The sequence below is a fragment of the Paenibacillus wulumuqiensis genome, from assembly GCF_000971965.1.
GTDB classification, from domain to species: Bacteria; Bacillota; Bacilli; order Paenibacillales; family Paenibacillaceae; genus Saccharibacillus; species Saccharibacillus wulumuqiensis.
Genome location: NZ_LAQP01000022.1, coordinates 1 through 55,988, shown reverse-complemented (window position 1 = coordinate 55,988; position 55,988 = coordinate 1). Strand labels below are relative to the sequence as shown.

At 48.8% G+C, this 55,988-nt stretch carries 52 protein-coding genes and 1 riboswitch; of the genes, 49 read left to right on the top strand and 3 right to left on the bottom strand.

From position 1 onward, the window contains the following. Nucleotides 1-427: 427 nt before the first annotated feature. On the bottom strand, nucleotides 428-925 hold the full coding sequence (locus tag WH45_RS22040) for a hypothetical protein (protein WP_156075166.1): 498 nt from the start codon (nucleotides 923-925) through the stop codon (nucleotides 428-430). Nucleotides 926-1,150: 225 nt separating this feature from the next. Between WH45_RS22040 and WH45_RS22035 the strand changes: the two genes are divergently transcribed. The 9 genes from WH45_RS22035 (at nucleotide 1,151) to rsmI (ending at nucleotide 9,374) form a co-directional block, all read left to right on the top strand. Beyond that, nucleotides 1,151-3,040, top strand: a complete 1,890-nt coding sequence (locus WH45_RS22035; protein ID WP_052723917.1) for an aminotransferase class I/II-fold pyridoxal phosphate-dependent enzyme — start codon at nucleotides 1,151-1,153, stop codon at nucleotides 3,038-3,040. Between the two features lie 198 nt (nucleotides 3,041-3,238). Beyond that, entirely contained in the window at nucleotides 3,239-3,910 is a 672-nt protein-coding gene (tmk, locus tag WH45_RS22030) for a dTMP kinase (RefSeq protein ID WP_046216581.1), read from the top strand. A gap of 112 nt (nucleotides 3,911-4,022) precedes the next feature. Beyond that, nucleotides 4,023-4,352, top strand: coding sequence for a cyclic-di-AMP receptor (locus tag WH45_RS22025; protein ID WP_017815552.1), 330 nt, complete (start codon nucleotides 4,023-4,025; stop codon nucleotides 4,350-4,352). A 388-nt stretch (nucleotides 4,353-4,740) separates the two neighbouring features. Beyond that, on the top strand, nucleotides 4,741-5,184 hold the full coding sequence (locus tag WH45_RS22020) for a YaaR family protein (RefSeq protein ID WP_046216580.1): 444 nt from the start codon (nucleotides 4,741-4,743) through the stop codon (nucleotides 5,182-5,184). A gap of 111 nt (nucleotides 5,185-5,295) precedes the next feature. Further along, a complete protein-coding gene (holB, locus tag WH45_RS22015; protein WP_046216579.1) occupies nucleotides 5,296-6,270 on the top strand; it encodes a DNA polymerase III subunit delta' in 975 nt (324 codons plus the stop codon). A gap of 176 nt (nucleotides 6,271-6,446) precedes the next feature. After that, entirely contained in the window at nucleotides 6,447-7,247 is an 801-nt protein-coding gene (locus tag WH45_RS22010) for a PSP1 domain-containing protein (RefSeq protein WP_017815549.1), read from the top strand. A gap of 31 nt (nucleotides 7,248-7,278) precedes the next feature. Next, nucleotides 7,279-7,656: a DNA replication initiation control protein YabA gene (gene yabA, locus WH45_RS22005; RefSeq protein ID WP_046216578.1), complete on the top strand. Its 378-nt coding sequence runs from the start codon at nucleotides 7,279-7,281 to the stop codon at nucleotides 7,654-7,656. A 66-nt stretch (nucleotides 7,657-7,722) separates the two neighbouring features. Next, entirely contained in the window at nucleotides 7,723-8,475 is a 753-nt protein-coding gene (locus tag WH45_RS22000; RefSeq protein WP_046216577.1) for a tRNA1(Val) (adenine(37)-N6)-methyltransferase, read from the top strand. Beyond that, nucleotides 8,472-9,374, top strand: a complete 903-nt coding sequence (gene rsmI / locus WH45_RS21995) for a 16S rRNA (cytidine(1402)-2'-O)-methyltransferase (RefSeq protein WP_046216576.1) — start codon at nucleotides 8,472-8,474, stop codon at nucleotides 9,372-9,374. Before WH45_RS22000 ends, rsmI begins: the two co-directional genes overlap by 4 nt. A gap of 261 nt (nucleotides 9,375-9,635) precedes the next feature. On the opposite strand, the gene WH45_RS21990 is transcribed toward rsmI, so the two are convergent. Next, a complete protein-coding gene (locus WH45_RS21990) occupies nucleotides 9,636-9,890 on the bottom strand; it encodes an AbrB/MazE/SpoVT family DNA-binding domain-containing protein (protein WP_017815545.1) in 255 nt (84 codons plus the stop codon). A gap of 334 nt (nucleotides 9,891-10,224) precedes the next feature. Between WH45_RS21990 and WH45_RS21985 the strand changes: the two genes are divergently transcribed. From WH45_RS21985 to WH45_RS21925, 11 genes are all read left to right on the top strand, one after another. Beyond that, complete coding sequence (locus WH45_RS21985; protein WP_046216575.1) at nucleotides 10,225-11,547, top strand: HD domain-containing protein; 1,323 nt, start codon at nucleotides 10,225-10,227, stop codon at nucleotides 11,545-11,547. Nucleotides 11,548-11,597: 50 nt separating this feature from the next. Next, nucleotides 11,598-12,365 carry a TatD family hydrolase gene (locus WH45_RS21980; RefSeq protein WP_046216574.1) on the top strand — a complete coding sequence of 256 codons (768 nt, stop codon included), beginning with the start codon at nucleotides 11,598-11,600 and terminating at the stop codon, nucleotides 12,363-12,365. 195 nt (nucleotides 12,366-12,560) lie between these two features. After that, nucleotides 12,561-12,793, top strand: a riboswitch (cyclic di-AMP (ydaO/yuaA leader). Nucleotides 12,794-13,104: 311 nt separating this feature from the next. After that, entirely contained in the window at nucleotides 13,105-14,205 is a 1,101-nt protein-coding gene (locus tag WH45_RS21970; RefSeq protein ID WP_046216572.1) for a 3D domain-containing protein, read from the top strand. A 174-nt stretch (nucleotides 14,206-14,379) separates the two neighbouring features. Continuing rightward, nucleotides 14,380-14,925 carry a ribonuclease M5 gene (gene rnmV, locus WH45_RS21965; RefSeq protein ID WP_046216587.1) on the top strand — a complete coding sequence of 182 codons (546 nt, stop codon included), beginning with the start codon at nucleotides 14,380-14,382 and terminating at the stop codon, nucleotides 14,923-14,925. Between the two features lie 4 nt (nucleotides 14,926-14,929). Next, nucleotides 14,930-15,814: a 16S rRNA (adenine(1518)-N(6)/adenine(1519)-N(6))-dimethyltransferase RsmA gene (gene rsmA / locus WH45_RS21960; RefSeq protein WP_046216571.1), complete on the top strand. Its 885-nt coding sequence runs from the start codon at nucleotides 14,930-14,932 to the stop codon at nucleotides 15,812-15,814. 106 nt (nucleotides 15,815-15,920) lie between these two features. Continuing rightward, on the top strand, nucleotides 15,921-16,205 hold the full coding sequence (gene veg, locus WH45_RS21955) for a biofilm formation stimulator Veg (RefSeq protein WP_046216570.1): 285 nt from the start codon (nucleotides 15,921-15,923) through the stop codon (nucleotides 16,203-16,205). Between the two features lie 176 nt (nucleotides 16,206-16,381). Then, entirely contained in the window at nucleotides 16,382-17,236 is an 855-nt protein-coding gene (gene ispE / locus WH45_RS21950; RefSeq protein WP_046216569.1) for a 4-(cytidine 5'-diphospho)-2-C-methyl-D-erythritol kinase, read from the top strand. A gap of 169 nt (nucleotides 17,237-17,405) precedes the next feature. Next, nucleotides 17,406-18,242: a pur operon repressor gene (gene purR / locus WH45_RS21945; RefSeq protein WP_046216568.1), complete on the top strand. Its 837-nt coding sequence runs from the start codon at nucleotides 17,406-17,408 to the stop codon at nucleotides 18,240-18,242. A gap of 194 nt (nucleotides 18,243-18,436) precedes the next feature. Further along, the gene (gene spoVG, locus WH45_RS21940) at nucleotides 18,437-18,721 is read left to right on the top strand and encodes a septation regulator SpoVG (protein WP_046216567.1); all 285 of its coding nucleotides are present in this window, start codon (nucleotides 18,437-18,439) and stop codon (nucleotides 18,719-18,721) included. 226 nt (nucleotides 18,722-18,947) lie between these two features. Then, complete coding sequence (glmU, locus tag WH45_RS21930) at nucleotides 18,948-20,339, top strand: bifunctional UDP-N-acetylglucosamine diphosphorylase/glucosamine-1-phosphate N-acetyltransferase GlmU (protein ID WP_046216565.1); 1,392 nt, start codon at nucleotides 18,948-18,950, stop codon at nucleotides 20,337-20,339. 198 nt (nucleotides 20,340-20,537) lie between these two features. After that, a complete protein-coding gene (locus tag WH45_RS21925) occupies nucleotides 20,538-21,491 on the top strand; it encodes a ribose-phosphate diphosphokinase (RefSeq protein WP_046216564.1) in 954 nt (317 codons plus the stop codon). An 81-nt stretch (nucleotides 21,492-21,572) separates the two neighbouring features. Here the strand turns inward: WH45_RS21925 and WH45_RS21920 are convergent, their stop codons facing one another. Then, nucleotides 21,573-21,773 carry a hypothetical protein gene (locus WH45_RS21920; protein WP_046216563.1) on the bottom strand — a complete coding sequence of 67 codons (201 nt, stop codon included), beginning with the start codon at nucleotides 21,771-21,773 and terminating at the stop codon, nucleotides 21,573-21,575. A 124-nt stretch (nucleotides 21,774-21,897) separates the two neighbouring features. On the opposite strand from WH45_RS21920, the gene pth reads away from it, so the two are divergent. The 29 genes from pth to lysS all read left to right on the top strand — a co-directional run bounded on the left by pth (nucleotide 21,898) and on the right by lysS (nucleotide 54,870). Next, the gene (pth, locus tag WH45_RS21915; RefSeq protein ID WP_046216562.1) at nucleotides 21,898-22,458 is read left to right on the top strand and encodes an aminoacyl-tRNA hydrolase; all 561 of its coding nucleotides are present in this window, start codon (nucleotides 21,898-21,900) and stop codon (nucleotides 22,456-22,458) included. Nucleotides 22,459-22,659: 201 nt separating this feature from the next. Continuing rightward, the gene (gene mfd, locus WH45_RS21910) at nucleotides 22,660-26,184 is read left to right on the top strand and encodes a transcription-repair coupling factor (protein ID WP_046216561.1); all 3,525 of its coding nucleotides are present in this window, start codon (nucleotides 22,660-22,662) and stop codon (nucleotides 26,182-26,184) included. Beyond that, a complete protein-coding gene (locus tag WH45_RS21905) occupies nucleotides 26,171-27,361 on the top strand; it encodes a peptidylprolyl isomerase (protein ID WP_046216560.1) in 1,191 nt (396 codons plus the stop codon). The genes mfd and WH45_RS21905 overlap by 14 nt, the downstream gene beginning before the upstream one ends. A gap of 142 nt (nucleotides 27,362-27,503) precedes the next feature. Next, nucleotides 27,504-29,153, top strand: coding sequence for a putative polysaccharide biosynthesis protein (locus tag WH45_RS21900; protein WP_046216559.1), 1,650 nt, complete (start codon nucleotides 27,504-27,506; stop codon nucleotides 29,151-29,153). Between the two features lie 47 nt (nucleotides 29,154-29,200). Continuing rightward, nucleotides 29,201-30,685: a bifunctional methyltransferase/pyrophosphohydrolase YabN gene (yabN, locus tag WH45_RS21895; protein WP_046216558.1), complete on the top strand. Its 1,485-nt coding sequence runs from the start codon at nucleotides 29,201-29,203 to the stop codon at nucleotides 30,683-30,685. A 133-nt stretch (nucleotides 30,686-30,818) separates the two neighbouring features. Next, complete coding sequence (locus WH45_RS21890) at nucleotides 30,819-31,091, top strand: HU family DNA-binding protein (RefSeq protein ID WP_046216557.1); 273 nt, start codon at nucleotides 30,819-30,821, stop codon at nucleotides 31,089-31,091. Next, nucleotides 31,091-31,369, top strand: coding sequence for an RNA-binding S4 domain-containing protein (locus WH45_RS21885; RefSeq protein ID WP_046216556.1), 279 nt, complete (start codon nucleotides 31,091-31,093; stop codon nucleotides 31,367-31,369). Before WH45_RS21890 ends, WH45_RS21885 begins: the two co-directional genes overlap by 1 nt. 164 nt (nucleotides 31,370-31,533) lie before the next feature. Continuing rightward, the gene (locus WH45_RS21880) at nucleotides 31,534-31,896 is read left to right on the top strand and encodes an FtsB family cell division protein (protein ID WP_082097048.1); all 363 of its coding nucleotides are present in this window, start codon (nucleotides 31,534-31,536) and stop codon (nucleotides 31,894-31,896) included. A gap of 137 nt (nucleotides 31,897-32,033) precedes the next feature. Then, the gene (locus tag WH45_RS21875) at nucleotides 32,034-32,534 is read left to right on the top strand and encodes a S1 domain-containing RNA-binding protein (protein WP_046216555.1); all 501 of its coding nucleotides are present in this window, start codon (nucleotides 32,034-32,036) and stop codon (nucleotides 32,532-32,534) included. A 203-nt stretch (nucleotides 32,535-32,737) separates the two neighbouring features. Continuing rightward, nucleotides 32,738-33,676 carry a protein kinase domain-containing protein gene (locus WH45_RS21870; protein WP_046216554.1) on the top strand — a complete coding sequence of 313 codons (939 nt, stop codon included), beginning with the start codon at nucleotides 32,738-32,740 and terminating at the stop codon, nucleotides 33,674-33,676. Nucleotides 33,677-33,694: 18 nt separating this feature from the next. Then, complete coding sequence (gene tilS / locus WH45_RS21865) at nucleotides 33,695-35,128, top strand: tRNA lysidine(34) synthetase TilS (protein ID WP_052723916.1); 1,434 nt, start codon at nucleotides 33,695-33,697, stop codon at nucleotides 35,126-35,128. A 55-nt stretch (nucleotides 35,129-35,183) separates the two neighbouring features. Further along, complete coding sequence (hpt, locus tag WH45_RS21860) at nucleotides 35,184-35,723, top strand: hypoxanthine phosphoribosyltransferase (RefSeq protein ID WP_046216553.1); 540 nt, start codon at nucleotides 35,184-35,186, stop codon at nucleotides 35,721-35,723. A gap of 150 nt (nucleotides 35,724-35,873) precedes the next feature. Beyond that, nucleotides 35,874-37,919, top strand: a complete 2,046-nt coding sequence (gene ftsH / locus WH45_RS21855; RefSeq protein ID WP_046216552.1) for an ATP-dependent zinc metalloprotease FtsH — start codon at nucleotides 35,874-35,876, stop codon at nucleotides 37,917-37,919. Between the two features lie 350 nt (nucleotides 37,920-38,269). Further along, nucleotides 38,270-39,214: a quinolinate synthase NadA gene (gene nadA / locus WH45_RS21850; protein WP_046216551.1), complete on the top strand. Its 945-nt coding sequence runs from the start codon at nucleotides 38,270-38,272 to the stop codon at nucleotides 39,212-39,214. A gap of 53 nt (nucleotides 39,215-39,267) precedes the next feature. Beyond that, nucleotides 39,268-41,106, top strand: a complete 1,839-nt coding sequence (gene nadB, locus WH45_RS21845) for an L-aspartate oxidase (RefSeq protein WP_046216550.1) — start codon at nucleotides 39,268-39,270, stop codon at nucleotides 41,104-41,106. Next, entirely contained in the window at nucleotides 41,096-41,962 is an 867-nt protein-coding gene (gene nadC / locus WH45_RS21840) for a carboxylating nicotinate-nucleotide diphosphorylase (RefSeq protein WP_046216549.1), read from the top strand. The genes nadB and nadC overlap by 11 nt, the downstream gene beginning before the upstream one ends. Before the next feature lie 6 nt (nucleotides 41,963-41,968). Beyond that, entirely contained in the window at nucleotides 41,969-42,766 is a 798-nt protein-coding gene (locus WH45_RS21835; RefSeq protein WP_046216548.1) for a type III pantothenate kinase, read from the top strand. 220 nt (nucleotides 42,767-42,986) lie between these two features. Beyond that, nucleotides 42,987-43,886, top strand: a complete 900-nt coding sequence (gene hslO, locus WH45_RS21830) for an Hsp33 family molecular chaperone HslO (protein WP_046216547.1) — start codon at nucleotides 42,987-42,989, stop codon at nucleotides 43,884-43,886. 15 nt (nucleotides 43,887-43,901) lie between these two features. Beyond that, on the top strand, nucleotides 43,902-44,813 hold the full coding sequence (locus tag WH45_RS21825) for a peptidylprolyl isomerase (protein ID WP_046216546.1): 912 nt from the start codon (nucleotides 43,902-43,904) through the stop codon (nucleotides 44,811-44,813). 157 nt (nucleotides 44,814-44,970) lie between these two features. Then, complete coding sequence (gene cysK / locus WH45_RS21820) at nucleotides 44,971-45,909, top strand: cysteine synthase A (protein WP_046216545.1); 939 nt, start codon at nucleotides 44,971-44,973, stop codon at nucleotides 45,907-45,909. Between the two features lie 220 nt (nucleotides 45,910-46,129). Beyond that, nucleotides 46,130-47,782: an anthranilate synthase component I family protein gene (locus WH45_RS21815; RefSeq protein WP_046216544.1), complete on the top strand. Its 1,653-nt coding sequence runs from the start codon at nucleotides 46,130-46,132 to the stop codon at nucleotides 47,780-47,782. Continuing rightward, complete coding sequence (gene pabA / locus WH45_RS21810) at nucleotides 47,782-48,366, top strand: aminodeoxychorismate/anthranilate synthase component II (protein ID WP_046216543.1); 585 nt, start codon at nucleotides 47,782-47,784, stop codon at nucleotides 48,364-48,366. The genes WH45_RS21815 and pabA overlap by 1 nt, the downstream gene beginning before the upstream one ends. Continuing rightward, nucleotides 48,366-49,319, top strand: coding sequence for an aminotransferase class IV (locus WH45_RS21805; protein WP_046216584.1), 954 nt, complete (start codon nucleotides 48,366-48,368; stop codon nucleotides 49,317-49,319). Before pabA ends, WH45_RS21805 begins: the two co-directional genes overlap by 1 nt. Next, complete coding sequence (folP, locus tag WH45_RS21800) at nucleotides 49,316-50,161, top strand: dihydropteroate synthase (protein WP_046216542.1); 846 nt, start codon at nucleotides 49,316-49,318, stop codon at nucleotides 50,159-50,161. Before WH45_RS21805 ends, folP begins: the two co-directional genes overlap by 4 nt. 38 nt (nucleotides 50,162-50,199) lie before the next feature. After that, nucleotides 50,200-50,562, top strand: coding sequence for a dihydroneopterin aldolase (gene folB, locus WH45_RS21795; protein WP_046216541.1), 363 nt, complete (start codon nucleotides 50,200-50,202; stop codon nucleotides 50,560-50,562). A 12-nt stretch (nucleotides 50,563-50,574) separates the two neighbouring features. Further along, nucleotides 50,575-51,117, top strand: coding sequence for a 2-amino-4-hydroxy-6-hydroxymethyldihydropteridine diphosphokinase (gene folK, locus WH45_RS21790; protein WP_046216540.1), 543 nt, complete (start codon nucleotides 50,575-50,577; stop codon nucleotides 51,115-51,117). Nucleotides 51,118-51,159: 42 nt separating this feature from the next. Continuing rightward, nucleotides 51,160-52,206 (top strand): tRNA dihydrouridine synthase DusB, encoded by a 1,047-nt coding sequence (gene dusB, locus WH45_RS21785; RefSeq protein ID WP_046216539.1) that lies wholly within the window; start codon nucleotides 51,160-51,162, stop codon nucleotides 52,204-52,206. 352 nt (nucleotides 52,207-52,558) lie between these two features. Further along, nucleotides 52,559-53,035 (top strand): transcription elongation factor GreA, encoded by a 477-nt coding sequence (greA, locus tag WH45_RS21780; protein ID WP_046216538.1) that lies wholly within the window; start codon nucleotides 52,559-52,561, stop codon nucleotides 53,033-53,035. Nucleotides 53,036-53,334: 299 nt separating this feature from the next. Next, nucleotides 53,335-54,870, top strand: coding sequence for a lysine--tRNA ligase (gene lysS, locus WH45_RS21775; protein ID WP_046216537.1), 1,536 nt, complete (start codon nucleotides 53,335-53,337; stop codon nucleotides 54,868-54,870). Nucleotides 54,871-55,988 lie beyond the last annotated feature (1,118 nt).

Genomic DNA, 55,988 nt, shown 5'->3' with positions numbered 1-55,988 from the left:
CCGCAGGGTCCTGGGAGAGTAGGACGTTGCCAAGCGACGAAAAAGAAAGACGTTATCCAACTGGATAGCGTCTTTTTGTTTGCTTTTAATAGGTATTAGAAATGAGTGCTTTGCTTTCCTTTACATTAATTTTTGGAATTTTTAAGATTATAAAAAAAGTATAATAAAAAAGCCACCAGCTTATTATCTCTGAATTTACAGAAGACATAGCGGGTGGCTTTTACCATTCTTACGTAGTATTTTGAAGTGACAATTTTTATGGGCAATAACTTTTAGAGATTATCGTCCATTCTGGTTCTTTCTCTGAGCATTACATAAAGACAATAATTTATTGAGGTAAATACTTATTGAGGCAAATAGGAGGTTTCTCATTGATCAGCTGATATAGTAAGATACATCTTCTTTACTCAATTTAAGCATACCGTCTTTACGTTGTCGTGTTAACCTCACTAAAATCATAAGGCGTGGAATACATAGCCAGAGGTGCCATACAACGAGAGAGGCCGAGAAGGAAACAGGCAACCACATAAACAAGACGGCCGTAACACAAAGTCCAATCCATGTGGTATGTAGTAATACACGTCGGAATATAGAATAGCCCATGTATTGATCGGGCAGATAACCAATCCATGGATACTGGAATTGGAAACGCCATCTTTTGCGCAAATGATTCACTGTCATTATAAGGACGGATCGGGATATTACAAATTGGATCCATAATACCAGTGGGAAAGATAACAGCCAAAAGCCAATGCTCTCCCAGGAATAATAATACAGCTCTATAATCAATGCGATAATAGGCAGAGACAGATAGCTCCAGAACCATAGCTTGGAAATTGTCCATTTTTTGATGAGTTTGTATTGATAAAATGTTGCGTTTTGCTGAGGCTCTGCTGCCATAAGGGCGCAATCCACCTTTCTGCATGGTTTAAATAGTATTCCATATGTATATCGGTTTTTAGTAAATTTTTCAATACAGCACTTTAGGCTCAATTCTGATAGGGAATAAAGGAAGCGTCCTGGGAATGTGAGAGCTGCGGCTTACATTTCACATCACTGCTGTAGTCGTTAGTAGGACAGGACAATGCCTATTGTTATGATTATAATAAGAATACGCTATGGCGTACAATAAATTTATGGGAATGACATTATGAATCATAAAAAAAATGAACAATCTGCTATAGAGGATAAACTTTTGGAGACTGGTAATAGACGGGCTGGTAGAGCACCTTTGTATGAGAAGCTTGTGAAGTATGTTGGTTCGAGTCAACGGAGTTTTCATGTGCCGGGGCATAAAAATGGAGCTGTCTATCAATCAGTGGATTTATCAGAGAATTTTGGACAGGATCTGATGGAACCTATGCTAAGAATGGATGTTACAGAGATCGAAGGAACGGATGATCTACATCATCCGGAGGAAGTGATTCTGGAGGGACAGCAGCTGGCTGCAGAATGCTTTGGGGCAGAAGAAACCCACTGGCTGGTCGGCGGCAGTACGACAGGCAATCTGGCTTTGCTGTTAACAGTATGTACTCGTCCAGGAGATATCGTTATAGTACAGCGCAATGTACACAAGTCAATTATTCACGGATTAATGATGGCTGGAGCCAAAGCTGTCTTTCTGACACCTGATATGGAGCCTGGCAGTGAGCTGGCGGTAGTTCCCAATCTGCAGAGTGTAAGGGAGGCTCTACATACTTATCCTGAAGCCAAAGCTGTTATGCTGACGTCGCCCAATTACTACGGGATAGGTAGCAATCTGACGGCTATTGCAGCGGAGTGTCATACTCATCATATCCCTCTGCTGGTTGATGAAGCACATGGAGCGCATTATGGTCATCATCCATGCTTTCCAGCCAGCGCGCTGAGAGCAGGTGCTGACGGCGTTGTACAGTCTACTCATAAGATGCTGGCAGCAATGACTATGGGGGCTATGCTGCATGTACAGGGGTCTCTGATTAACCGTTCCTTGCTGAAGCAGCGGCTGACGATGCTTCAGAGTTCCAGTCCTTCCTATCCAATCATGGCTTCTCTTGATTTGAGTCGCTACTTGCTCGATACATACGGAGCAGAACTGTTTGAAAAGGGATTACAAGCAAGGGATCACTTTGTAGATGGATTAGATGGAAGCAGCCGTTTTAGTGTATTGAGGGTAAGCTCGGCTGTTTCTAGAGTGCTTTCTAAAAACAGGGAAACAGCAGCTAGAAATAGAGATATGGATAGAGACGATGGAGACCTGTTCTACTGGACACAGGATCCTTTTAAAGTAGTTATCTATGATCGTCTCCATCATTTATCTGGCACACAGCTGCAAAAACTGCTGGAACAGCAGGGATGCTTTCCTGAAATGAGCGATGAACGTTATGTAGTACTGGTGTTCAGTCTGGGATCACGTATGGAAGATGCTCTGCAGGCTCTGCATGCGCTGGAGCAGATTAAAATAGAACATAGTGTAAATACAGAAGAAAGTGACATAATTGAGCTAGAAGAGCTAGAAGAGCTAGAAGAGCTAGAAGAGCTAGAAGAGCTAGAAGAGCTAGAAGAGCTAGAAGAGCTAGAAGAGCTAGAAGAGCTAGAAGAGCTAGAAGAGCTAGAAGAGCTAGAAGGATTAAAATATTCAAAAGACGTAACCGGTTTACAATGGCTGAATGAAATCTCTGTTCATGATACGATTGCAGGAAAAGCATTACCGGGCTCAGTCACAGCTGCTAAACAGCGTAATACAGGTCCATCTGATCCGGATTCACGGAATTCCATCATGCCTATGGTATCTGAACCGGTAGAATTTACAATGATGCCTGTATCGGAGGAGCAGATTGAGACGGTAGCTCTGGAGCAAGCTATAGGGAGAAAAAGTGCTGAAATGATCATTCCTTATCCGCCAGGCATACCGGTATTGTATCCAGGTGAACAAATTGGCAGACAGGTCCAGGAGCAGCTTCTGCTTGTGCGTGACCATCATATGAAAGTGCAAGGAGCAGCAGACTCTTCTCTGCAAAGTATTCGTGTCTATCGGCAATCTGTACAGGATACGGAGTAAAACACAAGAAACTGCCGAAATATACGGCAGACGGGTTCAAGCGGACTGTAATACTATAAAATGGCATAAAGGTTCGTATGATATAATAAGAATATAAGGAAATCTGAAAGCAGCAGAAACACACAGGCTGCTGCAGTAATATCAAAAGATGAGGCCAGCCTGTCGTCTGGACCGTTGGATAGGGAAAGCAGGAATAAAATGAAGCAAAATGGATTGTTTATTGCAATTGAAGGTATGGATGGAAGCGGCAAAACCAGTCAGTTAGAGCGGATCAAGCAGTATCTTGCCGGGAAAGGGATATCCTTTTTATCGACGCGGGAACCGGGCGGCATCTCGGTATCGGAACAGATTCGGAATGTGATTCTGAATGTGGACAATCATATGAGCGGTCTGACAGAGTGTCTGCTCTACGCCAGTGCCCGCAGGGAGCATCTGATCCAGAAAGTAATACCGGCCGTACAGTCGGGCCAGCTGGTCATCTGTGACCGGTACGTTATGTCGTCGCTTGCCTATCAGGGCTATGGACGAGAGCTTGGACAAGCGGTACTGGATATCAACCGTCTGGCCATTCAGGTGGATGACCGCGAATACTGGGCCGATGTGAACATTTATATCAATGTTCGTCCGGAAGTGGGTCTGGAGCGAATTATGGCCAAAACCAGTGATCGTGAGATTAACCGGCTCGATCTGGAAGCGATTGATTTCCACCATCGTGTATATCAGGGATACATGGAGTTGTCCCGGCAGTATGCAGACCAGTTCATTATGGTCAACGGGGAGCAGAGCGAAGAAGAAGTGTTTGAAGAAATTCGGCAGGTGATCGACCGGCTGCTTACCTTCAAATCCAGACAAGCAAGTGAGTTAGAATAGAAGAAAGTGGTTACAATATTGGAACCAGGGTGGGAAAAGGATTTTAAGTTGGTTGTGTCAAATGAGTAATCAAAGAAAATGATGCTAGATTCTGATCGAGGAGGCCATGATAATGAAACTGATTATAGCGATCGTACAAGATAAAGACAGTAACCGTTTGTCCGGAGAGCTGGTAAAGGCGAACTTCCGTGCAACCAAACTGGCCAGTACCGGGGGATTCCTGCGAGCGGGAAATACAACATTTCTGATCGGGGTAGATGACAGTCAGATTGAAGCGGTAATGGACGTTATCCGCAACAGCTGTAAGATTCGTGAGCAACTGGTTACTCCTGTTACGCCGATGAGCGGTACGACCGATTCGTATCTGCCATTGCCGGTAGAAGTCCAAGTGGGTGGCGCTACCGTATTTGTACTGCCGGTTGAGCGGTTTGAGCACTTCTAATCGATCTTTCTTTCATAGGATTCAGTAAAAGTGTAAATTTACGTAATTCTTATGCAACATAGCATCCAATAAATAGTATAATAAATAAAAGGTAAGGATCGGGGACAGTTACTGGAACCGGTCCATCTTCTTTTATACAGACTTAAATGGGCAGATTGGACGCCATTTCATGCTGCGGCATGATGGCTTATTATAAATGGAACATAAATTTCTTTTTTTTACGATTTGCTATTCTTTAATGGCTGCTTTTAAACGATACTGATATATATATATCAGTATTTGGCAGGCCGATCAGACAGGAAATGATTTAGCATACGCTAATTACGATAAAAGGATGGTTAAAAACCAGTGTATTCCTATTACAGGTGCAATGGAAAGGAAGATATTTATGAAAATTAATCCCGGTTACCCGATGATGAAGAGTAACCCCGTTATATCGGATACACCCAATAAAGTGGTACAGCAAAAGAATTTCTCAGACGTACTGCAAAATCATGGTACACAGGCTACACATGATGAAGTACAGCGTCAATTCAGAGAAATCCAGATGCAGGGTGAACGTCTGGCCAAATCGATGACACTGCGTGAACTGAAATCCTATCAAATGCTGGTCAAACGCTTTCTGGAAGATACCGTTCGCCGAGGCATAGGCTTAAAAGAAACGCACAGCTTTGATCGTCGTGGACGCAGCAAAAAATATAAACTGCTTGATGAAGTCGATGCGGCGCTGATCAGCATGGCGGAAGATCTGCTGAACAGTGAGCAGGGAAGAATTGAACTGCTGCAGCGGATGGGCGAAATCCGCGGGCTGCTGGTTAATTTCCTGTACTGACCCCATCACATAGTCACTACTATCCAGGCAGGAGAGGGAGCCTGCAGTTATGCGGCATCTGTGGTATGAACAAACAGTGTGCATGACTGCAGGGCACGGTAAGGAGGAAGTATGTCTTTTCAGGAAATTATTGGACAGGAAATGGCAAAGCGGGTTCTGCAGAACGGACTGCGTAACCAGAAAATCTCACATGCCTATCTATTTAACGGACCGGGTGGCAGCGGCCAGCTGAAAATGGCACGCAGCTTTGCACAGGCGCTGGTATGTATACATCAGGGCGAAGAAGCCTGCGGAGAATGCATTGAATGCCGTAAGATGGAGCATGGTAATCATCCCGATTTTCATCTGGTGGTGCCGGATGGCAGCTCGATCAAAATTGAACAAATTCGCGAATTGCAGCGGATTTTTTCCTATCGTTCCGAAGCGGGTAACCGTAAAATATATATTATCCAAGATGCCGATAAAATGACGGTACAGGCTTCCAACAGTCTGCTCAAGTTTCTGGAGGAGCCGCCTGCACCGGCCGTCGCTATTTTGTTGACCGAAAATGTGCAGGCCATTCTGCCCACGATTCGTTCACGTACGCAGCCGGTCATGTTTACTGCGCTGGATCCGCAGCAAATGACGCAAATTCTGGCGGATGAGAACTTTCCGATGCCGCTGGTACGGTGTGCAGTACAGATCGCTTCCGACCCGGATGAATGCCGCGAACTTCTAAGTGAGAATTGGTTTGCAGAAATTAGAAACGTAGTGTTACAATTAGGGAAGGAATCCGCCGGTAGAGGAAGCATCAGCCTCATAACCGCGCAGCAAAAGTTGTTCAAGGGCGGACTGGGAGATCATCTGGAGCAAGTATTTGATCTTTTCCACCTATGGTTCAAAGATATGATCCATATCCAGATCGGCAGAAATGAAAGTATCGTTTTTATAGATCAGTTAGAGTCTCTCTCCAAGGTGGCTCACACCCGCAGCATGCAGCATTGGATATCCTGTATGGCGCTTGCTGCCGAATGTAAGAAAATGCTCCGCTCCCATGTGAATGGGCAGCTGTGTATGGAGCAATTTCTCATAGGGGTAAGTGGCTAAGGTATAGAGGAAACTTCTGTAACTGGACGGGCAGTGTATACATCGTGCGGAACACATTACTGGAAGAGCAGCGACTTTTTCAAAACACGCCATGTCCGTGAGAACTAGAAGGGATCTTCTTATCGTTTTTGCAGCAATTAGTAGGAACGGTATTGGCAAATGAGGAGGCTTATCTTTTGTATAACGTAGTAGGCGTCCGCTTCAAAAAGGCGGGTAAAATATATTACTTTGATCCGCTCGAATTTGCAGTGGATAGCGAGCAGCATGTTATTGTCGAGACAGCAAGAGGGATCGAGTACGGTAAGGTTGTCATCGGGCGCAAGCAGGTGAATGAGGATGATGTGGTTCTTCCTTTGAAGAAGGTCATCCGGATTGCCGGTAATGAAGATGCACAGATTGTTGAAGAAAACCGGGTTGCGGCGAAGAATGCATTTGCAACTTGTCTGAAGAAAATCAAAGAACACCAGCTCAAAATGAAGCTGGTCGACGTTGAATATACATTCGACCGCAATAAGATCATTTTTTACTTTACTGCGGAAGGCAGAGTGGATTTCCGGGAACTGGTCAAGGATCTGGCCAGCATTTTCCGTACACGGATCGAGCTTCGGCAAATCGGGGTTCGGGATGAAGCGAAGATGCTGGGCGGGATTGGTCCATGTGGACGAATCTTGTGTTGTTCTTCCTGGCTGGGGGATTTTGAACCCGTATCGATTAAAATGGCCAAGGATCAGAGCCTGTCTCTGAACCCGACCAAAATCTCAGGATTGTGCGGCCGTCTGATGTGTTGTCTGAAGTTTGAACATGACAATTATGAAAGTATCAAAGAAGAACTTCCTGCTGTGGGAAAATTTGTCGTCACCTCGTTGGGAGATGGCAAAGTTGTGGGCATCAATGCGAATTCCAGAACTGTGCATGTCCAGATCTTCGATATCAGCAAGGTCAAGGAACTGCCGTTTGATGAGGTGGTTGTGAAGTAAACCGGTCAAAGGCTGCTTTTGAGGTGGAAACTTGGAAAAGAAAAATCTTTTTGAGCATATTCATGAACTGGAGACACAAATGAACCATATGCACGGAGATATGGGAAGATTAAAGCTCGCCGTTAAAGAGTTACTGGAGGAAAACCAGCGTCTTACGATTGAAAATGAGCAGCTGCGCCGTGTACTCAAAAAAGAAGTGCCTGTTGAAGTAAAAGTGGCAGAACCCCAAATCGCCGAGATTCTCAAAGACACGCACAGTCATCCCTATCCGGAAGTGGTCGGAGAAGGGTACGATAATCTGGCACGCCTGTACCATGAAGGATTCCACATCTGTAATGTCTATTATGGACATCTGCGTACAGAAGGCGACTGTCTGTTCTGCCTATCGTTTTTGAACAAATCCGAATAATGTATCCTATAAGCCGCGGAGTGCATCCGCGGTTTTTATGTAGCCGGAATATGGAAAGGAATAACCATGAACCAGGAATTTACCGAACCGGGAGAACGGATCGATGATCTGTTAACCAATAATCTCAAAATTATCCAGAGCCGCGAAGTGTTCAGCTTCTCCATGGATGCTGTACTGCTCGCCCGCTTTGCCAGTGTACCGCCGCAGGGACGGATCATGGATCTATGTACAGGCAATGGAGTCGTACCGCTGCTGCTGAGCACACGGACCCGGGCAGCTATTGAGGGCGTCGAGATCCAGGAACGTCTAGCCAGTATGGCACGGCGCAGCATAGCCTTGAACGGGCTGGAGGAGCGGATCACGATCCGGGAGCAGGATCTGAAGGAAATGCCCCTGGCAGGAGAGCATGGCAGCTATGACGCTGTGACAGTGAATCCTCCCTATGCCCAGCTCACAGGCAGCGATATTAAGCTGAACATTCATCAGGCGATGGCGCGCCACGAGATTGGCTGTACGCTGGAAGATGTCATTCGTACAGCGTCCCAGCTGCTGCGTACAGGCGGGAAAATGGCAATGGTTCATCGTCCACACCGACTCGTCGATATTCTGTCTCTAATGCGTACGTATGGGGTCGAGCCCAAACGGGTTCGTTATGTACACCCTCGCGTCAATATGGAAGCCAATATGGTGCTGGTGGAAGGACTGCGCGCCGGCAAGCCGGAACTGCGTATTTTGCCGCCGCTGGTCGTATATAATGAGAATAACGAATATGTACCCGAAATTATGGATATTTATTATGGGCAAAAGGAGTCATTATGAGCATACAGATTCAGAAAAGCTTTGCTGCTCAGCATACGGAGAACCATCCTGCCGGGGAAGCCGGTGTTCTATATCTGGTGGCGACACCGATTGGTAATCTGGAAGATATGACGTACCGGGCGGTACGCACCCTGCAGGAATGCGATATTCTGGCTGCAGAGGATACCCGTCAAACCCGCAAACTGTTGAGCCATTTCGAGATTACGCCGCGCAAGCTGGTCAGCTATCATGAACATAACAAAAAGGCGAGCGGACCGGAATTGATTCGCCTGATCTGTGAAGGACAGAATCTGGCACTTGTCAGCGATGCCGGTCTGCCTGCCATCTCTGATCCGGGTCAGGAGCTGGTACAGCTGGCTCTGGAACAGGGCGTACGTGTCGTTCCTATTCCAGGGGCCAATGCAGCCCTGTCTGCACTGATCGCTTCCGGGCTGTCTACGGACCGGTTTACCTTTATCGGATTTCTGCCGCGTGATGCACGGGGGCAGGAAGAGGTTCTGCAGGGAGCGCGTGCCGCGGAAGGAACACTTTTATTTTATGAGTCACCGCACCGGGTGATCAAAACGCTGAATGCCATGCTGGAGCATCTGGGCAACCGTCATATCGTACTGGCGCGGGAGCTAACCAAGCGTCACGAAGAATGGGTGCGTGGGACGATCCAGGAAGCGCTGGCCTGGCTGGAAGAACATCCGCCGCTGGGAGAATACTGTATTGTGCTGGAAGGGCAGTCGGCCAGCGAGGCGCAGGCAGAAGCTAACGAGTGGTGGCAGCAGATGTCGATTGAGCAGCATGTTGAACATTATGAACAGCAGGAGCAGCTTCCTCGTAAAGACGCGATGAAAAAGACAGCCAAAGACCGCGGTCTCTCCAAAAGAGATGTCTATCAGGCTTTGCTGTAAACTGCAATCGTTATAACAGAATGGGTAAAATATTATAATAGAAGAAAAGCGGTGAAAAGGGATATTGGCGCGACGTCAAGGTCCCTTTTTCCTATGTAAGTTGGAAGTAGACATAAAAAGAAAGTATAATGTAATTCAGGATATTCATAGGAGCGTATAAAAAAATGCCTCTACCCAGACAATAAATGCCAGGTAAAGGCCCAAGGAGATATGAAAAGGTTAGAATTAATAAGTTTATGGGTCTATTATAACCTATTTTATTTATTTTGTCACAGGAACAGGAATTTCTGAAATGCATTCGTTACAAACAATTTTACCTTTGAAGTAAGTTACATTTTCAGCATTGCCACAGAAGATACAAGCTGGCTCGTATTTTTTGAGCATGATGCGCTCGCCATCCACGTAGATTTCCAGAGCGTCTTTCTCGCCAATACCCAGTGTACGGCGCAATTCGATAGGAATAACAACGCGTCCCAATTCGTCTACTTTTCTTACAATACCAGTTGATTTCATCATACTGATCAATCCTCTCAAGTTTGGTTTTATTGGTTTAATTTTGTTTTATTAAGTGTCAGTGTTCGACAAATTTCTATCTTTTATGATATTCATAATACCAACGTTTCCCAAATCAGTCAACCTAAAAATTATATAAAAAAGCCTTTTTTAGAGCAAAAATGCAATTTTTTTTTATATAACGTAGGTTTTGAGAGATATTATTTATATTAAAAGTACTTGTCGATTTGGAAAATGATTTATTGTATATAACGACACTGTTCGACAATAAAGACATGATTCCATTTTAACGCATAGAAAATACTGGAATCAAGTTTCGGTAAAGGAGGGCTATACATTGAAACCTATACAACCTTTGGAAGAAGAAAAAGTATTTAAAGATCCGGTGCATAACTATATTCATGTACAGGACCGTCTGATCTGGACCTTGATCAATACGCCCGAATTTCAGCGATTGCGGAGAATCCGTCAGCTGGGCACTTCCTATCTAACTTTTCATGGTGCCGAGCATAGCCGGTTCTCTCACTCTCTCGGGGTATATGAGATTACACGACGGATTATTTCACAGTTCGAACGCGGAGGATATGAAGATTGGCCGAGTGAAGAACGAATGGTGGCACTGTGTGCCGCACTGCTGCATGATCTGGGCCATGGACCATTCTCTCATTCCATTGAAGAAGCATTCGATATGAATCACGAAGAATGGACCTGCCGGATTCTGCTTGGCGACACGGAGATCAATCGCATTTTGGAGGAAGTGGAACCAGGATTCGCAGACAAGGTCGCTGCCGTGATCCGCAAAGATTATGAAAAAGCGATTGTTGTTAATCTGGTCTCCAGCCCGCTGGATGCGGACCGGATGGATTATCTGCTGCGGGATGCTTATTTTACCGGCGTCAATTACGGCACTATTGATATGGACCGTATTATTCGTGTGCTGCGTCCGCATGATGGACGGATAGTGGTCAAGGAATCCGGAATGCATGCGATCGAGGATTATCTTATGTCCAGATACCAGATGTACTGGCAGGTCTACTTCCATCCGGTTACCCGGAGCTCGGATATTGTACTGCGCCATATTTTCCAGCGGGCCAAAGAGCTGCATGATCAGGGATATTCGTTCCGGTTCCTGCCGCATCCGCTGCCTTCCTTATTTGAAGGAACACTGACTGTAAATGAGTATCTTCTATTGGACGAAGCACTTGTACAGACGGTCTTTATGCAGTGGACGCTGGAGGAGGACGAGATTCTGGCCGATGTGTGCTCACGCTTTATGGAGCGGAGACTTTATAAATATGTAGAAACAGAATTAATCGACCTGGATATGATCGATGAGATTCGTTCCGAATTTGAGAGAGCCGGCCTGCATCCGCACTATGATCTGGAAATCGATTTTCCGACAGATCTGCCTTATGATGTATTCCGTCCGGGCGATCCGAAAAAAGAGAAACAAATCCTGCTGCTGAATCGTCAAAATAAAGTGCAGGAAATCTCGGAAGTGTCGGACGTGGTACGTTCGATCAGCGGTATCCACCGCGGCAGATACCATCTGTACTTTCCACAGGAAAAGCTGGAAAGGGTAAAAAGCCAGTTGTCCAAGCAGGTCGCGGATATTTTTGAAGACAAGCTGGGCCCGGCGCAGATGGAATTCGAAATTTAAGTCCTATGGACCAAAAATAGAGCAAGGTGAAGTAAAGGAGAGTTAAGTATATGTTATTTGATACACACACACATCTGGATTCCAAAGATTTTGATGGAGATCGCAAAGAAGTCATCGAACGGGCCTATGCCAACGGTGTGACGCGGATGGTAAATGTAGGCTTTGATCGCGAGACGATTCCTACAACGATGGAGCTTGTTGAAGCGTATGATTTCATCTATGCGGCAGTAGGCTGGCATCCGGTTGAAGCGATCACGATGCAGCCGGGGGATCTGGAATGGATTGAATCTTTATGCAAACACGAGAAAGTAGTGGCTATCGGCGAAATCGGTCTGGATTATCACTGGGACAAATCACCAAAAGAAGTGCAGCACCGTGTACTGCGTGAGCAAATCGGTCTGGCACGATCGATCAACATGCCAATCGTGATCCATAACCGGGAAGCGCATGAAGACATTGTGCGCATTTTACGGGAAGAAAAAGCGTCCGAAGTCGGCGGCATTATGCACTCGTTCTCGGGCAGCTGGGAGACCGCCAAAATGTGTCTGGATATGGGCTTCCATTTGTCGTTTGGCGGACCGATTACATTCAAGAATGCCAAGCAGCCAAAAGAGGTACTTCAACAGGTACCGATGGACCGTTTATTGCTCGAAACAGACTCCCCATATTTGACACCTCATCCTTATCGTGGAAAAAGAAACGAGTCAGGTCATGTGCGTCTGGTAGCCGAGGCAGCTGCCGAGCTAAAAGGGGTGTCACTGGAAGAAATTAGTGAAATTACGACCAAAAACGCCCTTACATTATTTGGCATACGGTGAAATAGCGAGAAAAACCACCGAAAAACCGAGCTATACGGATATATGAATGAATTTTAATGAATAAACGCTAAAATGTTACAAGATTTTAACTACTTTTTAAGAAAAACGGAGTTGCCTATCGCTTTACAGTGAGGTTGTGTTCGGGATATCATTTCATCAGTGATTTAATCTTGTTATTGATAAACGAGATTCCATGATTCGGTCTCGCTGAGTTTCCTACATAGGAGAACGGGGGAACCAACAGCTGTCTTCAGCATTCAAACCAGCAGTAACGGAAGACAACTTGTCTGATTCCTGATACAGGGTCTTTGGGGTGAATTGGGGATACTTGCGCCATGAGCGGAGGACTCTTCAAAGGGCATGCAGTACAAGCAGTAAAAAGTGTCCGAACCCGACAGCTAACCTCGTAAGCGATGCAGAGGCAACCTCGCATTTTCTAGTGTTTCCCGAATGTTGTAATCGTCGGAAGCCAGGAAGAGTTGCTCTTGCGCTTTTCCATAGGCTTCTTTTGTTTTGGCTAAAAGGGAAAGCAAGAGTGTATTATTCTGAATATCACTGTTCAGAATCAGGAAGCCGCTAGGACTGACCATGGCGCAGGTACCTATTACATCATGAAAGATTGTCGAATGTTTGATGATCTTACAGCAACACAAACGGCCTGCGAAAATTCTTATATAGTCGCGTCACATTTTATTTACGTCACAGCTAGACGGCGAGACTATGAAGGAGGACGGAAGAAGTGGGAATTGCTCCTTTCGAAGAAACCCATGGTTCACGCTCATCCAGCATGTCTTACGCGCTGAGTTGGAAGCAGAAAAATCTACGCTTTGCCTCGTTAACTGCACTGGCGGTCATTGCGGTCATCGTTATGCTGCTCTCTGTACTGTACAATCAGGCAGGCAAAAATATTTATGTCATCATCGACGGTAAAGCACAGCAAATGGAAACTCGCAAACTGATGCTTTCCGACATGCTGACGGAACACCAGATTCAACTGGCACCACAGGATAAAGTATCCATGCCACTGAATGGCGCCATCCAGGATGGGGATAAAGTCTATATCAACCATGCGGTAGCAGTGAACATCACAGCTGACGGAGGTACCAAAAAGGTATACACGACAGCTAAGACAGTAGGCAATACACTGGAGCAGGCCGGAATCGATTTGAAGGAACAGGACAAATTGACGCCGCCGGTAGAAGCTTCAGTCAAGCAGGACATGGATATCAAAGTCGTTAGAACGACTTCATTCGTAACGAAGCAGACAGTCAAGCTCCCGTACGATGTAGTCAAGAAAACCAGCAGCAGTATGCTGGAAGGCAAGACCAAGCTGGTACAACCCGGACAAACGGGTAAAGTCGTGCAGTATATCGAAAAGGTCTACGAAGATGGAGACTTCGTCTCCAAACGCATGATCGACAAGAAAATGACCACTGAAGTTCAGGACAAGATCGTGATGGTGGGCACCAAGAAAGAACAGCCCAAGCTGCTTGCAGCAAGCACGTCTAACAGTTCCAAATCGGATAAAAGCTTCTCTTATGCCAAAGTCCTCAACAATGTGACACTTACTGCTTATTCTTCAGCAGAGCCGGGTCTGGGTACAACTACCGCTTCCGGTACAAGAGTGACAGAAGGACGTACAATCGCCGTCGATACCAGTGTCATTCCGATGGGATGGTGGGTATACATTGAAGGTATCGGTTACCGCCGTGCGGAAGATACCGGCAGTGCCATCAACGGCAACAAAATTGATGTGTATATAGACAGCCTGAGTCAGGCCAGATCATTCGGTCGCAAGACAGGCTATACCGTGTATGTTATTGGCCCGGTAAAACCTTAGTTTGGCGATAGGATTGCTGTTGCCTGCCTCGGCAGGGCTGTTGTATGATATAGTTATGGTTAACCATGAGCGTGAATAGAACCGACAAAAAGAAGAGGATGAATCCTCTTCTTTTTGTTTGTTATACTGAAGACAGATTCATAGATGAACGCAGAAGGGAAGCGTAAGGCAAAAGTGATTAAAGAAGTGATCGTGGTAGAAGGCAGGGATGATACGGTTGCCATCAAGCGTGCGGTAGAAGCGGATACGATCGAGACAGGCGGATCAGCCATAGGTGCGGACGTGATCCGCCGTGTGAAGCTGGCACAGGAGCGCAGAGGAGTCATTATTCTGACCGATCCCGATCATGCCGGCGAGCGTATACGCAAAATTGTGGCCCAGCAGGTGCCTGGCTGCAAACATGCCTTTATCCCGGAAGATGAAGCCACACGCAAAGGAGATATTGGTGTCGAGAATGCATCACCCGATTCCATCCGCGCAGCGCTGGCACGACTTCATACGGAAATGCCGTCAGCCGAAGTGCTGATTGACTGGGATGATCTGATGATGACGGGACTCGTTATGCACAAGGATGCAGCAGAGCGGCGAATGAAGATGGGCAATCTGCTCGGTATCGGCTACTGTAACGGCAAGCAATTTCATAAGCGGCTGCGTATATTCGGCATCACCCGTGAGGAATTTGCTGCAGCACTTTCACAACTGGAAGCGGAGGAACATTAAATCAATGAGTGAACGACACGATATTGCCACACCCCGACGGACCAAGGAAATTATTAGCAAGCACGGATTTTCATTCAAAAAAAGCCTCGGGCAGAACTTTCTGATCGATGCGAATATTTTAAATAAAATTGTCGAAGCGGCAGAACTGACACCGGAGCGTGGTGCTCTGGAGATTGGTCCCGGTATCGGGGCGCTTACCGAGCGCCTCGCCCAGCAGGCTAAGGCAGTCACCGCGGTAGAAATCGATCAGCGGCTTATTCCGATCCTGAAGGATTCCCTGTCGGGGTATTCCAACGTCAATGTACGTCACGGGGATATTCTCAAAGTGGATTTGCAAGAACTGTTCCGTGAAGACTTCAGCGGTGTCGACAAAGTCAGTGTCGTAGCCAACCTGCCGTATTATGTGACCACTCCGATTCTGATGAAGCTGCTGCAAGAGCGCCTGCCGCTCGATAACATTGTCGTCATGATCCAGAAGGAAGTTGCCCAGCGGATGGCCGCACAGCCGGGAGGCAAGGAATACGGCAGTCTCAGTATCGCTGTCCAGTATTACTGCGAGCCGGAATTGGTCTGCATCGTACCGAAGACGGTATTTATTCCTCAACCGAATGTAGAGTCTGCAGTTATCCGTCTCAAGCTGCGTGAGCAGCCTGCCGTACAGGTGGAAGATGAACAGCATTTCTTTGATATCGTGCAGTCTTCCTTTGTACAGCGCCGCAAGACGATCGCCAATAACCTGAAAACACGCTACTTCACCGGTGGAGATCGGGAGCAGCTGGAACAGCTTTTGGCCAGTGCAGGTATTGATCCAACCAGACGTGGAGAGACGCTTAGTTTGCAAGAATATGCAGTACTCAGCAAGGTATTTTTGGACGCAGGTATCCGCTGAAAATAATCGTTGACAAGATAATTTTCTGACTGCTATAATTTAATGTTCCTTTGACATATCCCTCTTTTTCTGGTATACTGGAATAGGAAAAGAGGTGGTTGTAGGCATGGCTAACAATGCGCTTACGGAGATTAAACGCAATCTTGATGCTCTTGATGCTCATGTTGGGCACAAAATCACTTTGCGTGCAAATGGTGGTCGCAAGAAGACCATTGAACGGACTGGCGTTTTAGAAGAAACCTACCCTTCTGTTTTTACAGTAAAGCTTGATGATGATCATCAAACTTTTGAACGAGTGTCTTACAGCTACGCTGACGTATTAACCGACTCTGTCGAGATTACGGTCTGCGATGAAGATTCCCAGACGCGGATCGAATACGCAGGGAATTGAATAACTGTTTTATTATAAGGCAGTCTTTATCTCCTTTCGGGGTAGAGACTGTTTTGTTTTGTGAATGGACTTCATAATCTATTTTTTTTATAATATGGATTGTTCATGCTGACTGGCAGCCAGCCGGTCTGAATATAGATCAAGAACGGATGGACTGTTGAAGGTGGAGGAACCTCATGAAGTTATACGAAAAAGCGCCCGCTAAAATTAATCTGATGCTGGATGTATTACATAAGCGGCCGGATGGCTACCATGAAGTCGAGATGATTATGACCATGGTAGATCTGGCGGACCGGCTCACGATTTCGGAAATGGCAGGAGATACGATCAAAATATCCAGCCAGGCCGGATACATTCCGCTGGACGAGAAAAATCTCGCTTATCAGGCAGCCAAGAAAGTGAAGGAAAAGTATCATATTCGCCAGGGTGTACACATTCATATCGACAAGAAAATTCCGGTCGCGGCCGGACTCGCGGGTGGCAGCAGCGATGCGGCTGCTGCACTGCGGGGATTGGACCGTCTCTGGAACCTTCATATCCCGCATGAGGAGATGATGGAGCTAGGAGCTTCGATCGGCTCGGATGTGCCTTTTTGCATTACGGGCGGCACCGCGCTCGCTACAGGGCGTGGAGAGATCCTGACGCCGCTGCAGAGCCCGCCGGACTGCTGGGTGATTCTGGCCAAGCCGCCGATCAATGTGTCGACAGCGAACGTATACGGCCGTCTGCAGGCAGATCGTATTGCCCATCACCCATCGGCAGCGAATATGCGTGCAGCGCTGGAGCAGCATTCCTTTGAGCAGATCTGCAGTGAACTGGGCAATGTGCTGGAGGATGTTACCCTGGCGCATTATCCAGAGGTAAGACAGCTCAAGCAGGCGATGATTCAGCTGGGCGCGGATGGCGTATTAATGTCAGGAAGCGGTCCTACCGTCTTCGGACTCGTATCCAAAGAATCCAAGGTAGCCCGTATTTATAATGGGCTGCGCGGCTTCTGCCATGAAGTCTATGCCGTCAGGATGTTAACCTGAATGAATACAGGTCGCAATCTTGTTCATACCATTGTGCTGAATTTATGCAGATTGGATGAAAAAGATTGCGATTTTCTTTTACAAACACGTACAAAAATGTTATATTCACTTTAAATATTCGGATTTTGGTATATAATTGTAAATTTTTTGTAGATAGTGAGGAGTTAAAGTGAAAAAATTAAAAAGGAGTGCGCGTCTGGTCGAGCTAACCCAGTATTTGACATCACGACCACACACGCTGATTCCGTTAACGACTTTCGCTGAACGATATGGAGCGGCCAAGTCATCGATCAGTGAAGATCTGACAATTATCAAGGAAGTTTTTGAAGAAGAAGGCGTCGGGGAACTGTTGACTCTGGCAGGAGCAGCCGGTGGAGTGAAATACATCCCAAGACTGTCACGCGAGAAAGCTTTTTCCTTTATGAATGATCTGTGTCACCAGTTGGAGCAGCCGGATCGTCTGCTGCCGGGCAATTATATCTATATGTCCGATCTGCTGGGACAGCCGGCGATTCTAAATGAAGTCGGTAAAATTTTCGCATCGGTATTTGCCGATACGCCAATCGATGTCATTATGACTGTCGAGACCAAAGGCATTCCGCTGGCTCACGCGACAGGTACACAGCTGAATCTGCCGGTTGTACTCGTAAGGCGCGACCATCAGATGACCGAGGGATCGGCTGTCAGCATCAACTATGTATCCGGTTCCCACAAGAGCCTGCATACGATGACCCTGTCACGCCGGGCATTGAAGGAGAAGTCCCGCGTGCTCATTATTGATGATTTTATGAAGGCTGGAGGAACGATTCAGGGCATGGTCGACCTGCTGGATGAGTTCAATGCGACAGTAGCCGGGGTCGGCGTACTGCTTGAATCCGGTGCAGTAGATACAGAAGATCGCCTTTGGGCCGATTATGTGTCGCTGGCTACCCTGACGGAAATGGATTCCAAAAGCAAGAAAATCATGGTCAAACCTGGAAATTACTTTGAAAATGAAAAGCGATAAACGTTTTCACCTATAGAACCCGTTTTGATAATGAGAATGTCTATCAGTCAATCTTTTTGTAATTCGTCGAAAAACGGCAAAAAAAGCAAAAAGGTAAAAAAATACGCAATAAATTTTCAGAAAAAAAGAGGGATTTCCCCGCCATGTGTGGAAATACACAACCAAGTCTTTATGGACAAAGGTGGTGAACACATATGGAAATAACGGATGTACGACTCCGCCGGGTAAACTCCGAAGGCAGAATGAAAGCCATTGCATCTATCACAATCGACAGCGAATTTGTCGTTCACGACATTCGCGTTATCGACGGTAACAATGGCATGTTTGTCGCAATGCCGAGCAAACGGACACCGGATGGTGAGTTCCGCGATATCGCGCATCCTATTTCTTCAAGCACTCGCGAGAAGATTCAGACAGCCGTGCTGACTGAATACGAACGTGCCGGTCTTGAAGAAGAAGTTATTGAAGAAGGCGCATGATCAAGTACTTATTGGGGTTTAAAAGAAAAGGGAGTCACAGGGAGCAAGAGCTGTGGCTCCCTTTTCTTTTTGTCCGGAATAAGATATATTCAGTATGGAGTTTTTTTGACGGCTGTATAATTATGGTTGGAGATCAATATTACAAAGTCCCGCAAACAGGCTGGTTCCTAGGCAAATTCAGGGATTATATGTATAAATAGATTCAATTATGGAGGGGGCAATTTTTTTGAAAAGGATGGCAGTAGTACTGGCAGCAGGTAAAGGCAAACGGATGAAATCCAAGCTGTACAAGGTGCTTCATCCGGTATGCGGCAAGCCAATGGTAGGCCACGTACTGGACGCTGTACAGAAAGTAAATTGTGAGCGCAGTGTCGTTGTTGTAGGACATGGAGCCGAAGCGGTGCAATCATTCCTGGGAGACCGTGCGGAATATGCACTGCAAAGTGAGCAGCTGGGCACAGGTCATGCGGTGCGCCAGGCGGAGCCGCTGATCGGAGCAGAGCAGGGTACAACGATCGTCATTTGCGGAGATACACCGCTGGTAACACCGGAGACGCTAGAGAACCTGATTCACCAGCACGAATCCGCAGGTGCGGCAGTAACCATCCTGACAGCACGCATGGAAGATCCGACAGGTTATGGCCGTATTATTCGTGATGCGGATGGCAGTGTAACCAAGATTGTGGAGCAAAAGGACGGTACACCGGAAGAGCTGGCGGTACAGGAGATCAACACGGGGACGTACTGCTTTGATAATTCCCTGCTGTTCTCTGCATTATCCAAAGTAACGAACAACAACGCCCAGCAGGAATATTATCTGCCGGACTGCATCACCATTTTGCGTGAGCAGGGCAAACAGATCTCCGCTTATGTAACAGCCGACATTTCCGAATCCATCGGTGTTAATGACCGTGTGGCTCTGTCGGAAGCCGAGCAGTTCATGCGCAGACGTCTCGCCCGCCAGCATATGCTAAATGGCGTAACGATCATCGATCCGGATTCCACCTATATTGGTGCAGATGTACAGATCGGTGCGGATACGGTGCTGCATCCCGGTACCATTCTCAAAGGCAATACCGTGATCGGCGAAGACTGCATCATCGGTCCGAACACGGAGATTGAGGATTCCAAGGTAGACAGCGGCACCACGATCCGTCAATCGGTATTGTCAGAGACTCAGGTTGGCCAGGAGGGCATGATCGGACCGTTCGCATATCTTCGTCCGGGAACCGTACTCGGTGACCAGGTCAAAGTCGGTGACTTTGTCGAATTGAAAAATGCCAAAGTCGGTAATGGTTCCAAAATTCCGCATCTGAGCTATGTAGGCGATGCTGAAGTCGGTTCCGGCGTAAACATCGGCTGTGGAGCAATCACTGCCAACTACGATGGACTGAACAAGTCCACAACAATCATCGAAGATGATGTGTTCATCGGCAGCAACTCCAACCTGATCGCACCGGTGCGTGTCGGCAAAGGCGCTTATGTGGTAGCAGGCTCCACCATTACGAAAAATGTGAATGCCAATGACCTGGCTATCGCACGTGCACGCCAGGAAAACAAGCCGGGTTATGCGGAGAAAATTCGTGCCAAAGCCAGAGCAATCAAGGAACAAAAGTAATAATTTGTGAATCATAAGACCAATTGATTAAATTATTATCCATTTGCACTAACATAATGCCACTATTCGCTAGAAAATTATTATATAATGTTAAGTGTATGATGCTTGTTGAATGATCTGATCGACCATATAGAGAGAGATAAATAAGACCGAGCTGATGAGCATTCCAATGAACCACCACGGAGGGTTTTAACCATTATGACTTATTGTGATTCCAAACTAAAGATTTTCACTTGTAATTCCAATCCCAAGTTGGCGGGTCAGATTGCCGACTATATCGGTATTCCCATGGGCGAATCCCGTACCACCAGCTTCAGTGATGGCGAAATTCAGGTGAAACTATCCGAGAGCGTCCGCGGTTGTCATGTCTACATCATTCAATCGACCTGTGCGCCGGTGAATGATAACCTGATGGAACTGCTTGTCATGGTAGATGCACTGAAACGCGCTTCCGCCAAGAGCATTAATGTGGTAATTCCTTATTACGGTTATGCACGTCAGGACCGCAAAGCACGTTCACGTGATCCGATTACAGCCAAACTGGTAGCGAACCTGATCGAGAAAGCAGGCGCTCACCGTGTAATCGCAATGGACCTGCATGCCATGCAGATTCAAGGTTTCTTCGATATTCCGGTAGACCATCTGCTGGGTGTGCCGATTCTGGCTCAATATTTCCGTTCCAAGCAAATCGAGAACCCGGTTGTCGTGTCTCCTGACCATGGTGGTGTAGTACGCGCACGCAAACTGGCTGATCTGCTCAGCGCACCGCTGGCAATCATCGATAAGCGTCGTCCGGAGCCTAACGTTAGTGAAGTTATGAACATTATCGGTAACATTGAAGGCAAGACAGCGATCCTGGTCGATGATATCATCGATACAGCAGGTACGATTGTACTGGGTGCAAATGCGCTGATCGAAGGCGGAGTCAAAGAAGTCTATGCATGCTGTACGCATCCGGTACTGTCCGGCCCGGCGATGGATCGCCTGGAGAACTCTCCGCTCAAAGAAGTGATCGTGACGGATACGATTCCAATCACGCATCTGAATCCGACCAGCAAGCTGAAAGTATTGTCCGTCGCTCCACTGATGGGCGAAGCAATCATCCGTGTACACGAGGAACTATCGATCAGCAAGCTGTTTGAAATCGAATAATCAATGCATGTAACGAAGGGTTACTTCCTCGGTGGAGGCAAGTAACCCTTATCGGTGTATCCATAGAAGTGTAATTTGCATTCAGTAGCCTGGTCTGGATATAAAAGTATGCCGCTGTCGATGATACAGAATATGGTTCATCTCGATAAACTGATGATCATAGGCGGTAATCAGACCAATATCCACAGGAATACCATGACGGTAAATCTGCACAGGCATTTCCTGTCTGAAATGGTCGTAAAAATGACGGTTTTTCAGCAGCTGCTGCCCAAAGGTATACATGCTGAGTGTCCTCCTTGTTAGACTTATCCGTTTGGTGTACACCAATTTTAACAAAAAATGAAAATTACTGCACCGTAGACATATGCATATCGACATATACCGAAGAAATGAGGATTATGAAACAATGAAATGGATTGTAGGATTGGGTAACCCGGGACCGGAATACGCCAAAACACGCCATAATGTAGGCTTCATGGCGCTGGATCGTCTGGCGGAACGGCACGGTATATCCATCAGCCAAAGCAAAAGCAAATCACTGATTGGCGAAGGCCATATCGGTGGCGTCAAAGCCGTGCTGATCAAACCGATGACCTATATGAATTTGTCCGGCGAAGCGGTACGTTCCTATATGGATTATTACAAAGTCGCTCTGGAAGACCTGATTGTCGTCTATGATGATATGGACACGGAGACCGGCAAGATCCGGCTGCGCTTTCAGGGCAGCGCTGGCGGTCATAACGGGATCAAATCGATTATTCAGCATACCGGTACCCAGAAGTTTGACCGGATTCGCATGGGCGTCTCCCGGCCGGAACCAGGCTATGCGATCGTCGACTATGTACTGTCCCCTTTCCCCAAAAAAGAAAAAGAACTGCTCGATCAGATGATCGAGAATACATGTGATGCGCTTGAATTTAGTATGAAGCATACGTTTGAGCAGACCATGGCTAAGTTTAATGGATAATGATATAATAAAGCTTAATAATTATATCTTTTAAATCGTATATATGCCGCCTTCCGGACCATTCATACAGAGGTTAAGAAGGCGGTTGTTTGTAGGCAAATCGGCATTTTATCCGGTTTGTCGTTTTACCGTTGTGTGATTTGTTTATAATCCTTTGTTTATATATTCTAATACTGACCCGAGAATAAGTGAGGTGCCGCTTTGTTACACAATCTGATACAAGCATTTGCCAAAGATAATGACTTTGGTTCTGTTCGCGATGGTATTGTGTCCGGAATGAAAGATCAACTCATTTCCGGATTGTCTGGCTCGGCCCGGCATTTGCTGATTGCGGGCCTTTTTACGGAGACGCAAAGGCCAATGCTGGTCGTTACTCATAATATGTTTCATGCCCACAAAATAGCTGAAGATCTGCAGGAGGCACTGACCCCGGAGCAGGTGCTGCTTTATCCTGCCAATGAACTGGTAGCGGCAGAGTCTGCCATTTCCAGCCCGGAGACGCTGGCGCAGCGTATTGATGTACTGACGCAATGTGCCGCCGGATTCCGCGGCGTTATTGTCGTGCCATTTTCCGGTGTACGTCGTTATCTGCCGGCGCGTGAAAATATTGCCGGTGCGGAGATTATCCTGAAGGATGGCGGAACGCTGGAGCTGGAAGCTTTCCTCAAGCGAATGGTAGAGCTCGGTTATGAGCGCGTCGAACGTGTCGAATCCCGTGGAGAGATGAGTGTCCGCGGAGGCATTATCGACTTTTACCCGGTGACGACCGATCTGGCGTATCGTGTGGAACTGTTCGATGAAGAGATTGATTCGATCCGTACGTTTGATCCGGATGATCAGCGTTCGATCGACAAGGTGAAATCGGTCACCATCACACCATGCCGTGAAATTATTGCGGATGAAGAACGGATGCGCAAGGCGGCTGATCTGGTTGCAGCCAGACTGGACATGCAGCTGGAGAAAATGACCGACCGACAAGCCAAGGCAAGACTCAAAGAAGAAATCGGCCGTGAAATTGAACTGCTGCGTCAGCATGTCTATTTCCCGGAAATCTATAAATATATTGCCCTTCTCTATCCGGAGCAGGTCACCCTGTACGATTATCTGCCGGAAGATACAGTCGTCGTCATGGAAGAACCGGCTCGCCTGCAGGAAACAGCGCGGCAGCTGGAACGCGATGAGAGCGAATGGGATATGCACCTGCTGCAGAATGGCAAAAGTCTGCCTGGACTGGAATTGGCTGCCCATACGGACGATGTGATGTACCGCAGTCCTTTCCAGAGTGTGTGGATGTCTGTCTTCCTGCGTCAGGTGCCGAATGTACAGCCTGGCAACATCGTGAACTTTGTCAGCCGTACGATGCAGGATTTCCATGGACAGATGAATGTGCTCAAATCCGAAATGGAACGCTGGAAAAAAACAGGCATGCAGGTCGTTATGCTGGCCAGCGGCGAAGAGCGGATGGAACGCGTCCGCCGTGTGCTGGATGATTATGATATCGAGACGCCTGTCATAATGGATGGGAATATGCAGGCCGGCTTTGAACTGCCGTCCATTAATCTGGCGGTTATTACCGAAGGCGAGATGTTCTCCAAAAAGCAGCGCAAAGTGCGCAAAGTCAGCAAAAACGTCGATAATGCAGAGCGTATCCGCAGTTATACCGAGCTCAAGGTAGGCGACTATGTCGTTCACCAGAACCATGGTATCGGTAAATACATGGGGATCGGCACGCTTGAAGTTGGCGGTATCCATAAAGACTATATGCACATTATGTACGCCGGCGGCGACAAACTGTCCGTACCGATTGAGCAGATCGATCTGATTCAGAAATATGTCGGTTCTGAAGAGAAAGAGCCGAAAGTATACAAGCTGGGCGGCAATGAATGGATCCGTGTCAAAAATAAAGTCCGTTCTTCCGTACAGGATATTGCCGACGATCTGATCAAGCTGTATGCAGAGCGTCAGGCAGCGCCGGGTTATGCCTTTGACAAGGATACGAATGAGCAGCATGAGTTTGAGAATACGTTCCCGTATGATGAGACCCGTGACCAATTGCGTGCGATTGACGAGATCAAGGGCGATATGGAGAAAAATCGTCCGATGGACCGCCTGCTGTGCGGTGACGTTGGTTACGGCAAGACTGAAGTTGCGATTCGTGCAGCCTTCAAGGCAGCGATCGAAGGCAAGCAGGTCGCTATTCTGGTGCCGACAACCATTCTCGCGCAGCAGCACTATGAGACGTTCCGCGAGCGGTTTGCCGAGTATCCATTTAATATCGGGGTACTGAGCCGCTTCCGTACACGCAAGGAACAGAACGAGACGATCAAGGGAATCAAGCAGGGAACGATCGATGTCGTGATCGGTACGCATCGTCTGCTGTCCCAGGATCTGGTGTTCAAGGATCTCGGTCTGCTGATCGTCGATGAGGAGCAGCGATTCGGTGTGTCCCACAAAGAGAAGCTGAAGCGCCTCAAAACCAATGTGGACGTGCTGACGCTGACAGCGACGCCGATTCCGCGTACCCTGCATATGTCGATGCTGGGCGTGCGGGATCTATCGGTTATTGAGACACCACCGGAGAACCGTTTCCCGGTACAGACCTATGTAGTGGAACACAGCCCGACACTGGTGCGCGAAGCGGTCGAACGCGAACTGAACCGCGGCGGCCAGGTATATTATCTGTACAACAAGGTACAGGGCATTCATGAGATGGCTGCCCATATCTCGGAGCTGGTACCAGAGGCGCGTGTAGCGGTTGGTCATGGCCAGATGTCCGAGCAGGAACTGGAGAAGACGATTCTCGACTTCCTGGATGGTGAGTTCGATGTGCTGGTCAGCACCAGCATTATCGAGACGGGTGTCGATATCCCGAACGTCAACACGCTGATTGTGCATGACGCAGACAAGATGGGCCTGTCCCAGCTGTATCAGCTGCGCGGACGGGTAGGACGTTCCAACCGGATCGCTTACGCCTACTTCACGTACCAGCGGGATAAAGTATTGACTGAAGTCGCCGAGAAGCGTCTGCAGTCGATCAAGGAATTCACCGAGCTGGGCTCGGGCTTCAAAATTGCCATGCGCGATCTGTCGATCCGCGGCGCGGGTAATCTGCTCGGAGCAGAGCAATCCGGCTTTATCGCCTCGGTCGGTTTTGATCTGTATTCCCAGATGCTGGCGGAAGAAATCCAGAAACGTAAAGTCACCATGCTCGGTGAGCAGGATCTCAAAGCCAATGATTGGAATACAACGATTGATCTGTCGATTGACGCCTATTTGCCATCCGATTATATTTATGATAGTATCCAAAAAATAGAAATTTATAAGAAAGTGGCAGCTGTATCTTCCTTTGATGATATTGCAGAGCTGGAAGACGAAATGCTTGACCGTTTCGGTGAGCTGCCGGAAGCGGTTATCCAGCTGATGCAGGTTGCCCGTCTGAAACTGTATGGCAAGCGCTATGGTATTGAACACATTTCCCGTCAGGGTGATAATGTACAGCTCAAATTCCATGCAGGCCAGGAAAAAGCATTTGATATGGGCCTCCTGTCCGAGATTGGCAATCGCTATGAAAGACGTGTACAATTTAATCAGGGTTCCAACATGATCATTCAGATTAAAGGCAAGGGAATGACGGATGGCGAGCTGCTGGAGTTATTGCGCCAGTTTCTTGAAGCTGTCATGGAATCATTTAAACTAAAGGGGGAACTACAGAATGTGGCCAATTAAAAAAGCTGCTCGTAAAACAGCGGTATTGACAGCAGGAGCTGTACTTAGCATCAGTCTGTTGGCAGCTTGCAACAACGGCAATAACGCGGCTTCCCAACAGCCAAAAGCTGCTGAGCAAGCCAAGGATAACAGCCCGGTTGTTGCTGAATATGAAGGTGGCACCATCACCGAGAATGAATTTAACAAAGAAGTCAGCATGCAAAAATTCCTGACTCCACAATATGCTCAAATGTTCGAGATGCCTGAATATAGAGACGAAATCATGAATAAGTTATTGGAGCAGGAAGTAGCTTATGAATCTCTGGCACAGACTGCCAGCGATGCTGCCAAAAAAGCGGGAACACAGCAAGCCGAAGAGCAGCTGACCCAATTTAAAGGAAGCATGGCTCCGGAACAATGGCAGGAAATGCTAAAAGCAGCAAAACTGACAGATCAGGATGTAAAGGATTATATGACTCTTGTTCTGACCGGTTCCGAAGTGATGAAAGAAAAAGTAACCGATGATAAGGTTCAAGCTTACTTTGATGCCAATCAAAAAGACTACACTACAGCTACAGTACGTCACGTGCTGATCGGACTGCAAAGTGCCGACGGCAAAACAACACGTACCGATGCCCAGGCGCTCAAACTTGCCAAGCAGGTTAAAGCAAAACTGGATAAAGGTGCTGACTTTGCAACCATTGCCAAAAAGTATACCGACGATACAGGCTCCAAAGAACAAGGCGGCCAGTACAAAGATCAAAAAGTCGGCAACTGGGTGGAAGGATTCAAAAATGCAGTGCTGACACAAAAAATCGGCGTAGTGGGTCCGCCGGTCAAAACAGACTATGGCTACCATGTCATCAAAGTGGAATCCCGTACGGAAAAAGCGTTTAAAGATCTGACAGCTGAAGAAAAAGATACCATCAAGTCCCAGCTGGCTTCTCAGAACTTCAGTAACTACATGGCCAATGATGTTCCAAAAATGATCAAGAGCAAAAATCTGCCTAAGGCACCGGCACCTGCCGCTACCGAAGGAGCAGGCGATGCTACAGGCGGCGCTGGTACCAGCACGCCAGGAACAACCGAGAGCCCGGGAACTGCCGGTGATGCTGCAACAGGTAAAAGCACAACCGAAAATGGTGCAAATTCCACGGAAAGCGCACCAGCTGAAAGTACAACCGAAAGCAGCAAGTAATAGACTGCGGAGAGGCCTGGCCGCTTCTCCCGGCATTGCAATACTGAATAGCGCGGATTCCCGCGCTATTTTTGCGTGATACGGCCACATTCTGTTATTCTTACTCGGAGGTAAGTTGAAGATCAGGAAAGGAGATCCCGTTATGAAGGAATCAGCGACCCCATCATCCCGTATGCTGCAGGGGGCATTCATACTTGTACTGGCAGCGGTACTATCCAAGCTGATCGGTACCATCCAGAAAATCCCCCTTCAGAACATGGGAGGCGATGGGGTATTTGGCATTTATAATGCCGTCTATCCGTTTTATACGCTGGTTCTCCTGGTAGCGACAGCCGGATTTCCGGCCGCGGTCTCCAAATTTGTCGCGGAAGAAATGGCTTCCGGTAATCCTGCCGGTGCCCGCCGGGTAATGCGGCTCTCTTCCCTGCTGTTGATGGTACTGGGGGTTGTCTGCGGGGTGTTTATGTATGTCGCCGCACCTCTGCTGGCCGACTGGATCGATAACAAGCATACCGAACTGGCGATTCGCAGTGCAGCCCTCGCTCTGCCGCTGGTGCCGATTATGGCGGGTCTGCGGGGATATTTTCAGGGACTGCATGATATGGTTCCTACCGCGGTCTCCCAGGTGACGGAACAGACGATCCGCGTCGCCGCGATGGTAGTGCTGCTGGTTATCCTCAATCAATACGGGGCATCCGATGACTGGATCGCTGCTGGAGCCACGTTCGGCTCGGCAGCAGGGGGAGCTGCCGGATTGATCGTCATGCTGATCTACTGGTGGATTCACCAGCGCCGTTCCCGCCTTGCAGCGGTTGATACGGCTGTGAAGGTAACACTGCCTGTCACTGAAAAGGAACCGGCCTGGCCCCTGTTCAAAGCGCTGCTGCTGTATGCGCTGCCGGTCTGTCTTGGTTCGCTCTCTGCTCCGCTGATTAGTCTGGTCGATACATTTACCGTTCCACGTCTGCTCAAAGGTACAGGCTGGAGCGAATCCGAGGCGATGATCCAGTTCGGGATCTATAACCGGGGGATTCCGCTGGTGCAGCTGCTGGCCATGCTGGCAACGTCGATGTCGGTGCTGTTTATTCCAGCGCTGGCGGAAGCGAGAGTCCGGCAGCGAATGGATCTGATCCGCAGCCAGACCCAGCAGACGGTCAATTGGTTCTGGCTGCTTGGACTGGCCTCATCTGTAGGTATTGCCGTACTGGCTGTACCGGTAGATATTACACTGTATCAGGATGACGCCGGCAGTACGGCCATCCGCTGGCTGGCTTTTACCGGTATAGGAGCGACGCTGTCCATCGTTACGGCAGCCATGCTGCAGGGGATGGGCTCGGTACGGGCACCTGCCGTTCATCTGCTGCTATCGACTGTCGTCAAAGCGGTGCTGAACATCTTACTGGTGCCCCTGTATGGCATTAACGGAGCAGCTATTGCCGGCATTGTCGCGTATAGTCTGGCTGCGGTGCTGAACATCCTGCTGCTCGCTCGCCTGACCCGTTTCTCTTTGTCCTGGCGTGATCTGCTGCTGAAGCCGCTGTTCGTTACGCTGATAATGGGCCTGTGTGTGGTCGGATGGATGTGGGCCGCCGGGGCAATGATGGATAGGATGTATATTCATCCGCGTATGGAAGCGCTGGTGGTTACACTGGGAGGCGTGGTGATCGGCGGAGTCGTATTCCTGATCGGACTCTTCCGCACCCGGCTGATGACCGAGGAACAGGCACTGGCTCTTCCCAAAGTGGGCGACAAGCTGGTGAAGCTGCTCAGAACGATGCGAATTATGGGATAGACAAGATATAGATTTGGAAAATAATGATCAGGACAGGAGGAGAGCCAATGAGTGCTATATTAACAATTGTGGGTCTTGGATCAGGTGATGTGGATCAGCTGACTGTGGGCATTTTCCGCAGGCTGCAGCAGGCCAAGCGCCTGTATGTGCGAACCAAGGATCATCCGGCACTGGAATCGGTAACTGCCGATTTTGTGACCTTTGATGATGTATATGAGACCAGAGAGTCCTTTCCGGAAGTATATGCAGAGATTGCCGACAGGCTGCTGAACATTGCGGCAGACGCAGCAGATGGTGAAGAGATCATCTATGCGGTGCCGGGACACCCGATGGTCGCCGAGCGTACAGTGCAGATTTTGCGTGAACAGGGACAGGAGAGAGGCATCAAGGTACAGGTGCTGGGAGGAGAGAGCTTCCTGGATGAAGCATTTACCCGCCTTGGATTTGATCCGATCGAGGGCTTCCAGCTACTGGATGCCGCTCAGCTTAATGCCCAGCTGCTTCAGCCGCAGATGCATACAGTCATTGGACAGGTATATGATACATTTACCGCTTCCGATGTGAAGCTCAGTCTGATGGAGCTGTACCCGGATGATTATGAGGTTAAAGTATGCCATTATCTCGGCGTAGAAGGCAGAGAGGTGATTGTCTCTGTACCCGTATACGAGCTGGATCACATTCAGGATTATGGCAATCTGTCATTGATCTATGTACCGTGTACCGAGGACGAGATGATCCGCAACCGTACGTTTGCCCGTCTGCATGAGATCGTCGAGACTCTGCGCAGTCCGGGCGGCTGTCCATGGGACCGTGAACAGACCCATCAGTCGCTGCGTCAGAACTTTATTGAAGAGACGTATGAAGTGCTGGAGACGATCGACGATGATGATCCGGAGCATATGCAGGAGGAGCTTGGTGATGTGCTGCTGCAGATTATGCTGCATGCCCAGATTGAGGAAGAGACCGGAACATTTAACGTCTACGACGTAATTGAAGGGCTGAACCGCAAGCTGATCTTCCGCCATCCGCATGTATTCGGTGATACACAGGCCGGTGATGCCCAGGCTGCGCTGCAGAACTGGGATGCGATGAAGGCCGAGGAGAAACGCCTCAAAGGCATTGAAACTGCAGATGCGTCCGTGCTGGATGGCGTGCCGCGTGATCTGCCTGCCCTGCTGAGCGCGTACAAAATCCAGAAAAAGGCCGCCAAAGTGGGCTTTAACTGGGAAGATGTCGAAGGTGCAATCGGTAAGCTGGACGAAGAGCTCGCCGAACTCAAGGAAGCGATCCGCGAAGGCCATGATCCTCTTGATCAGCAGCTGGAGCTTGGAGACCTGCTCTTCTGCGCAGTGAACATCGCCCGCTTTATCAATGCGGACCCCGAGCAGGCACTCGCACTGGTCAATCGCAAATTCAAGCAGCGATTCCAATACATCGAACAGTCGCTGCGGGCACAGGGTCAGGAGATCCAGCAGGCAAGCCTGGAAGAGATGGACCGCCTGTGGGACGAGGCCAAAAGCAAAAATCTATGAATATTACACAGGAATTTGGGCTGAGAGCAAGAATGTACTATACTAGAGAAGCAGCTATATGTTAACATGCTGTTCATGGGACAGAACATGTTATCCAGTTGAATTTTTTTGAAAATTTGGGAGGCTTTTAATAATGAACAAAACAGATCTGATTAACAACATTTCCAACAATAGCGGTTTGACTAAAAGAGACGTGGAAACTGTACTGAACGGTTTTCTTGATGAAATCACAAGCGCACTGTCCAGCGGTGACAAAGTTCAACTGATCGGCTTCGGAACTTTTGAAACTCGCAAGCGTGCTGCACGCACCGGACGCAACCCGCAAACCGGTGAAGAGCTGAACATCCCTGAGTCCAATGTTCCTGCATTCAAAGCGGGCAACAAGCTCAAAGAAGCGGTTAACTAATGCGTCTGGACAAATTCCTGAAAGTATCAAGACTGATCAAGCGCCGTACCGTGGCCAAAGATGTGTCTGAGCAGGGAAGAGTCCTGTTGAACGGGCGTGAAGCGAAGCCGAGCGCCACGGTAAAGGTAGGCGACGAGATCACTGTCCAGTTTGGACAAAAGCTGGTGACTGTCCGCGTCGAAAGACTTGCTGATACAACACGCAAAGAAGAGGCGGCAACCATGTATACTCTAATCAAAGAGGAACCGGTCGCCAAATCCGAAGATTTTCCTTTCTAAACCATCAAGGCTGTTTTGCGTCCCTCTGGACACAAAACAGCCTTTTTACTATTTTATTTGGTTACAAAGTGTTACATTTGATTATTTTGTGGTAATGTAAAGTTAGACGGTATAGTTATGTCAATCGATAATATGCGTTACAGACTGAGCAAGGAGGAGACCTGATGATCCCAAAACCGGTGCCGATACGAAGCGGCGGCCAACAACACAAAAAACAGACAGCTCCGTCACCAAACCATGGAGCACGTAGAAGGCTACGGATTTGGATGGTAGTTATGGTGCTATTCCTTGGTTGGGCAATTTACACATTTGTGGTCCAATCCATTCATTTATCCGAGAAGAAGGCAGAGCTCGCTCAGCAGGAGGCCAAGAAGGCACAGGCCGAAGCGGCATATGCTCAGTCACAGAACGAGGTCAAACGTCTGGAAGACCCTGAATATATCGGACAGGTAGCGCGCAAGCAGTACGGTATGTATTTGCCGGGCGAGAAGCCGATCTGGGCTACCGATCCTGAAGAAAAAAAGTGAATAATGCCGCGAAATGGGTCGCAAGTTACGCTATTCCTCAGTTGACCTAATTTTCGGCTTCCGTTATAATTTAATCACCGCAGGTCGTAATCCAATAGGATTTTACTGTATATTTTAAGGGAGGATCATTTTACTCTATGGCAATTGAAGTGGGCACCAAGTTAGAAGGCAAAGTGACGGGAATAACGCACTTTGGAGCATTTGTAGATCTGTCGGGAGGTGTCACTGGTCTTGTTCACATCTCGGAAATTGCCGACAATTATGTAAAAGACGTTAACGACCACCTCAAACTGGGCGATGTCGTTACTGTCAAAGTCATCAATGTCGACAAAGATGGTAAGATTGGACTTTCGATTAAGCAGGCAGTAGACAAGCCGGCAGAAGCAGCATCAGCACCATCTTCTAGACCACCTCGTCCGGAATCACGCGGCGGTGGAAGAGATGGAGGAGATCGTCCAGGTGGCGGCGGTGGATTCAACCGTGATCGCGGAGGACGTTCTTTTAACAAGCCTTCTGTTCCTAAAGCTACATTCGATGATAAAGTGTCCCGTTTCCTTAAAGACAGTGAGGAGCGCATTTCATCATTGAAGAAAAATACGGAATCCAAGCGTGGAGGCCGTGGTGCCAAGCGAAGCTAATCCTCACCTGGCATACAGTATATAAATAACGACCGTAGATGCTCTGGCATCTACGGTTTTTTGCTGCTTACCCCGCCATCTTCCCCGCTAAGCGCAGCTGCCGGACCGCAGCAGACGATTTTGAATTTGTATAAAATGGTTATTTAATTGTGTTACACTGAGACCAGACCCAACTTGGAGGGGAAGGAGAGACTCGGTTGTCGATGTCTTATCATTCTGAATTGCCAGCAGGAACCACGGTTACAGGAAGAACGAGAGGGCAGCAATATATCATTCAGCGGACGCTGGGTAAGGGAACCAATGGAATTGTATACCTGGTAGATGGTCCGCAGGGTCAACCGTATGCGCTCAAAATGGCGACGGAAAACCATGATCTGCAGCCGGAGATCAAACTCCTTGTCTCTTTACATAAGCATTGGAAACTGACGGGAAGAAATAATTCCAATCGGTACCTGTATGATGCGGATGATTATGAAGAAGAAGGGAGACAGATCCCTTTTTATGTGATGAAATATGTAAAAGGCCAGCCGCTCAGCGCCTACCTGCGCTCGCGCGGAAGCGATAAAATCGGCATCGCCGGTCTTGGGCTTCTGGAGATTCTGCTGGAGCTGCATGAATCCGGCTGGGTGTTTGGCGACCTCAAGGCAGAGCATGTGATCATTACGGAGGAGGGCGAAGTGGAACTGATCGATTACGGCGGGGCCCGCCCTCAAGGCAAAAACATTCACCAGTTTACGGAGTGGTATGACCGCCATTACTGGAAAGCGGGAACCCGCACCGGTGATTTTGCCTATGATCTGTTTGCTTTTGCCGTCATTTGCCTCAAGCTGTTCAATGAACCGGCGCTTCACAAAATGATCTCCACCCGTCTGCCGCAGATGCGCAGCGAAGCGGATCTGGTCATGCTGATCGATGAGACACCCGGTCTCAGATTATACAACAGCTGGCTGAAAAAGGCGGTTCGGGGCGAGTTCCGGAATACACGGGAAGCGTATAACGCCTGGAAAGCGATCAGCCGCACCGGTCTGCCCTCCAGCCGCAGTAATAGTGACCTGATGACGGTGAAGCTGAGAAGGGCCTTTATCTGGTCGCTGATTGCGCTGGCCGTCGTGTTATACATTGCCATTTATATCAAAGGTTAATCGATAGGAGAGAAGAGTATGGAGCCGCAGACATGGAACAGGATACTTGATCATGTCCGCATGCTTGTTCAGCAGGAAGGGTTGTGGCGCCCGGGCAGCCGGATTGTGGCTGCTGTGTCCGGCGGTCCGGATTCGATTGCACTGCTGCATGTTCTGCATCAGCTGGCACCGGCATATGGTTGGACGGTCATTTGTGCCCATATGAATCATGGCTTTCGTCCGGAGGAGTCGGCAGAGGAAGCTGCCTTTGTCAGGAAACAGGCTGCAGCGCTTGGTGTACCTTTTGAACTGGAGCAGGTCGATGCGCCGGCTTATATGGAACAGACCGGCAAAGGAGCACAGGAAGCAGCACGTGAACTGAGATACCGGTTTTTACACAAAGTCGCTGATTGCTACAATGCCAATTCCATTGCGCTTGCCCACCATATGGACGATCAGGCCGAGACGGTTATGATGCGGATTATCCGTGGTACCGGACCGGAGGGAATCGGGGGCATCAAAATGCGCAGAACCGAAAAAAAAGTGGAACTTGTCCGGCCTTTTCTGCGTATATACAAGGCAGACCTCATTCGTAGTTGCGAGGAGTGCAGCTTTGAGTACATGATCGACAGCAGTAATGAGCACCGTAAATATACGCGGAACCGCATACGGCTGGACGTTTTGCCCTTTTTGGAACAGTATAACAGGCAGCTGGTGCCGACTCTGGCCCGCCTTGCCGAGATTACCGGAACGGAAAGTGAATATATTCAGCAGCAAACCGAGGCGTTATATGCTGAATTGGTTAAAGAAAAAGAAGGATCATTTTCATTTCCCGTGACTTCCTTTGCAGGCGCTCATGTCGCTTTACAACGGAGGTTGATTAAACTAATATTAAATTATCTGTCATCAACTGCTGAACAATTTGATTTTGCCAAAATCGAACTGATCCGCCAGCAGATCGTACAGAGCCATCTCACAAGCTGGAATCTGGATGTCGGAGAACGGGTGATCTGCGTACGAGAGTACGGGAATATCCGGTTTATGCAGCATTCGGGCAGGGAAATAGAGCCGTTTTGCATTCCCCTGCAGCGTGAAAATGCCGTGATATCCATACCGGGATCTTTAGATCAGGTGGAGATTCGCTTGCTGGAATGGAGAGAGTGTCATTCCGAAGCGTTACAGCTTTCTTCGGATGAAGCGTTATTCGATGCGGATTTAACGGATTTTCCGCTTTATTTGCGTTCCCGCCGTCCCGGCGATATTATCAGGCTCCTGGGCAGTGGAACGAAGAAAGTTAAAAATCTTTTTATCGATGCCAAAATACCATTATCTCAGCGTGATCGCCTGCCGCTTCTGGCAGATCATCATGGTCGTATACTGTGGATTCCGGGGGTCCGGCGTTCGCAGGAGGCACTTTTGCATTCAGGCTCGAGTCATTGCCTTTATATGAGACGGATAAAGTCTGCAGAATAATGTTTGATTTCCATCGATTTAGCTTGATAAGTATAATGTAGGAGGTTCATCCAAGTTGCACAACGATATCAAAGAAGTGCTCATCAGCGAGGAAGAAATTCAGCAGAAAATTCTGGAGCTGGGTGCGAAGCTCAGTGAAGATTACAAGGACCGCAATCCACTTGTCATCTGTGTTCTGAAAGGCGCGTTTGTTTTTATGGCCGATCTGGTAAAACGGATCGAAGTACCACTGGAGATCGATTTTATGGCAGTGTCCAGCTATGGCGCTTCCACCAAATCATCCGGTGTCGTTAAGATTGTCAAAGATCTGGACGTATCCATAGAAGGCCGGGATGTACTGATTGTTGAAGATATTATTGATAGTGGACTCACGCTCAGCTACCTCATCGAGATTCTGCATGGCCGCAATGCCAATAGTGTGCGTGTAGTAACCCTTTTCGATAAGCCGACAGGCAGAACCGTTGAACTTGAGGCAGATTATACGGGATTCATCATTCCGGATGCCTTTATCGTCGGTTACGGTTTGGACTACGCCGAGCACTACCGGAATCTCCCCTACATCGGGATTTTAAAACCGGAAATTTATTCAAACTAATTACTGGTCCCGCGGGCAATAATGGAAATTGGACATGGAATGGGTACAATACTCATTATTAACAATATCTGTTATTGCACTCTGGCATCTATTGAGAACGTCAGACGGGCTATGGTAAAATAATTTAAGTGTCTTGAGAGGAGGTAGGGGATGAATCGGTTCATCCGGAATTCTGGATTCTATTTAATACTTTTTTTAGTCGTGGTGGGCATTGTCCGTTACGTCAGTGACGGAAGTGAAGGTGTCTATAATCCAAGATATGACCAACTCAAAACTGAACTTAGCAATGGTAATGTAGCATCAGTAACGATTCAATATGATAACTATGCTTATCTGGTTACCGGTATGTTTAAAGTTCAACCTGAAGGTGCAAAGACCAAGCAGTTTTCATCCTACATCCCTGCCACCGACGCAGCGTTGGATCTAATCAATACTGCCAGTGAAGCCAAGGGGACGCAGGTAACCGTTAAACCTAAGGAAGGCGACAGTATCTGGTTGTCCTTTATCACATCCATGATCCCGCTCGTGATTATGTTTATTCTCTTCTTCTTCCTTTTCAATCAGGCTCAGGGTGGCGGAGGCAAAGTGATGAACTTTGGCAAAAGCCGTGCGCGTCTGTATAACGAAGAGAAGAAAAAGATTACTTTTGAGGATGTAGCCGGCGCAGACGAAGAGAAACAGGAACTCGTCGAAGTCGTTGATTTCCTCAAAGATCCGCGTAAATTCAATACCGTTGGAGCCCGGATTCCCAAAGGCGTACTGCTGGTGGGTCCTCCAGGTACCGGTAAAACACTCCTTGCCCGTGCAGTAGCCGGGGAAGCGGGAGTACCATTCTTCAGCATCTCGGGTTCTGACTTCGTCGAAATGTTCGTCGGTGTCGGTGCATCCCGTGTACGTGACCTTTTTGAGAATGCGAAGAAAAATGCGCCATGTATCATCTTTATCGATGAGATTGACGCAGTAGGACGTCAGCGTGGTGCTGGCCTGGGCGGCGGTCACGACGAACGTGAACAAACGCTCAACCAGTTGCTCGTTGAGATGGATGGTTTTGGAGCCAACGAAGGTATTATTATCGTAGCGGCAACCAACCGTCCGGATATTCTGGACCCTGCGCTTCTGCGTCCAGGCCGTTTCGACCGTCAGATTACGGTAGATCGTCCGGACGTCAAAGGCCGTGAAGCGGTTCTGAAAGTCCATGCACGCAACAAGCCGCTGACCAAAGATGTCAAACTGGACATCATTGCGAAGCGTACGACCGGCTTTACCGGAGCTGATCTGGAGAACCTGTTGAACGAAGCGGCTCTCCTGGCAGCACGCCGCAACCGTCGTGACATCTCCATGCGTGAGGTGGACGAAGCGATTGACCGTGTTATCGTCGGTACCGAGAAACGCAGCCGTGTGATCAGTGACCGCGAGAAGCGCATCGTCGCTTATCACGAAGCAGGACATACCATCGTTGGTTACTTCCTGGAGCATGCCGATATGGTACACAAAGTAACCATCGTACCACGCGGACGTGCCGGCGGTTATGTGATCATGATGCCAAAAGAAGATCGCACACTCGTAACCAAGCAGGAACTGTTGGATAAAGTAACCGGTCTCCTCGGCGGACGCGTAGCGGAAGAACTGTACATCGGTGAGATCGGTACCGGCGCTTACAGTGACTTCCAGCAAGCGACCAGCATCGTGCGCAGCATGATCGTGGAATACGGTATGAGTGAGAAGCTTGGCCCAATGCAGTTTGGTAATTCACAGGGTCAGGTATTCCTGGGCCGCGATTTCGGACATGAGCAGAACTACAGTGATGCGATTGCTTACGAGATTGATCAGGAAATGAATCGCTTCATTACCGAGTCGTATGAACGTTGTCGCGAGCTGCTGCAAAAGCATTCCAGAGAAATGCATCTGGTTGCACAGACATTGCTTGAAGTAGAGACACTGGACTTCGAACAAATCAAATACCTGATCGAAAATGGATCACTTGAAGGTATGGGTGAAGGCAATACTGGCAGCAATGACAGTGGTCCTTCCGAAACCGGTGAACCTACTTTTGACAGCATTGGTGATTCCCAAGTTCGTCTCGACAAAGACAACAATCCATCATCAGAACCGGGAGCGGGCGGAAATATTCCGAACAATCCAACAGGTGGCTCTGATGACAATCGTGGCCCAGGTGGCGGTACTCCAACTTCCTAAGCCCACGTAATCAATGAATTCCCAAAAGCCCGAAGATCATTAAGGATCTTCGGGCTTTTTTATATGCTTTTGCAAAAAAAATAGGGGAGCAGCGATTGGGAGATCATATCTGTATAACTTGGATAAAAATGCGAATAAAAAGAAATTGTTAACTTATACCAAATAACAGATTGACAATCATATAGAGGATTGTGTACATTATTGGAGATGTTGATCACAATTTTGACACATTTTGCAGTCGACTACGAGATTTTTTTCACAAAGGTGAGAAAGACTATTCATTCAATGATTCACCTATAAACGCGCAAGATTGTGAAAACTGTCTCAAACCACTACAGGGAGATGAGTTCATGGAAGCTTTGGCATTGGAGAAAAAGGCAGAACGGGATGCAGAATTACGGGAGCGTCTGCTTCAGCTGAAAAAAGAACGAAATGCGATTATTCTGGCCCACTATTACCAGCGGGATGAGATTCAGGAAGTTGCCGATTTTCGGGGAGATTCATTTTTGCTGGCTCAGAAGGCAGCACAGACAGACGCGGATACGATCGTATTTTGCGGGGTTCACTTTATGGGAGAAAGCGCTAAAATTCTGGCACCGAACAAAACAGTCATTATCCCGGACGAACGAGCAGGCTGTCCGATGGCTGATATGGTCAATGTCGATGGACTGCGCCGCCTCAAGGAAAAGCATCCGAATGCCAAAGTCGTCACATATATTAATTCCTCTGCCGATGTCAAAGCGGAAACGGATATCTGCTGTACATCCGCCAATGCGGTAAAGGTCATCCAGTCGGTGGATTCCGATGAGATTATCTGGGTACCGGATAAAAACCTCGGTCATTATGTGCAGCAGCATACAGACAAGAAAATGATCATTTGGGAAGGGTACTGCAATACCCATGATATGCTCACCGTCAAGGATGTCGTCGAAATGAGAACAAAGCATCCGAATGCCCAGTTTGTCGTCCATCCGGAATGCCGTCCTGAAGTGGTCGCACTGGGTGACTTTGTAGGCAGTACAACTGCGATTATCAAATACTGCCGGGAATCGGACTGCCAGGAGTTTATCGTAGGTACGGAAGACGGTACCGGTTATCAGCTGCGCAAGGACAGTCCGGACAAAGCCTTTCATTTTGCCAGTAAATATCTGGTGTGCCCCAACATGAAAGTAAACAATCTCAAAAAACTCGTCAATTGCCTGGAAACGATGAAGCCGCAAATTTATGTACCGCCAGCTGTAGCAGACCGCGCACGGATCTCGCTGGAACGAATGCTGGAAGTCTCTTCTTCCTGAGAATCGGTAAATGTATCTATCGGTAAATGTGAATGGAAAGGCAGGCGTATGGGATGAATGCACAATATAATCATCCGAATGATGAGGTACAGCGATGGAAGCAGCTTCCGCGTCATATGACCGATGTGCTGATTATTGGCTCGGGAATAGCTGGGTTGTACGCGGCTATCCTTGCAAGTGAACATAAGAACGTGCTATTAATCACAAAGAACGTATTGCTGGAAAGCAATACACGTTATGCCCAGGGTGGAATTGCTGCTGTGATCAGTGAAGAGGACTCACCAGCTTATCATCGGCAGGATACATTGCTCGCCGGCGCTGGTCTCTGTTCTCCGACTGCTGTGGAGGTAATGGTCCAGGAAGGCCCGGTAGGCGTGCATGAGCTGATCCGGCTGGGTACAGCTTTTGATACTACCGATGGAGAGCTGGAGCTTACACGGGAGGGCGCTCATAGCCACCGTCGTATTTTGCATGCGAATGGAGATTCGACCGGCTATGAGATTGTTAGGGCGCTGTCCCATCAGGCCGCAGAGAATGATCGGATTACGGTCTGGGAGCACCATTTTACCGTAGATCTGGTGCAGGTGGAAAAGCAGTGCACCGGTGCGATCGTGCAGCGTCCGGATGGCGGCCATATCTACGTGCAGGCGGAAGCGACCATACTGTGCACAGGCGGTAGCGGACAGCTGTATGAACACACGACTAACCCGGAGGTGGCGACCGGCGACGGGATTGCCATGGCCTACCGGGCGGGAGCGGTACTGCGGGATATGGAATTTGTCCAGTTCCATCCGACCGCACTCTGTTATCCCGGAGCGCCACGGTTTCTGATCTCGGAGGCAGTGCGGGGAGAAGGCGCGATTCTGCGGAATCGCCAGGGAGAAGCCTTTATGGAGCGTTATCATCCGCTGCGCGACCTGGCTCCGCGGGATATTGTGGCCCGGGCTATCATCAGCGAGATGGAGCGGGAGGGCAGTTCGTTTGTTTATCTGGATATTACTCACGAGCCGCCGGAGAAGCTGCAGCAGCGCTTTCCGACCATTTATGAGACCTGTATGGAATATGGACTTGATCTTGCTGCAGACTGGATTCCGGTCGCTCCGGCTGCCCACTATATGATGGGCGGAGTTCGTACGGATGAATATGGAGAGAGCAGTATCCATAGACTATTTGCCTGTGGTGAAGTCTCTTCTACCGGTATCCATGGGGCGAACCGGCTGGCCAGCAATTCCCTGTCCGAAGCGATTGTATTTGGCAAACGAATCGTGGAACGCATTCTCAATCCGTCCTGGCAGGAAGGATTGGCTGATAGAGAGTTCACTGATCATTTTACCGATAATAGCGAAGCGGCTGTAATCTCGAATCAAGTATCCAATCAGATATCTGCACCTGCAGCGGCTGAAGAACACAATCCATTGATCAAAGGCACAGAACAATCGAATCCGCTGCAGACTATAGTCGATCGGTCCAGACAGCTGCATTCGGCAAGCCGCTTATTTGGCGACCGGGAAAATGTAAATAAATTCACAAACCTGCCGCACTCTGCACTCCTGCTCGTAACCGAGGATACTCAGCAGCGTCTGCAATTGCAGCAGATCATGACCCGTCATGCAGGCATACGCCGCAGCCGTCATTCGCTGCAGGAAGGACTATTACGACTCAGCCAGCTGCCTGAGCTGCCGCAGCGGGATCATTGTACCCAGGATCAGCTGGAGATTCATAACATGAGGACATGTGCGGCACTGATTCTGCAGGCGGCACTGTATCGTCAGGAAAGTCGCGGCGGGCATTACCGGGAAGATTTCCCGGAGCGCAATGACCGGGATTGGCAAAAGCATACTTTACAGCATATTACGCACGGGCTAATGGAGGAGAATATTGATGATGTTTAACGGATATCAGGAGAATCTTACGAATTGGATCAAGCTGTGGCTGCAGGAAGATGTAGGGTCGGGAGATATTACGACGGCTGCTACCGTTCCGGCAGGTCATCAGAGCCAGGCTGTTATTCATGCCAAGCAGGATGGCGTTCTGGCCGGACTGCCTGTCGCCGAGCATGTATTCCATACGGTCGATCCATCCCTGCAGTTTACGGCTGTCGCTACAGAAGGCCAGTCTCTTGCACAGGGTGATATTATCGCCAGGGTAGAAGGCAGCAGCCATTCCCTGTTAACCGGAGAGCGGCTGGCGCTCAATCTGCTGCAGCGCATGTCGGGCATCGCAACGCGCACCCGCCAGTACGTGGAACAGATTGACGGTCTGCCGGTCAAACTGGTGGATACGCGCAAGACAACACCCGGCCACCGGATGCTGGAAAAGTATGCCGTGCGTGTCGGCGGCGGAAGCAATCACCGATTCGGTCTGTACGACGCAGTGATGATCAAGGATAATCATATCAAGGCTGCCGGTGGAATTCGGCCTGCTGTCCAGGCTGCCCGGGCGCAGATTCCGCATACGATGACGATCGAAGTGGAGACCGAGACGCTGGAGCAGGTCACCGAAGCGCTGCAAAGTGGTGCAGATATCATCATGCTGGATAATATGAATCATGGGCTTATGCACGAAGCGGTCGCTCTGATCCGCGAGCATAGCCCGCATGTTCGTATTGAAGCTTCGGGTAATGTATCGCTTACGACGATCCGGGGGATCGCCGAGACAGGCATTGATATTATATCGGTTGGACGACTGACCTATTCTTTTGATAATCTGGATATCAGTCTTGATCTGGGAAACAAAAAGAAGGAGTGACACGCATTGGTATTGGTGATTGATATTGGGAATACGAATATTGTGTTTGGCGTATACAAAGGTGAGAAGCTGCTGCATCATTTTCGTATCAGTACCAATCGCCAGGCGACACCGGATGAATACGGAGTGACGATTCATCATTTATTTCAAATGTCCGATGTCTCCATTGCTGGCATTGAAGGAATTATCATCTCCTCCGTGGTGCCGCCGATTATGCATACCCTGGAGGAGATGTGCGAGAAATATCTGCATCATACACCGATGATTATTGGACCGGGCATACGTACCGGTCTGAATCTGCGTTACGAGAATCCGCGTGAGGTGGGAGCCGACCGGATTGTGAATGCGGTCGCTGCGATCTCCCTGTACGGGAGTCCGGTGATTGTGGTGGATTTTGGAACAGCGACTACATTTGATTGTATAGATGAGCAGGGCAGTTATCTCGGCGGTGCAATTGTGCCGGGAATTGGCATTTCCACGGAGGCGTTGTATCAGCGCGCCTCCAAACTGCCCAATATTGAACTGGAGAAGCCGCGGAAAGTCATCGGACGTAATACGATTCATGCCATGCAGTCGGGGATCATTTTCGGTTATGCCGGTCAGGTAGACGGCATTGTCAAAAGAATCCGGGCGGAGATGGGTGTATCGGCCAGAGTCATCGCGACAGGTGGTCTGGCAGAATTGATCGCTACGGAGACCGAGACGATGATTGAGGTCAATCCGATGCTGACGCTGGAAGGGCTTCGCCTGATTTATGAACGCAATACCGGTTCTGCCCGCTCTGCACCACGCAGCGGAGAATAATAGGTATTCCTGACATCGACAAAACTTTTGACGTGGATATCGCGTCTAATTAGAATAGATATAACTTGAAGCAGCTGACAGCCAGATACTTATGATAGGTAATATACGCATTTTTGCACAGCAGCTATCGAATTCAGCTGCAATGTGCCCTATAATAGATTGTATGTCCTTTGAGAGACATCATGATCAAGCAGGCAGAACGAGAGGAGTTCATTTATATATGGAACAGCATAATGGAAATACACAACCGGATCGTCTGATCCGTGGAATAGCTATGGGAGGCAAAGTACGCGCGTTTGCCATCCGTTCTACTCATCTGGTAGAGGAACTGCGTCAGCGCCACGATACATGGCCGACAGCGACAGCAGCGATGGGACGTACCCTTACTGCCGCAGCCATGATGGGCGCCATGCTGAAAGGTGAAGAAAAGCTTACCCTTCAGGTTAAAGGGAATGGACCGCTCGGACAAATCGTGGCAGACGCCAACGCCAAGGGCGAAGTGCGCGGTTATGTCGATAACCCGCATGTTCATCTGCCAAGCAACGCGATGGGCAAACTGGACGTAGCCGGAGCTGTCGGAACCGAAGGCTTTATTTATGTGATCAAGGATCTCGGGCTCAAAGACCCTTACCGCGGCAGTGTGCCAATCGTATCGGGAGAGCTTGGTGAAGACTTCACCTACTATTTTGCCACTTCCGAGCAGACACCGTCTGCAGTTGGTGTAGGCGTACTGGTGGATACGGACAATTCCGTTATCGTATCCGGCGGATTTATTATTCAGCTGCTTCCGGGCCTGACCGATGCCGAGATCGACCAGCTGGAGAAAGGTCTGGGTACTCTGCCTCCTGTCACTTCGCTGCTCAATGAAGGTCTGGAGCTGGAAGAACTGCTGGGTCGCATTTTGCCGGATATGGAAGTGATGGACAGCATGGATATCACATTCAACTGCTCCTGCTCCCGTGAGCGTGTCGAACAGACCCTGGTGAGTCTGGGTGAGCATGAACTGGTACAGCTGATCGAAGAAGACGGACAGGCAGAAGTGGTATGCCATTTTTGCAATGAGAAATACCAGTTTGATCGTCAGGACCTGGAACGCATTCTGGCTGAAGCCAGAAATTAAGGGATATTAAGACATATGACGAAGGGTAAATCACCAGTATGGACAGCCGTCATGGTCTTATTCATAGTCATCATTATGCTGCTCGGAGCCTTTTGGGTCATCCGGGCAGTTCAGCATTCTGGGAGCAATTCGGATGTGGCAGTGGTGGGCAATGAATCTATCAGTGAACAAGAATGGGTAAGTGAACTGAAGAAGCGGTATGGGCAGGAGACGCTGACGCAGATGCTGAATCGGCGGGTCGTACAGCTGGAAGCGGATGCGCTGCATATTGCGGTCAGTGATGAAGAGATTCGGGATGATCTGGCAGAGCGGATGAGCGGGTATGCTTCCCCGCAGGCCTTTTACAAGGAAATGCAGACCCAGTTTGGCCTGACACCGCAAGACCTGCAGCAGGAATCCAGATATCAGATCCAGCTGGAAAAGATAGCGACAGAGCGGATAGAAGTGAGCGATGCGCAGGTGGACCGTTATCTGGAGCAGCATGAGCAGGAGACCGCCCAGCATCAGTACGATCTGGCATGGATTGAGACTGATACCGAGCAGGCTGCCGAAGAGGCGGTGCAGCGTATTGAGAATGGTGAGGAGTTTGCGACAGTAGCCGAAGAGATGTCCGTCGATTCCTTTTCCTCGGGTAAAGGAGGAGCACTGGGCTGGATCGATGAGGATGATCCCTTTCAGCCGCCTGAAGTGATCAAGGTCATTCAGCAGATGCAGGCAGGAGATATCGTGGGTCCTGTAGCGCTCAGCACCGGTCATTATGCGGTCGTGCAGGTCCGGGATATTCGCACGCCATCTTCCTCCAAACTGCAGATCAGCCGGGAGACCGCCAGACGTAAGGTGGCGCTGGAACAGGCAGAGCCGCTGACCGATATCGAGCAAAAATTGCGCAGCAAATATAAAGCGTATATTTTATCCGCCTCGCCTTAGGATTATAAGCCGGGAACATTGACATTGTCCGGTCGGATTGATAATATTAAATCATACTAAAACCAACTATTTTACTCGGATTAACACAGACTGTTGGCACATGGATTCAGTACATTTGTCCACAGCTGCGTTCCATTATTTGAAGGAGGGCAACAGCATGGCAAAAGTCGTAAATAACGTGACAGAATTGATCGGGGGAACTCCGCTCGTTCGTCTGAACCGTCTCGTATCGGAAGATAGCGCAGAGATTTACCTGAAGCTTGAGTATCAGAATCCGGGTTCCAGCGTTAAGGACCGGATCGCGCTCAGTATCGTGGAAGAAGCGGAAAAGCAGGGCGTACTCAAGCCGGGTGGAACGATCGTTGAAGCGACAAGCGGTAACACCGGTATCGGTCTGGCGATGGTCGCAGCAGCCAAAGGCTACAAATGCGTCATTGTAATGCCCGAGACGATGAGTATGGAACGCCGCAATCTGCTGCGTGCTTACGGAGCCGAGCTGGTGCTGACTCCGGGATCAGAAGGTATGAACGGAGCGGTCAAAAAGGCAGAGAGCATTCTGAGCGAGAATCCGGATTACTTTATCGCTGACCAGTTCCGCAACAAAGCCAATCTCAAAGTACACCGTGAGACGACCGGCCCCGAGATCGTAGAAGCGATTGAATCCATCGGCGGAACGCTGGATGCCTTTATTGCAGGGATCGGAACAGGCGGTACTATTACCGGAGCAGGCGAAGTACTGAAAAGCCATTTCCCTGACGTGAAGATATACGCGGTAGAACCGGCTGCTTCTCCAATTCTGGCAGGCGGACAACCGGGCCCTCACAAAATTCAGGGTATCGGCGCCAACTTTGTACCCGAGATTCTGAATCAGGACATCTACGATGAGATCATTCATGTAGAGAATGATGAAGCTTTTGAAATGGCTCGTCGTGTAGCCAAGGAAGAAGGCGTACTGTCCGGCATTTCTTCCGGTGCGGCTGTACACGCTGCACTCAAAGTCGCCAAGCAGCTCGGTAAAGGCAAACGCATCGTAGTCATCATTCCAAGTAATGGTGAACGATACCTGAGCACACCGCTGTACAACTTCGAAGCTTAATTAATATTAATTGGCCGTGATGCGGCTGATTCCGCGCCTCTGGTTTTCTCTGTCCACGGATGGAGAAGCAGGGGCGTTTTGCTTATTTGGTACTGAATAGGGCCGCGTTACAGGGCTATAGTTTAAACATATAGACGTATTTCGCCGCAGACCTTCTCAATTGCCGACCGCTTTAGTATACTAACGACAAACTACAGATGATCAGGTTGGGGGAAGCAGATTGACCAGAGTATGTATATCATTACAGGATTGGCAGCAATGGCTGGAGCAAGGGCACAACCAACTGCCTTATATAATGGAAATTCCGCTGGAGAGCCAGCTGCTGCCGGACAGCTGGGAATCCTTGTGGACCGAGCAGTATCCGCATTCCTTTTTACTGGAAAATGGGAAAAACGGTCGGTACACCTACCTTGGTCTGCAGCCGGTGTCTATATTGAGCGGACAGGACGATCAAGCAGAGGTTCAGAATTATACAACAACCGCAGCACATGCGGGACCGCCTATTCAACCAGTATCGGTTACTGCTCAGAATGGCAGGCCGCTGGAAGTGCTGCGGCAGTGGATGTCTGCGCACCGGGCGCCGCGGATGGCAGACCTGCCGCCTTTTACCGGAGGCTGTGTAGGATTCCTCAGCTATGATGTCGCCCGCTCGCTGGAGAAGCTGCCAAATCGGCTGCAGAATGATCTGGATCTGCCTGATTATGTCTGGATGCAATTCAACCAGGTCTGGGTCATCGATCATCATACGAACATGCTCTACTGCTGTACCCATACCGGGATCGACGAAGAACAGAGCGCTCAGCAGCCAAGCAATAGCCAAGACACCGATACATCCGCACCGGAATGGATAAGGCAAGCCTACCATCAGGCAGCACATCAGACGGACCGGATGCTGGAACAGTGGAATGCGCTGCAGCAGGTATCGACCATGGAGCAGCCACACTCGTTACAGCACCGTCAGCATTTTCTGATGAATCACCCGCTGTCTGCTACCGATTCACGGGCAGACCATGATCAGTTTACAACGGAATTTCAGCAGCCGCAGTTTGAACAGGCCGTACGAGCCGTGCAGGATTATATCCGCCAGGGTGACGTGTTTCAGGTGAATCTGTCTCTCCGCAGTCAACGGCAGATTTCCACTGCGCCGGAGTCCATTTATGAATGGCTGCGGGTTACCAATCCTTCGCCGTATATGGGGTTGCTGCGGCTGCCTGGCTTCCAGCTGGTCTCCGCCTCGCCGGAACTGCTCGTTTCGGTGATTGGAGATGATGTCGCTGCCCGGCCGATTGCCGGTACACGGCGCCGCGGCATGACCGAGCAGGAAGACCTGGCGATGGAAGCCGAGCTCACGGACAATGAAAAAGAACGTGCCGAGCATATTATGCTGGTCGATCTGCAGCGCAATGATCTGGGACGCATCGCCCGCTACGGGACTGTGCGCGTACCGGAGCTGATGACGATCGAACGTTATTCCCACGTGATGCATCTGGTATCCGGCGTAGAAGCGAAGCTGGCGGAAGACCGGGACGTCTATGATGTGATTGCCGCCGTTTTCCCCGGAGGAACCATTACCGGAGCTCCCAAGATCCGTACGATGGAAATCATCGAGGAACTGGAGCAGACCCGCCGTGGTGCCTACACCGGTTCGATGGGCTGGATTGACTATAATGGCAATATGGAATTAAATATTATTATCAGAACATTAACCATCAAGGAAAATACCGTCTATATGCAAGCAGGAGCCGGTGTAGTCATCGATTCCGATCCTTACCGTGAATACAGGGAATGCTTTAACAAATCGAGAGCGTTAGCCAGAGCCGTACTCTTGAGCGAACAATATGATGCGGCTCTGCAGAAAAGGGAGGAATACTGATGATTCTTGTAATTGATAACTACGATTCTTTTACGTATAACCTGGTACAATACCTTGGAGAGCTGGGCGAAGAGGTCATCGTACGCCGCAATGATGAGATTGATATGGAGGGCATCCGCGAGCTGGCACCGGATCATATTCTGCTGTCTCCGGGACCGTGCACGCCAACAGAAGCCGGCATTACCATCGACGTAATTCAGCAGTTCAAGGGCGAGATTCCGATCTTTGGTGTATGTCTGGGCCATCAGGCGATTGGACAGGCATTTGGCGGTAATGTCATTCGGGCAGAGCGTCTCATGCATGGCAAGACGTCTCCGATTCTGCATCAGAGCAGTTCGGTATTTGAGAACCTGCCGTCGCCGTTTACCGCGACCCGTTATCATTCCCTGATCGTGGAACGCAGCAGTCTGCCAGATTGCCTGGAAATTACGGCAGAGACCGCTGAAGGTGAGATTATGGGGCTTCGTCACAAAGAATATGCGATCGAAGGCGTTCAATTCCACCCGGAATCCATCGTCACGGATCATGGACATACCATTCTGCGTAACTTCCTGAGCCGTAAAGTGGACAAAGCTACTGTATGATGAAGTACGTCAGTATAAATGGTGTCATCACACCTACAGATCAAGCCGTGGTCTCCGTCATGGATCACGGCTTCTTGTATGGAATGGGTCTGTTCGAGACGTTCCGTACCTATAATGGACAGCCTTTTTTGCTGGATCGTCATCTGGAAAGGCTGCAGTCCGGCTGCGATTCGCTCCATATCCGCTGGCAAGCTGACGAGAAGCTGATCCGGCAGCAGATTCATGCCCTGATGCAGGCGAATGATCTGGCAGATGCGTATATCCGCTACACCCTGTCTGCCGGCATCGATATTTTGGGTCTGCCTTCCGGTGCGTATGAGCAGCCGACTATTGTTATTTATGCCAAAGCACTGCCTGATGCTGCTCCCCGCAAACCGAGCAGGAACGACACGGACGAGGGTTCATTCATCCCAGCAGCCGAACTGGAGCGCGTACAGCAGTATTTATCCGGCCGAAGCAAGTCGCTGCGCCGTCTGCACACTATCCGCAATACCCCTGAGGGCAGCGTTCGCCTGAAGTCGCTGCATTATATGAACAGCATTCTGGGCAAGCAGGAGCTGCAGCAGTATGGCGATCAGCCAGCCACAAGTGTAGAAGGATTGATGCTTACTGCCGGGGGAGACATTGCTGAAGGAATCGTGAGCAATGTATTTTTTGTCCAGGGAGGTCGTCTGCATACGCCTTCGCTGGAGACAGACATTCTGCCGGGCATTACCCGGGCGCTCGTAATGGAGCTGGCCGAACATATCGGCTTGCCGGTCGAACAAGGATTATACAGTTGGGACCGACTGCTTACAGCCGACGAGATTTTTCTGACCAACTCTATTCAGGAGATCGTTCCTGTGACCCGCTTGCTGGAGGAAGATCATTTTTCCAGCGTGCAGACCGAACAGGTGGGCAGGATGACTGCCCTTTTATATGCAGCTTATGAAAAGGAGGCATACCGCTTTTGAGACAGCCTGTACAGTACACACGGCAGTATACATGCGGTCCGGCGATACTGGAGCTGGGCCGCTCTACATTAATAATGGGTATTTTAAATGTTACTCCCGATTCCTTTTCGGATGGAGGCAGTTATACGTCGGTGGAGCGTGCTGTACAGCAGGCACACCGTATGATGGAAGAGGGAGCGGATATTATTGATATTGGCGGAGAATCCACCCGTCCAGGGCATGCTCCGGTCTCGGAGGAAGAAGAGCTCGCAAGAGTTATTCCGGTGATCAAAGCACTCCAGCAGCAGCTGCCTCATCTTCCGCTCTCCATTGATACGTACAAGGCAGAAGTTGCCAGACAGTCCCTCGCAGCAGGCGCCCATATCATTAATGACGTATGGGGAGGCATGGCGGATCCGGCAATGTTTGCTGTAGCCGCCGCAGCTAACTGCCCGTACATTCTGATGCATAACCGGCATGATATGGATTATACCGAGCTGGTTGCGGATGTGAAGACCGATCTGCAGCGGCAGATTACACTGGCACTGGATGCTGGTATTCAGCGGGACAATATCATTTTGGATCCGGGAATCGGTTTTGCCAAAAATGCGGATCATAATCTGGAGCTGATGAGCCGGCTGGATGAGCTGGCTGAACTGGGCTACCCTATGCTGCTGGGCACTTCACGCAAACGATTCATACGCACGGTGCTGGACCTGCCCGCAGATGATGTAGTGGAAGGTACTACTGCTACCACAGCATTTGGCATTGCCCAGGGCTGCCAGATTATTCGTGTACATGATGTGCAGCCCAACAAACGGATGGCCGTCATGTGTGATGCAATGCTGCAGGCCAGCAGATAGATCCGGAGCGTCAACAACCGACAGGAGGAGAAAAGTTAATGGATAAGATGATCATCAACCGAATGGAATATTACGGTTATCACGGTGTGTTTGAAGAAGAACGCAAGCTGGGCCAGCGTTTCTACGTGGATCTGGAGCTGGAGATGGATCTGTCTGAAGCCGGCAGAACCGACAATCTGGAGACGACGATCAATTATGCGGAGATCCACGAACGTGTCAAAGCCGTTGTCGAAACCAAATCCTTCAAGTTGATTGAGGCTCTTGCAGAATGTATTGCATCCACTCTATTGGAAGCTTATACTGGGGTACATGCATTGACCGTTAGAGTCACCAAGCCGCATCCGCCTTTTGATATTCATTTTCAGGGCGTTACCGTTGAATTGCGGCGTACACGAAAGTGAGCGTAGGTTGTGATGAACTCATCCGTCCCCTCTGAATATTCAGAGGCTTATATTGCTTTAGGCGCCAATCTGGGTAACCGGGAGCAGACATTGACCGAGGCGATACAGATGCTGGATGATCATTCCGATATTTCGGTCATCCGCTGCTCTGGATTTTATGAGACTGCCCCTGTGGGCTATGTCGATCAGCCTTCTTTTCTGAATATGGCACTCAGGCTGCATACGACCAAGCGTCCGCATGACTTACTGGCGGCACTGCTCAGTATTGAGAACCAGCTCGGCCGGATTCGCGATATACGCTGGGGACCACGTACCGTGGATCTTGATCTGCTGTGGATGGATCATCTGCATCTGCATTCCGAGACACTGGATCTGCCGCACCCTCGTATGCATGAACGTGCTTTTGTACTCGTGCCGCTGCAGGAGATTGTCACGGAAGAGACACCGGAGCTGTTTTCCTTTGTCGAAAATTCACTCATACAGGTCGCCGATCAGCAGCAGGATGTTCGTTATGTCAGCGCCTGCCCATTGTCCTTTAATTCAAAATTGAAATAAATTGCGGTACTGCGCCGCTGTCATAAAGGAGTGAATCATCGGATGTTAAAAATCGGTGATATTGAAATGAAAAACCGGGTCGTTCTCGCCCCGATGGCCGGCGTTTGTAATCCGGCATTCCGCCTGATCGCCAAGGAGTTCGGTACAGGATTGGTCTGCGCCGAGATGGTCAGCGACAAAGCAATTCTAAGCGGCAACAAGCGTACTCATGAAATGCTGTTCGTCGACGAGCGTGAAAAACCGATGAGCCTGCAAATTTTTGGTGGTGATCGTGCCTCTCTGGTCGAAGCGGCCAAAGTAGTTGATCAGGACACCAATGCGGACATTATCGATATCAATATGGGCTGTCCTGCACCCAAAATCAACAAAATCGATGCCGGTGCCCGCTGGCTGCTGGACCCTAACAAGATCAACGAGATGGTCGCTGCAGTCGTGGCCAACGTAAGCAAGCCGGTTACCGTCAAAATGCGTATCGGCTGGGATCATGATCATATTTATGTAGTGGATAATGCCAGAGCTGTCGAAGCGGCGGGCGGCAAAGCGATCAGCGTCCATGGTCGTACCCGTGAGCAGCTCTACACCGGCCAGGCAGACTGGTCTTATATCAAGCAGGCCAAAGAATCCGTCGCCATTCCTGTTATCGGCAACGGCGACGTGGTTACCCCGGAAGACGCCAAGCGCATGCTGGATACAACAGGCTGCGATGGCGTTATGATCGGCCGTGGTGCGCTTGGCAATCCATGGATGCTGTATCGTACGGTAGAATATCTCAAAACAGGCGAGCTGCCTCCGGATCCAACGGCCGAGGAGAAGATTCGTATCGCAATCTTGCATATGGATCGTCTGATTGCCCTGAAGGGTGAAGTGGTAGCCGTCAGAGAGATGCGCAAGCATCTGTCCTGGTACCTCAAAGGTCTCAAAGGCTCCGCCACCATCAAAAATTCCATTATGGAAGAGACCAGACGCGACGAAATGGTACGTATTTTGTATAATTTCCTGGAGAATCTGCCGCAGCATGTGGCATCCGCCGCTGACCATGAAGCGGTTCCTTTTGTACAGGTAAAGTGTGCTGCACCGGCAACCGTCTAATTCATCCATCGAACCATAACAGCTGATCCATAACTTTTTTGGGTCATATATAGTAAAAAACCGAAGTGCTTTTTACAGAGCCGCTTCGGTTTTTTTGCTGTTTTTGCTATTCCAAAGCCAGTCCGGCCTTTTGGTTGACATTTCACATTCATTCCCATATACTTTTGCAGTATAAATTTGCCTGAGTCAATGATTAGATATCATATACCCTCTGGGGAATTTCCCTGCGTCACTATTGTTTTGATAATCTTGCATGAGTCTTCGCTGCTTCTGAATCACTGGCTATTATCATGCTGGGAGACCCCAAAGCGAATTTTCGAAAATTATTCACATGACAGGAGAATTGGTTGAGATGAGCGATAAAGAATTCATTTTAACACAGGACGGTCTAAAGAAGCTGGAAGATGAATTGGAAAACCTCAAGTCCGTCAAAAGACGTGAGGTAGCGGAACGTATCAAAGTTGCCATTGGATACGGTGATATCAGTGAGAACTCTGAGTACGAAGATGCCAAAAATGAACAAGCCTTCATCGAAGGACGCGTTATTACACTGGAGAAAATGCTGCGCAACGCACGTATTATCAATAGTGATGAGATTGATACAGATGCGGTAAGCATTGGTGCAACCGTTATCGTTGAAGATCTGGAATTTGGTGACACGATGGAATACACAATCGTGGGTACGGCCGAATCCGATCCTTCCCAGAACAAGATTTCCAATGAAAGCCCGGTAGGCAAAGCCATCCTGGGCAAGCAAAAAGGTACGGTTGTTGATGTGAACGTACCGGCTGGTGTTATCCAGTACAAAATCCTGGAAATCAAAAGATAAGATTGTATGCATATACTTAACTGACCGGCGAAGAACACTTTCCCGGTACACTGCAGTAAGGATGTATACTTATCGTTTTACAAAAAAAGCTTCCCTAGGGGAGCTTTTTTCTTGAAATAAGCCCTATTTTCGTTAAATCAGCAGCAATATCGTTTTTAGAGATTTCAGATTGGCACCAAATCAAGTACACTATAATTATATGGCTTTTTGACTGAATACGGCTGCTTATCATATTTCTGCATCCCATCGGCATGACAGAAGCCGGCAAGTTATTACCTTAAAGGAGTTGAGACCCAGCGATGTCTGATGAAACATTGAATCCTGGTCAAGAACAGGAAAACATAAGTGAGAGTGAACTGAACGAACTACTGCAGGTGCGCCGTGACAAACTGGATGAACTGCGCGGACTGGGCATCGACCCATTTGGTAAAAAGTTCGTACGTACATCCAATGCGGCAGATTTGCTGCACACCTACGAGACGATGACCAAGGAAGAGCTTGAAGAAAAAGAAGTAACCGTCAGTCTGGCAGGTCGTATCATGACCAAGCGCGGCATGGGTAAAGCAAGCTTTGCACATATTCAGGATCTGAGCGGACGTATCCAGATCTATGTGCGTAAAGATACCGTGCCTGAAGCCAAATACGAAGCATTCACTATTCTGGATCTTGGAGATATTGTCGGTGTCACCGGTACTGTCTTCAAAACCAAAACAGGCGAGACGTCCATTAAGGTCAAAGATCTGGAAGTACTCACCAAATCCCTGCTGCCGCTGCCGGATAAATATCATGGTATGAAAGATGTAGAGCTGCGTTACCGCCAGCGCTATGTCGATCTGATCGTGAACCCGGAAGTACGGAAAACATTTATCACCCGTTCCCGCATTATCCAATCGATGCGCCGTTATCTCGATTCCCTCGGCTACCTCGAAGTCGAGACACCAACACTGCATGCGATTGCCGGCGGCGCTGCTGCCAAGCCGTTCATCACGCATCATAATGCGCTGGATATGGAACTGTACATGCGTATCGCCCTGGAACTGCACCTCAAGCGCCTGATTGTTGGCGGTCTGGAGAAAGTATACGAGATCGGCCGTGCCTACCGTAACGAAGGTACATCCACTCGTCATAATCCGGAATTTACCATGATCGAATTGTACGAAGCCTATGCGGACTACGAAGATATTATGGATCTGACCGAGAGCATGGTTGCCCATATTGCCCAGGAAGTGCTGGGTACAACACGCATCCAGTATCAAGGCCAGGAAGTGGATCTGACACCGAAATGGCGCCGTGTATCCATGGTAGACGCTGTCAAAGAAGTCAAAGGTGTAGACTTCAGCGTACACATGACCGATGCCGAAGCACAGGCACTCGCCAAAGAACACAATGTAAAAGTGGAGCCGCATATGACATTCGGTCATATCGTGAATGCTTTCTTCGAAGAGTTCGTAGAAGAGACGCTGATCCAGCCTACGTTCATTACCGGTCACCCGGTAGATATCTCTCCACTGGCCAAAAAGAACGAAGCCGATCCTCGTTTCACCGATCGCTTCGAGCTGTTCATCGTCGCCCGCGAACATGCCAACGCCTTTACCGAGCTGAATGATCCAATCGACCAGCGTCAGCGTTTCGAAGCGCAGCTCGTCGAAAAGGAAAAAGGCAACGACGAAGCGTTTGAGATGGACGAAGACTTTATCCGTGCACTGGAATACGGTATGCCGCCAACAGGTGGACTGGGTATCGGTATCGACCGTCTGGTTATGCTGCTGACAGATGCAGCATCTATCCGTGACGTCCTGCTCTTCCCACATATGCGTAACCAGGCACACGAATAAGCAATGATCCCTGCAGCCGGAATCAGTCATGTTCTATTACTATAATGAGTAAGAGTGATGATTGTTAGTAAGCTTCTATGCTATATGATTGCTGTAAAGTATCCTGGTCTACTATCTATGCTGCTTATCGGTTTCATGCAAGCTCTGTTTCTTGAGCAGCCTATACCAAAATACAGGTTATAGAAACTACTGCAGCATTTATAGAGGATGTTCCAGTATAGCGAATAGAACAGTTACAACCTAATATGCCAAAGGCCTGCTCTCAGTTGCAAGAGAGCAGGCCTTTTTATATCTTGGTTTTTCACGATCCAGAGTATCGGTATCCATTTCCGATATAACTGTCAGCCCACGAAGTATATACGCAGGTTTATTAACGATTAAAAATGCTCAAGTAGGTACACTCACCACTACCAACTGCTTTACATGATTACTATAGAAAGACTGGGGTAGCGTTAGAAAGACCCGATGACGTCAAAGCATTATCTTTTTGATAAGAGAGGCTGCATCCCTACTACAATGGCCGATCCAACTTATTGCCACTAGTATCTGTATTGGTACTACTATACTTCTTATAATTGTGGGAGCAGTTATATAGGAGTAGCGATATTGATGATATACAGATATATAGAAGTGAAAGCAATGCAGGATGCAAAGTTCCTTGGTAACCACCAGAGGGTACGAAAGCAAATAATCGCAATATACATCATTTGAAATATTCTATCTAAAGCTCCTATATAGACAGTTAGCAGAATTAGTGATCACTTTAATTTATAAGCATAAAGAATTTATTTATAAAGTGCTTGCCAGGTAAGCTAATATGTGTTATTCTATAAACCCAGTCGCGATACGGCGTTAAGCCAGTGACTGCTTATCATTACAGCAATCACATTGAAAGTCAAAAACTCCTTCAAAAAAAGTTGTTGACAGATGATTGCGAACATGATAAGATATAAAAGTTGTCACCGAGAGACACGGCGACGATGAAAAAGACTTTGATCTTTGAAAACTGAACAACGAGTGAGTGAAGAACTTAGTTCTTCAAAATATAGAGAACAGCAATGTTCTCGTCAGCAAGGAATGAGCAAGTCAAACACTTTATGGAGAGTTTGATCCTGGCT

Excerpts from the sequence above, each read along its gene's own strand:
- WH45_RS22040 (WP_156075166.1), bottom strand. The coding sequence starts at position 925 with ATGCAGAAAGGTGGATTGCGCCCTTATGGCAGCAGAGCCTCAGCAAAA.
- WH45_RS22035 (WP_052723917.1), top strand. The coding sequence starts at position 1,151 with ATGAATCATAAAAAAAATGAACAATCTGCTATAGAGGATAAACTTTTG.
- tmk (WP_046216581.1), top strand. The coding sequence starts at position 3,239 with ATGAAGCAAAATGGATTGTTTATTGCAATTGAAGGTATGGATGGAAGC.
- WH45_RS22025 (WP_017815552.1), top strand. The coding sequence starts at position 4,023 with ATGAAACTGATTATAGCGATCGTACAAGATAAAGACAGTAACCGTTTG.
- WH45_RS22020 (WP_046216580.1), top strand. The coding sequence starts at position 4,741 with ATGAAAATTAATCCCGGTTACCCGATGATGAAGAGTAACCCCGTTATA.
- holB (WP_046216579.1), top strand. The coding sequence starts at position 5,296 with ATGTCTTTTCAGGAAATTATTGGACAGGAAATGGCAAAGCGGGTTCTG.
- WH45_RS22000 (WP_046216577.1), top strand. The coding sequence starts at position 7,723 with ATGAACCAGGAATTTACCGAACCGGGAGAACGGATCGATGATCTGTTA.
- rsmI (WP_046216576.1), top strand. The coding sequence starts at position 8,472 with ATGAGCATACAGATTCAGAAAAGCTTTGCTGCTCAGCATACGGAGAAC.
- WH45_RS21990 (WP_017815545.1), bottom strand. The coding sequence starts at position 9,890 with ATGATGAAATCAACTGGTATTGTAAGAAAAGTAGACGAATTGGGACGC.
- WH45_RS21980 (WP_046216574.1), top strand. The coding sequence starts at position 11,598 with ATGTTATTTGATACACACACACATCTGGATTCCAAAGATTTTGATGGA.
- rsmA (WP_046216571.1), top strand. The coding sequence starts at position 14,930 with ATGAGTGAACGACACGATATTGCCACACCCCGACGGACCAAGGAAATT.
- veg (WP_046216570.1), top strand. The coding sequence starts at position 15,921 with ATGGCTAACAATGCGCTTACGGAGATTAAACGCAATCTTGATGCTCTT.
- ispE (WP_046216569.1), top strand. The coding sequence starts at position 16,382 with ATGAAGTTATACGAAAAAGCGCCCGCTAAAATTAATCTGATGCTGGAT.
- spoVG (WP_046216567.1), top strand. The coding sequence starts at position 18,437 with ATGGAAATAACGGATGTACGACTCCGCCGGGTAAACTCCGAAGGCAGA.
- WH45_RS21925 (WP_046216564.1), top strand. The coding sequence starts at position 20,538 with ATGACTTATTGTGATTCCAAACTAAAGATTTTCACTTGTAATTCCAAT.
- WH45_RS21920 (WP_046216563.1), bottom strand. The coding sequence starts at position 21,773 with ATGTATACCTTTGGGCAGCAGCTGCTGAAAAACCGTCATTTTTACGAC.
- pth (WP_046216562.1), top strand. The coding sequence starts at position 21,898 with ATGAAATGGATTGTAGGATTGGGTAACCCGGGACCGGAATACGCCAAA.
- WH45_RS21905 (WP_046216560.1), top strand. The coding sequence starts at position 26,171 with ATGTGGCCAATTAAAAAAGCTGCTCGTAAAACAGCGGTATTGACAGCA.
- WH45_RS21900 (WP_046216559.1), top strand. The coding sequence starts at position 27,504 with ATGAAGGAATCAGCGACCCCATCATCCCGTATGCTGCAGGGGGCATTC.
- yabN (WP_046216558.1), top strand. The coding sequence starts at position 29,201 with ATGAGTGCTATATTAACAATTGTGGGTCTTGGATCAGGTGATGTGGAT.
- WH45_RS21890 (WP_046216557.1), top strand. The coding sequence starts at position 30,819 with ATGAACAAAACAGATCTGATTAACAACATTTCCAACAATAGCGGTTTG.
- WH45_RS21885 (WP_046216556.1), top strand. The coding sequence starts at position 31,091 with ATGCGTCTGGACAAATTCCTGAAAGTATCAAGACTGATCAAGCGCCGT.
- WH45_RS21880 (WP_082097048.1), top strand. The coding sequence starts at position 31,534 with ATGATCCCAAAACCGGTGCCGATACGAAGCGGCGGCCAACAACACAAA.
- WH45_RS21875 (WP_046216555.1), top strand. The coding sequence starts at position 32,034 with ATGGCAATTGAAGTGGGCACCAAGTTAGAAGGCAAAGTGACGGGAATA.
- WH45_RS21870 (WP_046216554.1), top strand. The coding sequence starts at position 32,738 with ATGTCTTATCATTCTGAATTGCCAGCAGGAACCACGGTTACAGGAAGA.
- tilS (WP_052723916.1), top strand. The coding sequence starts at position 33,695 with ATGGAGCCGCAGACATGGAACAGGATACTTGATCATGTCCGCATGCTT.
- ftsH (WP_046216552.1), top strand. The coding sequence starts at position 35,874 with ATGAATCGGTTCATCCGGAATTCTGGATTCTATTTAATACTTTTTTTA.
- nadA (WP_046216551.1), top strand. The coding sequence starts at position 38,270 with ATGGAAGCTTTGGCATTGGAGAAAAAGGCAGAACGGGATGCAGAATTA.
- nadB (WP_046216550.1), top strand. The coding sequence starts at position 39,268 with ATGAATGCACAATATAATCATCCGAATGATGAGGTACAGCGATGGAAG.
- nadC (WP_046216549.1), top strand. The coding sequence starts at position 41,096 with ATGATGTTTAACGGATATCAGGAGAATCTTACGAATTGGATCAAGCTG.
- hslO (WP_046216547.1), top strand. The coding sequence starts at position 42,987 with ATGGAACAGCATAATGGAAATACACAACCGGATCGTCTGATCCGTGGA.
- WH45_RS21825 (WP_046216546.1), top strand. The coding sequence starts at position 43,902 with ATGACGAAGGGTAAATCACCAGTATGGACAGCCGTCATGGTCTTATTC.
- cysK (WP_046216545.1), top strand. The coding sequence starts at position 44,971 with ATGGCAAAAGTCGTAAATAACGTGACAGAATTGATCGGGGGAACTCCG.
- pabA (WP_046216543.1), top strand. The coding sequence starts at position 47,782 with ATGATTCTTGTAATTGATAACTACGATTCTTTTACGTATAACCTGGTA.
- WH45_RS21805 (WP_046216584.1), top strand. The coding sequence starts at position 48,366 with ATGAAGTACGTCAGTATAAATGGTGTCATCACACCTACAGATCAAGCC.
- folB (WP_046216541.1), top strand. The coding sequence starts at position 50,200 with ATGGATAAGATGATCATCAACCGAATGGAATATTACGGTTATCACGGT.
- folK (WP_046216540.1), top strand. The coding sequence starts at position 50,575 with ATGAACTCATCCGTCCCCTCTGAATATTCAGAGGCTTATATTGCTTTA.
- dusB (WP_046216539.1), top strand. The coding sequence starts at position 51,160 with ATGTTAAAAATCGGTGATATTGAAATGAAAAACCGGGTCGTTCTCGCC.
- greA (WP_046216538.1), top strand. The coding sequence starts at position 52,559 with ATGAGCGATAAAGAATTCATTTTAACACAGGACGGTCTAAAGAAGCTG.
- lysS (WP_046216537.1), top strand. The coding sequence starts at position 53,335 with ATGTCTGATGAAACATTGAATCCTGGTCAAGAACAGGAAAACATAAGT.